Annotated in this window: 60 protein-coding genes (2 of these 60 running past the window's edge); 42 read left to right on the forward strand and 18 right to left on the reverse strand. The window is 55.4% G+C overall.

The features are described from left to right. From K6R05_RS01850 to mrcA, 4 genes are all read right to left on the reverse strand, one after another. On the reverse strand, positions 1-1,292 hold the 5' portion of the coding sequence (locus K6R05_RS01850) for a cytosine permease (RefSeq protein ID WP_161733687.1). It extends 7 nt beyond the left edge of the window; 1,292 of the gene's 1,299 nt are visible here — the first part of the coding sequence; its start codon is at positions 1,290-1,292; the stop codon falls past the left edge of the window. Positions 1,293-1,312: 20 nt separating this feature from the next. Continuing rightward, on the reverse strand, positions 1,313-1,759 hold the full coding sequence (locus tag K6R05_RS22030) for a helix-turn-helix transcriptional regulator (protein ID WP_237566700.1): 447 nt from the start codon (positions 1,757-1,759) through the stop codon (positions 1,313-1,315). 267 nt (positions 1,760-2,026) lie between these two features. Continuing rightward, entirely contained in the window at positions 2,027-2,437 is a 411-nt protein-coding gene (locus tag K6R05_RS01860) for a GNAT family N-acetyltransferase (protein WP_161733683.1), read from the reverse strand. Between the two features lie 486 nt (positions 2,438-2,923). Beyond that, a complete protein-coding gene (gene mrcA / locus K6R05_RS01865) occupies positions 2,924-5,473 on the reverse strand; it encodes a peptidoglycan glycosyltransferase/peptidoglycan DD-transpeptidase MrcA (protein ID WP_161733681.1) in 2,550 nt (849 codons plus the stop codon). Between the two features lie 117 nt (positions 5,474-5,590). Here mrcA and pilM point away from each other — a divergent pair, with 117 nt between their 5' ends. The 5 genes from pilM to hofQ are packed head-to-tail and all read left to right on the forward strand — an operon-like array spanning position 5,591 to position 9,012. Then, the gene (pilM, locus tag K6R05_RS01870) at positions 5,591-6,397 is read left to right on the forward strand and encodes a type IV pilus biogenesis protein PilM (RefSeq protein ID WP_222924906.1); all 807 of its coding nucleotides are present in this window, start codon (positions 5,591-5,593) and stop codon (positions 6,395-6,397) included. Then, entirely contained in the window at positions 6,394-6,939 is a 546-nt protein-coding gene (locus K6R05_RS01875) for a PilN domain-containing protein (RefSeq protein ID WP_262390881.1), read from the forward strand. The genes pilM and K6R05_RS01875 overlap by 4 nt, the downstream gene beginning before the upstream one ends. Then, on the forward strand, positions 6,932-7,429 hold the full coding sequence (locus K6R05_RS01880; protein WP_222924907.1) for a HofO family protein: 498 nt from the start codon (positions 6,932-6,934) through the stop codon (positions 7,427-7,429). The genes K6R05_RS01875 and K6R05_RS01880 overlap by 8 nt, the downstream gene beginning before the upstream one ends. Then, positions 7,419-7,802, forward strand: a complete 384-nt coding sequence (locus tag K6R05_RS01885) for a HofP DNA utilization family protein (RefSeq protein WP_161733675.1) — start codon at positions 7,419-7,421, stop codon at positions 7,800-7,802. The genes K6R05_RS01880 and K6R05_RS01885 overlap by 11 nt, the downstream gene beginning before the upstream one ends. Further along, a complete protein-coding gene (gene hofQ / locus K6R05_RS01890) occupies positions 7,741-9,012 on the forward strand; it encodes a DNA uptake porin HofQ (RefSeq protein WP_222924908.1) in 1,272 nt (423 codons plus the stop codon). Before K6R05_RS01885 ends, hofQ begins: the two co-directional genes overlap by 62 nt. A gap of 91 nt (positions 9,013-9,103) precedes the next feature. Here hofQ and K6R05_RS01895 read toward each other — a convergent pair whose 3' ends face one another. Beyond that, entirely contained in the window at positions 9,104-9,277 is a 174-nt protein-coding gene (locus K6R05_RS01895; RefSeq protein ID WP_223811662.1) for a hypothetical protein, read from the reverse strand. A gap of 97 nt (positions 9,278-9,374) precedes the next feature. Between K6R05_RS01895 and aroK the strand changes: the two genes are divergently transcribed. From aroK to trpS, 7 genes are all read left to right on the forward strand, one after another. Beyond that, positions 9,375-9,896 (forward strand): shikimate kinase AroK, encoded by a 522-nt coding sequence (aroK, locus tag K6R05_RS01900; protein WP_003852989.1) that lies wholly within the window; start codon positions 9,375-9,377, stop codon positions 9,894-9,896. Positions 9,897-9,934: 38 nt separating this feature from the next. Further along, on the forward strand, positions 9,935-11,023 hold the full coding sequence (aroB, locus tag K6R05_RS01905) for a 3-dehydroquinate synthase (RefSeq protein ID WP_222924909.1): 1,089 nt from the start codon (positions 9,935-9,937) through the stop codon (positions 11,021-11,023). A gap of 72 nt (positions 11,024-11,095) precedes the next feature. Continuing rightward, positions 11,096-12,148, forward strand: a complete 1,053-nt coding sequence (locus tag K6R05_RS01910; RefSeq protein ID WP_161733669.1) for an SPOR domain-containing protein — start codon at positions 11,096-11,098, stop codon at positions 12,146-12,148. A 93-nt stretch (positions 12,149-12,241) separates the two neighbouring features. Then, positions 12,242-13,057 (forward strand): adenine-specific DNA-methyltransferase, encoded by an 816-nt coding sequence (dam, locus tag K6R05_RS01915; protein WP_161733667.1) that lies wholly within the window; start codon positions 12,242-12,244, stop codon positions 13,055-13,057. A 67-nt stretch (positions 13,058-13,124) separates the two neighbouring features. Beyond that, positions 13,125-13,808: a ribulose-phosphate 3-epimerase gene (rpe, locus tag K6R05_RS01920; RefSeq protein ID WP_013359278.1), complete on the forward strand. Its 684-nt coding sequence runs from the start codon at positions 13,125-13,127 to the stop codon at positions 13,806-13,808. Then, positions 13,792-14,469: a phosphoglycolate phosphatase gene (locus tag K6R05_RS01925; RefSeq protein WP_061063545.1), complete on the forward strand. Its 678-nt coding sequence runs from the start codon at positions 13,792-13,794 to the stop codon at positions 14,467-14,469. Before rpe ends, K6R05_RS01925 begins: the two co-directional genes overlap by 17 nt. Before the next feature lie 16 nt (positions 14,470-14,485). Continuing rightward, complete coding sequence (gene trpS, locus K6R05_RS01930) at positions 14,486-15,487, forward strand: tryptophan--tRNA ligase (protein ID WP_013359276.1); 1,002 nt, start codon at positions 14,486-14,488, stop codon at positions 15,485-15,487. 57 nt (positions 15,488-15,544) lie between these two features. Here trpS and cysG read toward each other — a convergent pair whose 3' ends face one another. Genes cysG through nirB form a run of 3 tightly spaced genes read right to left on the reverse strand, consistent with a single transcriptional unit; the run spans position 15,545 to position 19,818 of the window. Then, on the reverse strand, positions 15,545-16,909 hold the full coding sequence (gene cysG, locus K6R05_RS01935) for a siroheme synthase CysG (RefSeq protein ID WP_222924910.1): 1,365 nt from the start codon (positions 16,907-16,909) through the stop codon (positions 15,545-15,547). Positions 16,910-16,954: 45 nt separating this feature from the next. Then, positions 16,955-17,281 carry a nitrite reductase small subunit NirD gene (gene nirD / locus K6R05_RS01940; protein ID WP_159227114.1) on the reverse strand — a complete coding sequence of 109 codons (327 nt, stop codon included), beginning with the start codon at positions 17,279-17,281 and terminating at the stop codon, positions 16,955-16,957. Beyond that, a complete protein-coding gene (gene nirB, locus K6R05_RS01945) occupies positions 17,278-19,818 on the reverse strand; it encodes a nitrite reductase large subunit NirB (protein ID WP_222924911.1) in 2,541 nt (846 codons plus the stop codon). The genes nirD and nirB overlap by 4 nt, the downstream gene beginning before the upstream one ends. Before the next feature lie 221 nt (positions 19,819-20,039). On the opposite strand from nirB, the gene K6R05_RS01950 reads away from it, so the two are divergent. Beyond that, a complete protein-coding gene (locus K6R05_RS01950; RefSeq protein ID WP_222924912.1) occupies positions 20,040-21,317 on the forward strand; it encodes a cytosine deaminase in 1,278 nt (425 codons plus the stop codon). Positions 21,318-21,352: 35 nt separating this feature from the next. Here K6R05_RS01950 and tsgA read toward each other — a convergent pair whose 3' ends face one another. Next, positions 21,353-22,531 (reverse strand): MFS transporter TsgA, encoded by a 1,179-nt coding sequence (gene tsgA, locus K6R05_RS01955; RefSeq protein WP_222924913.1) that lies wholly within the window; start codon positions 22,529-22,531, stop codon positions 21,353-21,355. A 261-nt stretch (positions 22,532-22,792) separates the two neighbouring features. On the opposite strand from tsgA, the gene ppiA reads away from it, so the two are divergent. From ppiA to argD, 5 genes are all read left to right on the forward strand, one after another. Beyond that, positions 22,793-23,365 (forward strand): peptidylprolyl isomerase A, encoded by a 573-nt coding sequence (ppiA, locus tag K6R05_RS01960; RefSeq protein WP_150011056.1) that lies wholly within the window; start codon positions 22,793-22,795, stop codon positions 23,363-23,365. Between the two features lie 99 nt (positions 23,366-23,464). Continuing rightward, the gene (locus K6R05_RS01965; RefSeq protein ID WP_090966735.1) at positions 23,465-23,635 is read left to right on the forward strand and encodes a YhfG family protein; all 171 of its coding nucleotides are present in this window, start codon (positions 23,465-23,467) and stop codon (positions 23,633-23,635) included. After that, positions 23,625-24,218 (forward strand): putative adenosine monophosphate-protein transferase Fic, encoded by a 594-nt coding sequence (locus tag K6R05_RS01970; RefSeq protein WP_161733658.1) that lies wholly within the window; start codon positions 23,625-23,627, stop codon positions 24,216-24,218. Before K6R05_RS01965 ends, K6R05_RS01970 begins: the two co-directional genes overlap by 11 nt. A gap of 41 nt (positions 24,219-24,259) precedes the next feature. Further along, the gene (locus K6R05_RS01975) at positions 24,260-24,835 is read left to right on the forward strand and encodes an aminodeoxychorismate/anthranilate synthase component II (protein WP_222924914.1); all 576 of its coding nucleotides are present in this window, start codon (positions 24,260-24,262) and stop codon (positions 24,833-24,835) included. A gap of 81 nt (positions 24,836-24,916) precedes the next feature. Next, the gene (argD, locus tag K6R05_RS01980) at positions 24,917-26,137 is read left to right on the forward strand and encodes a bifunctional acetylornithine/succinyldiaminopimelate transaminase (RefSeq protein WP_222924915.1); all 1,221 of its coding nucleotides are present in this window, start codon (positions 24,917-24,919) and stop codon (positions 26,135-26,137) included. Position 26,138: 1 nt separating this feature from the next. On the opposite strand, the gene K6R05_RS01985 is transcribed toward argD, so the two are convergent. Further along, on the reverse strand, positions 26,139-28,214 hold the full coding sequence (locus tag K6R05_RS01985) for a YccS/YhfK family putative transporter (RefSeq protein WP_222924916.1): 2,076 nt from the start codon (positions 28,212-28,214) through the stop codon (positions 26,139-26,141). A 57-nt stretch (positions 28,215-28,271) separates the two neighbouring features. Continuing rightward, on the reverse strand, positions 28,272-28,904 hold the full coding sequence (gene crp, locus K6R05_RS01990) for a cAMP-activated global transcriptional regulator CRP (RefSeq protein ID WP_003852956.1): 633 nt from the start codon (positions 28,902-28,904) through the stop codon (positions 28,272-28,274). A gap of 303 nt (positions 28,905-29,207) precedes the next feature. Between crp and K6R05_RS01995 the strand changes: the two genes are divergently transcribed. After that, positions 29,208-29,612, forward strand: a complete 405-nt coding sequence (locus tag K6R05_RS01995; RefSeq protein WP_222924917.1) for an OsmC family protein — start codon at positions 29,208-29,210, stop codon at positions 29,610-29,612. A gap of 367 nt (positions 29,613-29,979) precedes the next feature. On the opposite strand, the gene K6R05_RS02000 is transcribed toward K6R05_RS01995, so the two are convergent. The 3 genes from K6R05_RS02000 to K6R05_RS02010 all read right to left on the reverse strand — a co-directional run bounded on the left by K6R05_RS02000 (position 29,980) and on the right by K6R05_RS02010 (position 32,150). Continuing rightward, a complete protein-coding gene (locus K6R05_RS02000) occupies positions 29,980-30,849 on the reverse strand; it encodes a phosphoribulokinase (RefSeq protein ID WP_222924918.1) in 870 nt (289 codons plus the stop codon). 61 nt (positions 30,850-30,910) lie between these two features. Then, complete coding sequence (locus K6R05_RS02005; RefSeq protein WP_013359263.1) at positions 30,911-31,129, reverse strand: YheU family protein; 219 nt, start codon at positions 31,127-31,129, stop codon at positions 30,911-30,913. 4 nt (positions 31,130-31,133) lie between these two features. Next, entirely contained in the window at positions 31,134-32,150 is a 1,017-nt protein-coding gene (locus K6R05_RS02010) for a hydrolase (RefSeq protein WP_161733648.1), read from the reverse strand. Positions 32,151-32,208: 58 nt separating this feature from the next. Between K6R05_RS02010 and K6R05_RS02015 the strand changes: the two genes are divergently transcribed. After that, the gene (locus K6R05_RS02015) at positions 32,209-32,811 is read left to right on the forward strand and encodes a LysE family translocator (RefSeq protein ID WP_222924919.1); all 603 of its coding nucleotides are present in this window, start codon (positions 32,209-32,211) and stop codon (positions 32,809-32,811) included. A 1-nt stretch (position 32,812) separates the two neighbouring features. Here K6R05_RS02015 and K6R05_RS02020 read toward each other — a convergent pair whose 3' ends face one another. Further along, positions 32,813-33,793 (reverse strand): LacI family DNA-binding transcriptional regulator, encoded by a 981-nt coding sequence (locus K6R05_RS02020; RefSeq protein WP_161733644.1) that lies wholly within the window; start codon positions 33,791-33,793, stop codon positions 32,813-32,815. Between the two features lie 236 nt (positions 33,794-34,029). On the opposite strand from K6R05_RS02020, the gene tauA reads away from it, so the two are divergent. The 4 genes from tauA to tauD are packed head-to-tail and all read left to right on the forward strand — an operon-like array spanning position 34,030 to position 37,444. Then, complete coding sequence (gene tauA / locus K6R05_RS02025; RefSeq protein ID WP_222924920.1) at positions 34,030-35,007, forward strand: taurine ABC transporter substrate-binding protein; 978 nt, start codon at positions 34,030-34,032, stop codon at positions 35,005-35,007. Between the two features lie 9 nt (positions 35,008-35,016). Next, positions 35,017-35,784: a taurine ABC transporter ATP-binding subunit gene (gene tauB / locus K6R05_RS02030; protein WP_222924921.1), complete on the forward strand. Its 768-nt coding sequence runs from the start codon at positions 35,017-35,019 to the stop codon at positions 35,782-35,784. Beyond that, positions 35,781-36,608 carry a taurine ABC transporter permease TauC gene (tauC, locus tag K6R05_RS02035; protein WP_161733638.1) on the forward strand — a complete coding sequence of 276 codons (828 nt, stop codon included), beginning with the start codon at positions 35,781-35,783 and terminating at the stop codon, positions 36,606-36,608. Before tauB ends, tauC begins: the two co-directional genes overlap by 4 nt. Further along, positions 36,605-37,444 (forward strand): taurine dioxygenase, encoded by an 840-nt coding sequence (gene tauD / locus K6R05_RS02040; protein ID WP_161733636.1) that lies wholly within the window; start codon positions 36,605-36,607, stop codon positions 37,442-37,444. The genes tauC and tauD overlap by 4 nt, the downstream gene beginning before the upstream one ends. Before the next feature lie 324 nt (positions 37,445-37,768). Here the strand turns inward: tauD and K6R05_RS02045 are convergent, their stop codons facing one another. After that, on the reverse strand, positions 37,769-39,673 hold the full coding sequence (locus K6R05_RS02045) for an ABC transporter ATP-binding protein (RefSeq protein ID WP_161733634.1): 1,905 nt from the start codon (positions 39,671-39,673) through the stop codon (positions 37,769-37,771). Positions 39,674-39,785: 112 nt separating this feature from the next. Between K6R05_RS02045 and kefG the strand changes: the two genes are divergently transcribed. The 4 genes from kefG (at position 39,786) to slyD (ending at position 43,122) form a co-directional block, all read left to right on the forward strand. Further along, on the forward strand, positions 39,786-40,337 hold the full coding sequence (gene kefG / locus K6R05_RS02050) for a glutathione-regulated potassium-efflux system ancillary protein KefG (protein ID WP_033784144.1): 552 nt from the start codon (positions 39,786-39,788) through the stop codon (positions 40,335-40,337). Next, positions 40,338-42,146 (forward strand): glutathione-regulated potassium-efflux system protein KefB, encoded by a 1,809-nt coding sequence (kefB, locus tag K6R05_RS02055; RefSeq protein WP_161733632.1) that lies wholly within the window; start codon positions 40,338-40,340, stop codon positions 42,144-42,146. 23 nt (positions 42,147-42,169) lie between these two features. Further along, positions 42,170-42,364, forward strand: a complete 195-nt coding sequence (locus tag K6R05_RS02060; protein WP_161733630.1) for a YheV family putative zinc ribbon protein — start codon at positions 42,170-42,172, stop codon at positions 42,362-42,364. Between the two features lie 197 nt (positions 42,365-42,561). Then, positions 42,562-43,122, forward strand: a complete 561-nt coding sequence (gene slyD, locus K6R05_RS02065) for a peptidylprolyl isomerase (RefSeq protein WP_161733628.1) — start codon at positions 42,562-42,564, stop codon at positions 43,120-43,122. Between the two features lie 94 nt (positions 43,123-43,216). Here the strand turns inward: slyD and K6R05_RS02070 are convergent, their stop codons facing one another. After that, positions 43,217-43,435: a SlyX family protein gene (locus K6R05_RS02070; protein ID WP_161733626.1), complete on the reverse strand. Its 219-nt coding sequence runs from the start codon at positions 43,433-43,435 to the stop codon at positions 43,217-43,219. A 269-nt stretch (positions 43,436-43,704) separates the two neighbouring features. Here K6R05_RS02070 and fkpA point away from each other — a divergent pair, with 269 nt between their 5' ends. From fkpA to bfr, 11 genes are all read left to right on the forward strand, one after another. Then, positions 43,705-44,550, forward strand: a complete 846-nt coding sequence (fkpA, locus tag K6R05_RS02075) for an FKBP-type peptidyl-prolyl cis-trans isomerase (protein ID WP_061063525.1) — start codon at positions 43,705-43,707, stop codon at positions 44,548-44,550. Positions 44,551-44,716: 166 nt separating this feature from the next. Continuing rightward, positions 44,717-45,439, forward strand: a complete 723-nt coding sequence (locus tag K6R05_RS02080) for a helix-turn-helix transcriptional regulator (protein WP_013359249.1) — start codon at positions 44,717-44,719, stop codon at positions 45,437-45,439. Beyond that, complete coding sequence (gene tusD / locus K6R05_RS02085) at positions 45,439-45,825, forward strand: sulfurtransferase complex subunit TusD (protein WP_161733624.1); 387 nt, start codon at positions 45,439-45,441, stop codon at positions 45,823-45,825. The genes K6R05_RS02080 and tusD overlap by 1 nt, the downstream gene beginning before the upstream one ends. After that, positions 45,825-46,184 carry a sulfurtransferase complex subunit TusC gene (gene tusC / locus K6R05_RS02090; protein ID WP_161733622.1) on the forward strand — a complete coding sequence of 120 codons (360 nt, stop codon included), beginning with the start codon at positions 45,825-45,827 and terminating at the stop codon, positions 46,182-46,184. Before tusD ends, tusC begins: the two co-directional genes overlap by 1 nt. Before the next feature lie 9 nt (positions 46,185-46,193). Next, complete coding sequence (tusB, locus tag K6R05_RS02095) at positions 46,194-46,481, forward strand: sulfurtransferase complex subunit TusB (RefSeq protein ID WP_222924922.1); 288 nt, start codon at positions 46,194-46,196, stop codon at positions 46,479-46,481. Positions 46,482-46,605: 124 nt separating this feature from the next. After that, positions 46,606-46,980: a 30S ribosomal protein S12 gene (gene rpsL, locus K6R05_RS02100; protein WP_003852912.1), complete on the forward strand. Its 375-nt coding sequence runs from the start codon at positions 46,606-46,608 to the stop codon at positions 46,978-46,980. 96 nt (positions 46,981-47,076) lie between these two features. Continuing rightward, positions 47,077-47,547 carry a 30S ribosomal protein S7 gene (rpsG, locus tag K6R05_RS02105; protein ID WP_009087603.1) on the forward strand — a complete coding sequence of 157 codons (471 nt, stop codon included), beginning with the start codon at positions 47,077-47,079 and terminating at the stop codon, positions 47,545-47,547. A 90-nt stretch (positions 47,548-47,637) separates the two neighbouring features. After that, the gene (gene fusA, locus K6R05_RS02110) at positions 47,638-49,752 is read left to right on the forward strand and encodes an elongation factor G (RefSeq protein WP_033734130.1); all 2,115 of its coding nucleotides are present in this window, start codon (positions 47,638-47,640) and stop codon (positions 49,750-49,752) included. A gap of 68 nt (positions 49,753-49,820) precedes the next feature. Then, the gene (gene tuf / locus K6R05_RS02115; protein WP_105099977.1) at positions 49,821-51,005 is read left to right on the forward strand and encodes an elongation factor Tu; all 1,185 of its coding nucleotides are present in this window, start codon (positions 49,821-49,823) and stop codon (positions 51,003-51,005) included. 170 nt (positions 51,006-51,175) lie between these two features. Continuing rightward, positions 51,176-51,370: a bacterioferritin-associated ferredoxin gene (gene bfd / locus K6R05_RS02120; RefSeq protein ID WP_033784140.1), complete on the forward strand. Its 195-nt coding sequence runs from the start codon at positions 51,176-51,178 to the stop codon at positions 51,368-51,370. 100 nt (positions 51,371-51,470) lie between these two features. After that, entirely contained in the window at positions 51,471-51,944 is a 474-nt protein-coding gene (bfr, locus tag K6R05_RS02125; RefSeq protein WP_222924923.1) for a bacterioferritin, read from the forward strand. On the opposite strand, the gene K6R05_RS02130 is transcribed toward bfr, so the two are convergent. Beyond that, positions 51,931-52,698 (reverse strand): prepilin peptidase, encoded by a 768-nt coding sequence (locus K6R05_RS02130; RefSeq protein ID WP_222924924.1) that lies wholly within the window; start codon positions 52,696-52,698, stop codon positions 51,931-51,933. The genes bfr and K6R05_RS02130 overlap by 14 nt on opposite strands. A 393-nt stretch (positions 52,699-53,091) precedes the next feature. Between K6R05_RS02130 and rpsJ the strand changes: the two genes are divergently transcribed. The 3 genes in view from rpsJ to rplD are tightly spaced (at most 32 nt apart) and all read left to right on the forward strand, a layout consistent with a single transcriptional unit that may run on beyond the window. Next, positions 53,092-53,403, forward strand: coding sequence for a 30S ribosomal protein S10 (gene rpsJ / locus K6R05_RS02135; protein ID WP_001181005.1), 312 nt, complete (start codon positions 53,092-53,094; stop codon positions 53,401-53,403). 32 nt (positions 53,404-53,435) lie between these two features. Continuing rightward, positions 53,436-54,065 carry a 50S ribosomal protein L3 gene (rplC, locus tag K6R05_RS02140; RefSeq protein ID WP_003850712.1) on the forward strand — a complete coding sequence of 210 codons (630 nt, stop codon included), beginning with the start codon at positions 53,436-53,438 and terminating at the stop codon, positions 54,063-54,065. Between the two features lie 10 nt (positions 54,066-54,075). Further along, on the forward strand, positions 54,076-54,594 hold the 5' portion of the coding sequence (rplD, locus tag K6R05_RS02145; RefSeq protein ID WP_003850711.1) for a 50S ribosomal protein L4. Its footprint extends 87 nt past the window's final position; only the first 519 of its 606 coding nucleotides appear in the window; it begins with the start codon at positions 54,076-54,078; the stop codon falls past the right edge of the window.

Raw genomic sequence — 54,594 nt, forward strand, 5'->3', positions numbered from 1 at the left:
GCTCTTGCATTTTCCTGTATGGCTGATGCAGGCTTCAACAGGGGGGCGGTTAACAGATAAACCACGCATGCCACGAGAATCGAATTAAGTACCGGTACGCCGCGCTCAACCAACAGTCCGGTGGCTCCGCCCGCTGCACTGGCTATGAGCGCGGGCCAGCCGATAAGCTGAGACGTTGCCGGTAAGGAATTGCTGTTGCGGCTCAGCGCCAGCGTCTGGCGGTCAGTTTTCAGCACATAGTAGTCAATGATCATCACGCCCAGTACCGGCGGGAAGATGACCCCCAGAAGTTCCAGAAAATCGACAAAACGATCAAGAATCCCAAGAATTGAACAGAGTGTGCCGAGCATACCGAGCAGCAGCGTAATCACAGGATAACGCGGCTTATAGCCGGTTAAGCCTTCAATCGCATTGGCGATGCCCAGCGTTGACGAATAGAGATTCAGGTCGTTAATGCGCAGGGTAGAAAAGACCACAACCAGCAAACCCAGTGAGCTGGTAGTTTGCGTAATGATCGCGATGATGTCTGAGGTCTTCAGTTCTCTGGCAATCAGAATGGCCAGCCCATTAATCCCATATTCTCCCGCCAGAATGGTCAGCAGCGTAATGGCGAAGACATCTTTACCGTTACGTGAGAAACGCGTCAGGTCGGGCGTCATCAGACTGGCCAGGATTGCACCGCCAATTACCATGGTAATGGCGGCGCTCACGGTAATGGCCTGGCTGGCGATAACCGGCGGTGTGTGCTGGCCAGGCTGGCCGTGGAACGCGTGCCAGAAAATCCAGCCGATCAGTGCGATGAAGAGTGGAACCGCAATGCGTGCGGTAAAGCGCAGCGCCTTAAAGCCAAAGGTAACCAGTAACGTCAACACGGCCCCTGAAAGTGCTGCCGACTCTGAGAAGCTGAGTGTGCCGTTCAGGGCATAGCTCAGCGATCGGGCGAAAACGGCATTCTGAATGCCGAACCAGCCCAGCAGACTGACCGCGACCAGCAGACCAATGAACACTGAGCCATGGCGACCAAAACCACACCAGCGAGCCAGCAGACTGCCCGGCAATCCCTCGCGCATTCCTGCATAGCCGAGCGCGAAGGTCAGCACGCCAAATAGCAGGCTGGCCAGCGTGATGGCAGTAAACGCCTCGCCTGGCGTCATACTGTTGCCCAGAACCGCGCCAAGCATAAACTGATCCAGCGCAGTCAGCATGCCCATATGCACAATAGCGACGCTCAGCAGTGAGAGCCTTTTATTTGCAGGAACAGGGCTCAGAGGATAATCATCAAATTTACTCACAACAGGGTTTCCTTACCGGTTTATATATAAATAATGCCTGTGCGGAGAAACCGCTCTGGCAGATAATTCTCCAGTGACTCCGCACGACAGTAGTTCTCAAATTGTTGTAGCGAATGCACACCCGCTTTTTGATAAAGCATGGTGATGCGGTTACCGATAGTTTTTGCGCTGAGGTTATAGATGCGGGCGATCTCTTTCGCGCTGAAGCGTCGTAGCAGCAGGAAAATGACATCCAGCTCGGCGGGGGTAAACAGGGCGTGTTCCAGGCGCGTCGTCAGTACAGAGGATTTTCTGGGATCGATAAAGCTCATTGCCGTAAGGTTATCCACCGGACGTGCATTCCAGATACAGCCCAGCCACTGATTTTGATCGTCGAAAACAGGGTATTTTTCGCTGATAAAAGGGGTGAGGTAGTTGTTGCCATACCAGTAGTGGGTTTCAATCACGGCCACGCGACTGTTATTCAATTTTACCTGTTGATCGTGCTCGCAGAATTCATCGGCGCAATCACTCCAGGGGGTGGGAAACTCACTGTCTCTTTTTCCCTCAAATAAATAACCTTTCGGCGTAGCGGTATACTTTTTTGCAGCTTCATTCATATAAAGATGCTGCGATGCGGCATTCTTAAACCCCCAGGGTGTCGGTAATAAATCCATGGTGGTGGCGAATGCAGAAATGAATTCATCAATACTACGGTATGGGCTGTCCATAGCGCCTCGCTGAAAGCATTCAGATTATAATCTTTTTGCCAGATAATAACGGGCATAGCGCTGCGCATAGCCATCCTGTTCGCCATAGACGCGATAGCCCAGTTTTTCGTAAAAACCCCGTGCCTGGAAACTTAACGTGTCAACAACGGCCATATGGCAGCCGCGATTGCGCGCTTCCTCTTCCGCGGCCTGCATCAGCTGACGTCCGGAGCCATGCAGGCGCCAGGCATCCTCTATCCATAAATAATGAATATCCAGCGTGCCACACCAGGTATGGGCTAACAGGCCACCCTGGATATTTTTCTGTTCGTCATACAGGATAACATTCAGCGTTTTCATATTGATGTCAGCAAAGCGTCCATTATGCTGCCAGAGTCGCTGAATAATATATTCTTCAGTTTCGGGGTCTTGCGTATGGCCCACTTTAATTTCCATATATAAAAGTATCCATAGGTGATTAAATCAAAATAGAGGTTTTCGAACTTTCCATTCTTATCATGATGGTAAGCGATGCGCAAGAGTTAATATCCCTCCTGTTATTGGGCGCAATAAATATTAAGCTGGTTATCGTTGTTCAGCGGACATGCCAATAATTATATTTGCTGGCACCAGGGAAGACTAAGCTAATCATAGCGATATAATAACGATATTCTTTTTTAGGTTCACTTTCTGAATCACTTCATACACATTGCTTTATATTATCTGACTGATTTAATGCCGATCGCTCAGGGTGATCGGCATTTTCCTCAGCAACAGATGATGATCTCTCTCCGGCTTTACCTTTCTTTTTTTCCCATCCCAGTTGACTGAGTCGCTCAGGCACGAAAAGCATCGCGTGTTTCATCATGATAAGCGGGCCAATAAAAAAGGCTGATCACGTCAGGTGACCAGCCTCAGATATTTCACATTGCAGATATCACATCAGAACAGCTCGTGACTCTCACCGTTATCCATAATGGTAGTCCCCACATCATGCACCGAATATTCGGTTGGCTGGGTGCCATTGATGAAGTACTCCTGACGGGTGTTGCCACCGCCATTGGCCAGCTTGCCGGTGCTGCGATCGATCGTCACAGTGACCACACCATCCGGCGGCGTTAACGGCTGTACCGGTACACCATCCAGCGCACTCTTCATGTACTCATCCCATGCCGGTTGTGCGCTCTTAGCGCCGCCTTCATAGCCCGAAATCTGATCGGGAATGGCACCGGAGAGCGTGCTGCGGCCCAGATTGCGGCGCGCATCATCAAAACCAATCCAGACTGAAGTCACCACGCCAGGGCCGTAACCCGAGAACCAGGCATCTTTCGAGCTGTTGGTGGTACCGGTTTTACCGCCGATATCATTACGCTTGAGGTCACGCCCGGCACGCCAGCCAGTTCCCATCCAGCCCGGTTCGCCAAAGATATTACTGTTCAGCGCGCTCTTAATCAGGAAGGTGAGTGGGGTATTAATCACGTGCGGCGCATATTGCTGCTCACCCTGCTGTGCCTGCGCCGGAACCTGCTCCAGTTCAGGCTGAGGAACGGCCTGATTCTGGTTGTTATTTGAGGCGGCAACGTTCTCGACGCTCTCTTCATTTAACGCCAGCGCTTTTTTGGTCTCACCGTAGATGACCGGCAGATTGCACTGTGGACAGGCGATCTTCGGTTTCTCTTCAAATACGGTGCCGCCCTGTTCGTTCTCAATTTTAGTAATGAAGTAAGGATCGACCAGGAAGCCGCCATTCGCCATCACGGAGTAGCCGCGCACCACCTGTAACGGTGTGAATGAGGCCGCACCTAATGCCAGCGACTCGGTGTGCACAATGTTCTGAGCCGGGAAACCAAAGCGCTGCAGATACTCTGCGGCGTAGTCCACACCCATCGCACGCATCGCACGTACCATGACGACGTTTTTCGACTGACCGAGTCCCTGACGCAGACGAATCGGACCATCATATGTCGGCGGGGAGTTCTTTGGACGCCAGTCAGCCCCGGCACCCGCATCCCAGCGGGAAATCGGCACATCGTTAAGGATGGAGGCGAGCGTCAGCCCGCGATCCATTGCGGCAGTATAGAGGAAAGGCTTGATGTTAGAACCGACCTGGCGCAGCGCCTGGGTCGCACGGTTAAACATGCTCTGGTTAAAGGCGAAACCGCCGACCAGCGCGCGCACCGCACCATCATTTGGATCCAGCGAGACCAGCGCCGAGTTCACATCCGGCACCTGGCCCAGCCACCAGTCATCACCCACTTTTCGCACCCAGATCTGCTGGCCAGCCTGCAGGACCTGCGTCACGCTTTTCGGCGTCGGGCCCTGTACGGTGTCAGACTTATAAGGACGTGCCCAGCGCACACCAGCCAGTGCCAGCGACACATTGCTGCCATCTTTCAGCATTACGGTCGCTTCATCGCTGCGTGCTTCTGTGACCACGGCCGGATGCAACGGTCCATAGACCGGCAGCGTCTTCAGCGCCTTCTCAATCTTTGTCTGATCCCAGGCAGGTTCACCCACTTTCCACAGCACGCTGGTCGGGCCGCGATAGCCATGACGCATATCGTAAGCCATGACGTTATTGCGCACCGAGGTCTGAGCGGCTTCCTGCAGACGGCGGGTGACAGTGGTGTAAACCTTGTAACCGTCAGTATAGGCATTGTCGCCGTAGCGTTTCACCATCTCCTGACGCACCATCTCGCTGAGATAGGGGGCAGAGAAGGCGATTTCCGGACCGTGATACTTCGCCACCAGCGGCGTATTCCGTGCCTCGTCATACTGCTGCTGCGTGATGTAATGCTGATCCAGCATACGCGCCAGTACCACGTTACGGCGCGACAGGGCGCGGCTCGGCGAGTACAGCGGGTTAAAGGTGGATGGCGCTTTTGGCAGACCGGCAATCATCGCCATCTCACTCAGCGACAACTGGTCAACCGGCTTACCAAAATAGACCTGTGCGGCGGCACCGACGCCATAAGCACGGTAGCCGAGGTAGATCTTATTCAGGTAAAGCTCAAGAATTTCATCTTTGTTCAGCAGTTGCTCAATGCGGATCGCCAGGAACGCTTCCTTTATTTTACGCATCAGGGTGCGTTCCGGGCTCAGGAAGAAGTTACGGGCCAGCTGCTGAGTGATAGTACTGGCACCTTGTGAGGCGTGACCGGAAACCAGCGCAATGCTGGCCGCACGGAAAATACCCACCGGGTCAACACCATGGTGCTCATAGAAACGGCTGTCTTCGGTCGCAATAAACGCTTTCACCATCACAGGTGGCACTTGCTGCAGAGTCAAAGGGATACGGCGCATTTCGCCATACTGGGCGATTAAATCGCCATCGGCGCTGTAAACCTGCATCGGGGTTTGCAGACGCACATCTTTCAGCGTGTTTACGTCGGGCAGCTGTGGCTCTATGTATTTGTATAAACCATAAATCGAGCCAGCTCCCAACAGGATGCAACACACTGCAAGGATCAATAAATACTTTACGAACTTCACCTGGAATTTCCCATCTCTTGTCGTTTGAGCAGTTTATAAACAACCGCGCGGTAGTATAAAGGCAAGCCAGACGCTTTGATATGTCCATCTTTCCCGGACGATAAGGAGATCGCGCACATGGCTTTTCATACCTGGCAAATTGGGCTGGATATTCAGAATAGGCAGATTTGTGCCCTGGCCCTCCAGCCTCATCGTGATGGCTGGCAGCTACGCCACTGGTGGCAGCAGCGGCTGCCGCAAGATACGTTAAGAAACGGCGTGCTGCAATCTTCGCCTGAATTACTGGCAGCCTTAACGGCCTGGCGTCAGCGGTTGCCGCGTCGTTACTCGCTGCGGGTCGCGCTGCCCACCCGGCTGGTCCTGCAGCGCCAGCTCCCGCTGCCTGTTCAGTCGCTCAATGAGCCTGCGCTGGGGCACTACGTGCAGGCGGCTGCGCGCCGTCTCTTTCCACTGGAGCCTGCTGCGCTGGCGCTGGATTACCGCATGGATGCACAGAGCGGCCAGCTCTGCGTCACGGCGGCCCGGCTGGAGATTATAGACCAGTGGGCAGCGCCACTGCTGCAGGCGGGATTAAAGCCGCAGGTGTTTGAACTGACTACCGAAGCGCTCAGGCGGTTAGCCCGCCAGGCTGCGTTGCAGGATGGCGCGGTGCTGGTCCTGCAGCAGGATAACCGCTGGCTCTGGAGCGATGTGCATACCGCGGCTGAGAACGGCGAAGCCACTTCGCTTGCGGCACTGCAGCAACAGGCCTTCCCCGACGCCCCTTCTGTCGCCTGGTGCTCAGCCGATAATTCTGCGCTGCCCGCTGACGCCCGCGCGTTTTCCCCCTTTGATCTGTTCCGTTATAAACAGCCGCCGTTACCGGAAATTCCGGGTGCCTTTGCGCTGGCGACCGGGCTGGCGCTGCGCGACGGAGATAAATGATGGTCGCCGTGAATCTGCTGCCGTGGCGGCAGTGCCGTCAGCAACAGCAGCGGCGACAGAGCCTTGTCGTGCTGTCACTGATGCTGAGTGCTGTTCTGGTGGGAATCATCCAGCAAAGCTGGCGCATCTATCAGGTGCGTGAGCAGGTGGCCCAGACGAGCAGGATGCAGCAGCAGGCACTGCAAAATCTGGACGTGCAGCTGGCGCAGCAGAAGACGTTACTGGCGCAGCTCGCGGTAGTGCAAAAACAGCAGGCGAAGCAGCGCCAGCAGGCTGCACAACTTGCTGCATGGCATCAGTTCTGGATCGATTTACCCGCGTTATTGCCTGACACCGCCTGGCTGACCCGGCTGGAGAAGCGCGACAATCGTCTCACGCTGGAGGGGCTGGCGCAGGATATGGCGGCGGTTCGGCAGTTCCGTGAGCAGTTAACCACCGTCGTTCTGTTTGGTCAGGTGAGGCAGGGCAGCGTTAAGCGTCAGGCTGATAGTCATTATCGCTTTTCACTGCGGGCAGAGGTGCAGGAGGTGGCTGATGAATGAGTGGTGGGATCGCTGGTGGCAGATGGCTGCACTTCCACGCTACGGCATGCTCGCCGCCCTCTCATCCGGCCTGCTACTGATCTCATGGGTATTATGGTTGCGGCCACAGCAGCAGGCGCTGATCGCTGAACAGCAGACACTGTTGCAGTTGAACCGTACCCTTCAGCAACGCCAGCAGCAGTGGCATCAGAATCCCGATAATGCACAGTTGCAGGCGCAGCTGCAGTCGATGCCGCTCACGAGATCTGCACCGGGCGCATCGGGCCGGGCAGTGGAAGCGATCCTGGCGGCACGACGTCATCAGCTCGAAGAGTGGCAGCCGGATTCTCCTTCACGCACGCTGACCCTGCATCTGCAGTGGCCGGCGTTTCAGTCACTTTTTGCTGAGCTTGCCGATACTTCCTTGGTGTTTCCGGTGCATTTCCAGCTGCTGGCGCAGCCGCAGCAACTGGTGGCCCAACTCTGGCTGGAGCCTGACGATGCGCCATAACCTGCTGATTTTACTGCTGTGCTGTGGCGGTGTGCTGGCGCGTGATCCGTTCCGTCCTGTTGCCGGATCAGTTTGTGAGGCGCCTGCAGAGCCGCTTACCGGCTGGCGTCTGCAGGGGATCATTGGCCGTAAGACGCATTTTCATGCCTGGCTACTGAACCCGCAGGGAGAGAGCGTCGCAGTCCGTACAGGCAAGCCATTTCCCCTGCCGCCCTGGCAACTCGCTGATATGACCCGCCGCAGCATCTCCTTAACGGTATCGAATAGCTGCACTGCTCAACAGACTTCGTTTTATTTAAAAGGACGTTCGCATGAAAAGGATAGCCACTCTGCTGCTGCTCATAAACTGCCTGCTGCCGGTTTACGCCGCTGATGAGGAGCCTCTCAGCCTGACGTTTGATAACGCGCCGGTAGCGCGCATTTTGCAGGCGCTGGCTGACTATCAACAGATCAACCTGATGATTGCGCCAGAAGTTGAAGGGGCGTTATCGCTGCGGCTCGATAACCTGCCGTGGCATCAGGCGCTGGAGCTGGTGGCGCGCATGGCAAAGCTGACGCTGATAGAACAGGGTAATGTCCTGCTGGTCTATCCGGAAAGCTGGCAACAGGAACAGCAGCAGACACGGCAGGCTGAGCAGCAGGCCCGGTTGCTGCAGGAGCCTTTGCAGCAGCGCGCCGTGATATTGCGTTACGCCAGCGCCAGTGAGGTGCATGCCAGTCTGCTGAGTGAGCGGCAGTCGCTGATGAGCGAGCGCGGCAGCGTAACGGTCGACAAACGCACCAACGCCCTGTTACTGCGCGATACGGCGGCAGCGTTGAAAGAGACGGAGCGCTGGATACGGGCGCTGGACCTGCCACTGGAGCAGATCGAGCTATCGGCGCATATCGTCACCATCAGCGAAGAGCATCTGCAGGAGCTGGGTGTGAAGTGGGGATTGCAGGCGGGTGACGCCGCCGTGACTGACATCCTGCATCATCCCCGGCTGGATATTCCGCTGGCGGTCAGTTCGCCCGGCGTCAGCGTGGGTATGGCACTGGCGCGCATCGGCGGTCAGCTTCTGGACCTGGAATTAAGTGCGCTGGAGCAGGAGAACCAGATTGAAATCATCGCCAGTCCACGCCTCTTTACCTCACATCAACAGACCGCGTCGATTAAGCAGGGCACTGAGATTCCTTATGAAGTGTCGGCGGGAAACAGCGGAGCCACCAGTATTGAGTTCAAAGAAGCGGTGCTGGGCATGGAGGTGACACCGACGATTTCCGGGCATGGCCGCATCCAGCTGAAGATCCATATCAGTCAGAACATGCCGGGTCGCAGCATCAGAACCGGCGACAGCGACATATTATCCATTGATAAACAGGAAATTGAGACGCAGGTCACGGTCAGTGACGGGCAAACACTGGCGTTAGGGGGTATCTTTCAGCAGCAGCGCAGTCACGGAGAGAATAAGGTGCCGCTGCTGGGAAAGGTGCCGCTGATTGGCGGGTTGTTTCGTCAGCAATCAGAGCAGCGCAAAAAAAGAGAGCTGGTGATCTTCATAACGCCGCGATTGGTCAGGGAAGCAGCGCTTACGGCTGGATAAAACGGAAAATGCGTCCCTTAAGGCCATCTGCGTTGACGCAGGAGAGGAATTAGCTTACAAGGTTTAGCGATTTTCAATACGGTGTAACCGTCTATGCAGGGTAAATCCCGGCAAACAGATCAGAAAACTCCTCTGTAAGCAGCGTTGTAAAGACGCAGCGCTGGCGCGTTACAGTTTCGCGAACACAGGCCAATTCAGAAATGGATGTGCTGAAGGCAATATAATCGGTTGCCAAACAGCCTTGAGTGTTGAGATAATTTTTCATCTGACTCTTGCTAACGCTCATGAGGTCTCAGTTCCTGTCCCGCCAGCAAATGCTGAACGCGGGGTATCATTAACGAATTCTTAGTAATACCGACAAAATGGCAGAGAAACGCAATATCTTTCTGGTTGGGCCGATGGGTGCCGGCAAAAGCACTATTGGCCGTCAGTTGGCTCAGCAACTCAACATGGAGTTCTTCGATTCCGATCAGGAAATTGAGCGACGCACCGGAGCGGATGTGGGCTGGGTTTTTGATGTCGAAGGCGAAGCTGGCTTTCGCGATCGCGAAGAAAAAATCATTAACGAACTGACCGAGAAGCAAGGCATCGTCCTGGCGACAGGCGGTGGTTCCGTCAAATCCCGGGAAACGCGTAATCGTCTCTCCGCCCGCGGTGTTGTGGTTTATCTTGAAACCACCATCGAGAAGCAACTGGCGCGCACCCAACGTGACAAAAAACGTCCGTTGCTGCAGGTGGATTCACCGCCGCGCGAAGTGCTTGAAGCGCTGGCTGGCGAACGCAACCCGCTCTACGAAGAGATCGCCGATGTCACCATTCGCACAGATGATCAGAGTGCGAAAGTGGTGGCGAATCAGATTATCCACATGTTGGAAAAAAGTTGATCCAACGTTCGAAGGCTTTTTAACAGGTATCGGGCATCATGGAGAAGATCACCGTCTCACTGGGGGAACGCAGTTACCCCATCACTATCGCCGCCGGACTGTTTAACGATCCGGCTTCTTTTTGGCCGCTGACCGCGGGCGAAAACGCCATGGTGGTGACAAACCAGACGCTGGCTCCGCTCTATCTTGACCAGCTGACAGCACGGCTGACGGCGGCAGGTGTAAAAGTGGATCAGGTGATCTTACCCGATGGCGAGCAATATAAGACGCTGACCGTGATGGATCAGGTCTTTACTGCGCTCCTGCAAAAGCCTCACGGTCGTGATACAACGCTTGTCGCCTTAGGCGGCGGCGTCATTGGCGATCTTACCGGTTTTGCTGCGGCCAGTTATCAGCGTGGCGTACGCTTTATTCAGGTACCGACCACCTTACTGTCGCAGGTTGATTCTTCGGTTGGCGGCAAAACGGCCGTTAACCATCCGCTGGGCAAAAACATGATCGGCGCGTTTTATCAACCCGCCTCGGTGGTGATTGATACGGCCTGTCTGAAGACGCTGCCCGCGCGCGAACTGGCGTCTGGTCTGGCGGAAGTCATAAAGTACGGCATCATCCTCGACGGTGCGTTCTTCGAGTGGCTGGAGCAGAATCTTGATGCGCTGTTGGCACTGGATGAACAGGCGCTGTCGTACTGCATTCGTCGCTGCTGTGAACTGAAAGCAGAGGTTGTAGCGGCCGATGAGCGTGAAAACGGTCAGCGGGCATTGCTTAATCTGGGCCATACTTTTGGTCATGCGATTGAAGCGCACATGGGCTACGGCAACTGGCTGCACGGTGAAGCGATTGCGGCGGGCATGGTGATGGCAGCACGTACGGCTGAACGTCTGGGACAGTTCCAGCCGCAGGAGACCGACCGCATTATTGCCCTGTTCCAGCGTGCCGGTTTGCCGGTGCATGGGCCGCAGGTGATGAGTGCAGAGATGTATCTGCCACACATGATGCGCGATAAAAAAGTTCTGGCGGGCGAACTGCGGCTGATACTCCCGCTGTCGATTGGCCGCTCTGAAGTGCGTGGTGGCGTGGCACATGATATGGTGCTGGCTGCAATTAACGATTGTCAGCAACCCTGAGATTAAGCAGTTGAGTGGTGACGCGGCGCGCAGGGTGCGCAGTGCGGAATGCCGCTTTACGGAGGAGCCAAAATGGATGAGTTTAAACCGGAAGACGAGTTAAAACCTGACGCCAGCGACCGCCGTCCCTCGCGCCCTCGTAAGTCGTCTACTGCGGCCAAAACACCGGTTTCGCGCCAGCGTATCATGATGGGTGTCGGGATCCTGGTTCTGCTGTTACTGGTGCTGGGGATTGGTTCGGCGCTGAATGGCCCGGATGAGAAAAAACCGGCCACGGCGGGCACAACCCCTGCCGCCAATGGCGGTTCCGGCAGCGAAAAGAATATTGACCTGGGCGGCTCCTCTTCCATGTCCGGTGGACAGACTCCTCCGTCAGATGCGCAGACTACCCCCGCCACCAGCGAAAATAACGCGGCGACCAGCGGTGATGCTGCCTCTAATCCGCAGCGCGACATCTCGATGCCGCCTGTGGCTTCAACGCCTACGCAGGCCGCACCGGTTGAGGCACCCGCAAATCAGCAGCGTGTCACGCTGCCGGGCGATCTGAACAGCGCGCTGACTAATCAGCAGCAGCAGGTTGACAGTGCCGCGATGGGCACGCAGAACGGCAGTTCACTGCCAACGGCGCCAGCAACGGTCAGCGGCAATGCCGGAACGGCTGCCAATCCTGTCACGGCACCTTCAGTCCGTCAGACACCGAACAAATCAAATACGGCTGCTCGTCCGGCGCACGATTCATCGCATAAAACAGCGTCGAAGCCAGTAACCCGTGACAGCAAAACGCATACCACGCCAGCGCGTACGCCAGTGAGTTCTGCGCCAGCTACCACGGCAGCGGGCAGCAATTCAGCCAGCAAATCACTGCCAGGGGGCAGTTATACTCTGCAGCTGAGCGGTGCATCAAAGCCGGAAAGCCTGAATGCCTGGGCTAAGCAACAGAATCTGAGTGGATATCACGTCTACAAAACCACCCGTAACGGTCAGTCGTGGTACGTGCTGGTGAGTGGCTCCTATGCCACACCGGCCGATGCCAAACGCGCTGTAGCATCGCTGCCTGCAGACGTGCGTGCGAAGAACCCGTGGGTAAAACCAGTCAGCCAGGTGAAGAAAGAAGCCAGCCAATAGCGGATGTGGGGCCAGGCTCTGGCCCCGTTTTAAGCGCAGATCTGCTGTCGGTCCAGCCACAGCCTCACAATAAGATGTAATAACCACGACAGCATGAAAAAAAATCGCGCTTTCCTGAAATGGGCAGGGGGAAAATTTCCCTTAGTAGAAGAGATCCATCGTCATCTGCCGCAAGGCGACTGTCTGGTTGAGCCATTTGTTGGCGCAGGTTCGGTGTTTCTGAACACTGAGTTTGATCGCTACCATCTGGCTGATATCAACAGTGACCTGATTAATCTCTACAACATTGTCAAAACGCGCACGGCGGATTTCATCCGTGACGCGCAGCTGCTTTTTACGCCGGAAGGTAACAACGAAATCTGTTATTACCAGCGGCGCACCGAATTTAATAGCAGCACCGACGCCTACCAGCGCGCGCTGCTGTTCCTCTATCTGAACCGTCACTGTTACAACGGCCTCTGCCGCTATAACCTGCGTGGTGAGTTCAACGTGCCGTTTGGCCGCTATCGCAAACCCTACTTTCCTGAAGCCGAATTGTTGTGGTTTGCCGAGCGTGCGCAAAAAGCGACGTTTGTCTGTGAATCGTACGATGTTACCCTGACCAGTGCCGGTAAAGGCTCGGTGGTCTATTGCGATCCGCCTTATGCACCGCTGTCGGCCACGGCCAATTTTACGGCTTATCACACCAACAGCTTCAGCCTGCGTGAGCAGGAGAATCTGGCGGCGTTAGCGGCACAGCTGGCTGCGTCGGAGCACCGGATTCCGGTACTGATTTCTAACCACGACACTGCGCTGACACGTTTATGGTATCAGGATGCAGTGTTACATGTGGTCAAAGCCCGGCGTTCTATCAGCCGGAGCATAGCCGGTCGCACCAAGGTCGACGAACTGCTGGCACTTTATCGCTAGTCTGTTTCGTCCGCGACCAACGCATTACGCCAGCCGCAGGGCTGGCGCACAACAGTGGGAGAATCGGATGAAACAATATTTGCTGGCCCCTTCAATCCTGTCGGCGGACTTTGCCCGCCTGGGCGAAGACACAGCCAAAGCGCTGGCGGCCGGAGGTGACGTGGTTCACTTCGACGTAATGGACAACCACTACGTCCCTAATCTGACCATGGGTCCGATGGTGCTGAAAGCACTGCGCGACTATGGCATCACTGCGCCTATCGACGTGCATCTGATGGTGAAACCAGTGGATGCGCTGATCCCGGAGTTTGCCAAAGCCGGTGCCACCTATATTACCTTTCATCCCGAAGCCAGCGAACACGTTGACCGTACTCTGCAACTGATCAAGGAGCATGGCTGTAAAGCGGGTATGGTCTTTAATCCGGCGACCCCGCTGAGCTACCTCGATTACGTCATGGATAAGCTGGATATCATTCTGCTGATGTCCGTGAACCCTGGTTTTGGCGGTCAGTCATTTATTCCCGGCACCCTGGATAAACTGCGGGAAGCACGCCGACGTATCGATCAGAGCGGCTACAACATTCGTCTTGAAGTGGATGGCGGCGTGAAGATCGACAATATCCGCGAGATTGCGGCTGCCGGTGCCGATATGTTTGTCGCGGGTTCTGCCATCTTCGGTCATCCTGACTATAAAAAAGTGATCGATGATATGCGCAATGAACTGGAGAAAGCCAATGGCTCATTTCACTGATATTCGTGCGCTGGCGTTTGATCTTGATGGCACGCTGGTGGATAGCGCGCCAGGCCTTGCCGATGCGATCGACCGCACGCTGAACGATCTCCGCCTGCCGCAGGCGGGCCTTGAGCGCGTCTCAACCTGGATTGGCAACGGTGCCGATATCATGATGGCCCGTGCGCTGACCTTTGCGCTGGGCCGTGAGCCGCAGCCGGAAGAGCAGCGCGATGCACGCGCGCTGTTTGACCGCCACTATGCCGACACTGTGGATGCGGGCAGCACGCTGTTCCCACAGGTGAAGCAGACGCTGGATGCCTTAAAGGCTTCCGGGCTGCCGATGGCGATTGTGACCAACAAGCCGACGCCGTTTGTGGCACCGCTGCTTGAATCGCTTGGTATTGCCGATGCGTTTTCGCTGATTATCGGTGGCGACGATGTACCGGTTAAAAAACCGCACCCTGCAGCGATCTTTATGGTGCTGGGCACCTTCGGCGTCCTGCCGAACGAGTTGCTGTTTGTTGGCGACTCACGCAATGATATCCAGGCGGCGCAGGCGGCAGGTGTACCCAACGTTGGTATGACCTTTGGCTATAACTATGGCGAGCCGATTGCGACCAGCCAGCCCGATTTAACCCTCGACTCTTTCGACGAACTTTTGCCCACACTGGGGCTGTAAATATCAGGATTTAAGTATGAAACCCATCGTTTTCAGCGGCGCACAGCCGTCCGGCGAACTGACCATTGGCAACTATATGGGAGCGCTGCGTCAGTGGGTGCAGATGCAGGATGATTTCCACTGCATTTACTGCATTGTTGATCTGCACGCGATCACCGTGCGTCAGGATCCTGCTGCATTGCGTAAAGCGACGCTGGATACGCTGGCGCTCTATCTGGCCTGTGGTATCGACCCGCAAAAAAGCACCATCTTTGTTCAGTCGCATGTGCCAGAGCATACGCAGTTGAGCTGGATCCTGAACTGCTACGCCTATTTCGGCGAACTGAGCCGTATGACGCAGTTCAAGGACAAATCAGCGCGTTACGAAGAGAACATTAACGCCGGTCTGTTCGACTACCCGGTTCTGATGGCGGCTGACATTCTGCTCTATCAGACCAATCAGGTGCCGGTCGGTGAAGATCAGAAGCAGCATCTGGAGCTGAGCCGCGATATCGCACATCGCTTCAATGCGATCTATGGCGATATCTTCAGGGTACCAGAGCCGTTCATTCCGAAGTCTGGCGCGCGCGTGATGTCGCTGCTGGAGCCGACCAAAAAAATGTCCAAGTCTGACGACAACCGCAACAACGTTATCGGCCTGCTGGAAGATCCAAAAGCGGTCGTGAAGAAGATCAAACGCGCCGTTACTGACTCTGAAGAGCCGCCAGTGGTGCGCTACGACATCAAAGAGAAAGCGGGCGTCTCTAACCTGCTGGATATTCTGTCGGGCGTGACCGGTAAAACCATCGCCGAGCTGGAGCAGGAGTTCGAAGGCAAGATGTATGGCCACCTGAAAGGCGCAGTAGCCGATGCGGTGTCAGGCATGCTTTCTGAGCTGCAGGAGCGTTATCACAGCTTCCGCAACGATGAAGCACTGCTGGAGCAGGTGATGCGTGATGGTGCGGCTAAAGCACGCGCACAGGCGCAGGAAACGCTGAAGAAGGTTTATGAAGCGGTAGGCTTTGTCGCGATGCCGTAATGGCTGAGCGGACAAACAGAACGGCGGGCGTTATGCCCGCCGTTTTTATTTGCCGATTCAGAACCAGCGCAGGCTATCGCGCAGACTCACTACGCTACCGATAATCATCAGGCTGGGACTGATCACCTGAGCGGCTAACGCTTCCAGTTCGTCCAGTCTCCCGGTGACCACGCGCTGACGCGTGCTGGTGCCGTTTTCCACCAGTGCTACCGGCATATCACTGCGCATTCCATGTTTTATCAGCTGCTGCTGAATTTCTCCGGCCTGGGCCAGCCCCATATAAAAGACCAGCGTCTGCTGCTCTGCCGCCAGCATCTGCCAGGCGAGCGTGCCGGATTTCTGCAGATGCCCGGTAACCAGTCTGACGCTCTGTGCATGATCGCGGTGGGTCAGCGGAATACCGCTGTAGGCCGCACAACCCGATGCCGCGGTGATCCCCGGCACCACGCTGAACGGAATCTTCAGCTGTGCCAGCGCTTCCAGCTCTTCACCGCCGCGACCAAAGATAAAGGGATCGCCGCCTTTCAGCCGCACCACCCGTTTTCCGCGCAGCGCCTGTTCGCAGAGCAGCTGGTTGATCGCATCCTGCGGTACGCAGTGATGTCCGGCGCGTTTCCCGACAAAAATGCGTTCGGCATCACGGCGCACCAGATTCAGGATCTCATCGGAAACCAGCCGGTCATAGACGATGACATCCGCCTGCTGGATCAGCTGTAAACCTTTGAGGGTGAGTAATCCGGCATCGCCCGGACCGGCACCCACCAGCGCCACGTCACCCTGTTGCGAGAGGTCTGCGCTAAAAAGCGCGTCGGTAATCTGTTCCGCGCGTTCACCGTCGCCGTTAGCCAGCGTCTGGGCCAGCCGTTCGCTGTTAAAGTAGCGCTCCCAGAAGTGACGGCGGGCATTGATGGAGCCGAATTGCTTTTTCACCCGTGCACGCAGGCCGCCGGCCCGCTGCGCCAGCTGGCCGAGATGCTGCGGCAGTACCGCCTCCAGCTTCTCCCGCAACAGACGCGCCAGCACCGGCGCGCGTCCGCCAGAAGAGACGGCAACCATCAGTGGGGAGCGGTCGATAATCGACGGCATAATCGCGCTGGCCTCCTGCGGCGCGTCCACCAGATTGCAGAAGATCTGCTGTGTTTCGGCTGCTTCTGCCACCTGCTGATTGACCGCGTCATCACTGGTGGCGGCGACCACCAGCCAGCAGCCGGTGAGCCACCCGGGATCGAAAGGCCCTGGCAGCAGCGTGATGGCTTTCTGCTGCGCCCATTCCTGGAAGGTGGGGGAGAACTCACGGGCACCGACCCACAGCTCGGCACCGGCCTCCAGCAGCAGGCGCGCTTTCCGCTCAGCCACGTCACCCGCGCCGACCAGCAGGCAGCGACGGCCCTGCAGGCGGCAGAACAAGGGGAAGTAGTCCATCAGAGGTCCTTAAAAAAGCCCGCGCAGGCGGGCTGTTGAGGGGCGTTACAGGCAGACTTCAACCTGTCCGGCATTGACCCGCACCGGCCATGCCGCCACGGAGCGCGTTTCGTCCTCCATGCAGTAGCCATCGCTGAGGCGGAAATGCTGTTTCTTCAGCGGGCTGGCCACCCAGAGCGCATCCTGATGTTCGGCAATAATGCCGCGTGACAGCACGCTGGCATCGGCAAACGGATCGATATTGCTGATGGCATAAAGCTGCTCATCGTTGCGTGGACGGAAGATAGCCACCTGCTGACCTTTGACCAGCGCGCAGACGCCCGTGGCGGGCAGGATCTGCGTCAGCGGGCACACCGGATTCCACTGGCTCATGATTCGGTCTCCTCAATCAGTGTCACGGCAATGCGTTCTTCGGGGCGCGCCGGGCGATGCTGGTCGCGCTCTGCTACCCGTTGTACAGCGGGATCGCGCTGCGGCGAGTTGATAAAGTGGGCAAAGCGCGTCAGCTGGTTCTCATCTTCCAGCGTCGCCTGCCATTCACAGCAAACGCTGGCGCGCAGCGCGGCGAGCTGCTGTTCCATCTGGCTGTTAAGGCCGAGTTTGTCATCCACGATCACGCTACGCAGATAGTCGATGCCACCCTCCAGACTCTCCAGCCATAGCGAGGTGCGCTGCAAACGGTCGGCGGTGCGGATATAGAACATCATGAAGCGGTCGAGATAGCTGATCAGCGTCTGCTGATCGAGATCGGCCGCCAGCAGATCGCCATGACGCGGTTTCATGCCGCCGTTGCCGCAGACGTAGAGATTCCAGCCTTTTTCGGTAGCGATAATGCCGACATCTTTGCCCTGGGCTTCTGCGCATTCACGGGTGCAACCGGAGACACCAAACTTCATTTTGTGCGGTGTGCGGATGCCTTTATAGCGGTTCTCCAGCATTACGCCGAAGCCGAGGCTGTCGCCCACGCCGTAACGGCACCAGGCGCTGCCGACGCAGGTTTTCGCCATACGCAGCGCTTTAGCGTAGGCCTGACCGGTTTCAAATCCGGCCTCGATCAGCTGTGACCAGATAGCGGGCAGATCGTCTTTCTGCGCGCCAAACAAGCCGATGCGCTGCGAGCCGGTGATTTTGGTATAGAGCTGATAGCGTTCGGCGATCTCGCCAATCACCTTCAGTCCGTGCGGCGTGATTTCACCGCCGGGCGAGCGCGGGATCACCGAATAGGTGCCATCTTTCTGGATATTACCCAGATAGAGGTCGTTGCTGTCCTGCAACGGCGCGTGATGCGGCTTGAGTACGTATTCGTTCCAGCAGGAGGCGAGCAGAGACCCCACCGCAGGCTTGCATATTTCACAGCCGTAACCCTGACCATAGCGGACCAGCAGTTCATCAAAGGTTTTGATCTCTTCCACCTGAATCAGGTGATAAAGCTCCTGGCGTGACCAGGCGAAGTGGGCACAAAGGTGGTTATTGACCTCAATGCCCTGACGGCTGAGTTCGCTGTTAAGTACCTGGGTAATAAGGGGAATACAGCCGCCGCAGCCCGTACCGGCTCGGGTGCTGCTTTTCAGCGCGGCCACGGTGTGACAGCCACCCTGAACCGCTTTGATGATGTCGCCTTTGCTGACGTCGAAGCAGGAGCAGATTTGCGCGCTGTCAGGCAGGGAATCGACGCCGATGGCCGGTTTATCCCCGCTGCCCGCTGGCAGAATCAGTGCTTCCGGGTTATCCGGCAGCGTAATACCATTCAGCACCAGTTGCAGCAGGTTGCCATAGTCGCTGGTGTCGCCCACCAGCACCGCACCCAGCAGAGTTTTCTGATCTTCGCTGATAATCAGGCGTTTGTAGACCGATTTGCTTTCATCCAGCCAGACCACACTGCGTGCACCTGGCGTGGTACCGCGCGCATCGCCAATGCCACCGACATCGACACCCAGCAGCTTGAGTTTGGCGCTCATGTCCGCACCGGTAAACGCATTGTCGCGGCCCAGCAGATGGTCGCTGGCGACCTGCGCCATTTTATACCCCGGCGCCACCAGGCCATAGACGCGATTCTGCCAGGCGGCACACTCACCGATGGCGTAAATGGCGGGATCGCTGGTGCGGCACTGGTCATCAATGGCGATGCCGCCACGCGGACCCAGGGTTAATCCACACTGTTTTGCCAGTTTGTCCTGCGGGCGAATGCCGGTGGAGAAGACAATGAAATCGACCTCCAGCGCACTGCCGTCGGCGAACTGCAGCGTTTTGCCGCCGTGCTCGTGATGCACAATCTGTTGGGTGTTTTTGCCGGTGTGGACCCGCACGCCCATCTGCTCAATCTTACGACGCAACTGTTCCCCGCCTTGCTGATCGAGCTGTTCTGCCATCAGCACCGGCGCAAATTCAATAACGTGAGTTTCAATACCCAGATTTTTCAGTGCGCCCGCCGCTTCCAGTCCCAGCAGACCGCCGCCAATCACCGCACCGCGTTTGCTGCGGCGTGAGCAGGCTTCAATGGCATTGAGATCTTCGATGGTGCGGTAGACAAAGCAGTCGCTACCTTCGGCACCGTTAATCGGCGGGATCCATGGATAAGAGCCGGTGGCAAAAATCAGCGTGTCGTAGTGAACCGCGCGACCGGTGCTGGAGTGGATGAGCTTTTCATCACGGTTAATGGTGATAGCGCGCTCACCCAGCAGCAGATTGACCTGATGTTTGTCGTAATAGCCTTCACGAACCAGCGACAGCTCTTCGGCGGTGTGATGGGAGAAGTAAGCGGACAGATGGACACGGTCGTAGGCGACGCGGGGTTCTTCACAAAAGACGGTCAGCGAAAACTGGTCGGGTTCCGCTTTCTCAAGTAACTCTTCTATGAAGCGGTGGCCGACCATGCCGTTACCGATAACGACGACATTGTGCTTGCTCATTTTTGCCTCAAATTTGCGATATCTGCGGCTACAATAGCGCGCCCTTTCTGACGCTTATTGATATGTATCAACCACAACGCCATATACCTATTAAGAGGTATGTAGTTGATTTTAATTTGGTTTATCGGATGCGGCTAACCTGCTGAATATCCTGCATTGCTGCTGAGGGTATGAATCGTGTTAGTTTTAACCATACAGGTTAATCGGATAAGGAATCAGCCATGCTGTCACCCAAGTGGATCAATAATGTGCGTTTGCCCTGGCGGGAAGGGTTGTGGCAAATCGAAATCGCCGACGGAAAAATTGCCCGCATCTCAGCCCAGCCGCAGCAGCCTTCTCCGGTGGGACAATCGCTGGATGGCGAGGGCGGCTTAGCCTGCGCGCCCTTTATTGAGCCGCATATTCATCTGGATACCACCCAGACGGCGGGTGAACCGGCATGGAATCAGTCTGGCACGCTGTTTGAGGGGATTGAACGCTGGGCTGAGCGCAAGGCGCTGCTCAGCCACGAAGATGTGAAACAGCGGGCGTTGCAGACGCTGAAGTGGCAGATCGCCAACGGCATTCAGTTTGTGCGCACTCATGTTGACGTGTCAGACCCCTCACTGACGGCGCTGAAAGCGATGCTGGAGCTGAAAGCGGAGATGGCGCCCTGGATCACGATTCAGATAGTGGCGTTTCCCCAGGAGGGCATTCTCTCCTATCCCAACGGCGAAGCATTGCTGGAAGAAGCCTTGCGGCTGGGCGCGGATGTCGTCGGCGCCATTCCGCACTACGAATTCACCCGCGAATATGGCGTCGAGTCGCTGCATAAAACTTTTGCGCTGGCTGACCGCTATGACCGGCTGATCGATGTTCACTGCGATGAGATCGATGATGAACAGTCGCGCTTTGTGGAAACCGTGGCGGCGCTGGCCCATCGCGACGGCAACGGCGCACGCCTGACGGCCAGTCATACCACCGCGATGCACTCTTACAATGGCGCGTACGCCTCACGACTTTTCCGGCTGCTGAAGCTGTCGGGCATTAACTTTGTCGCCAATCCGCTGGTCAATATTCACCTGCAGGGCCGCTTCGATACCTATCCCAGGCGGCGCGGCATTACGCGGGTAAAAGAGATGCTGGAGGCCGAGATTAACGTCTGCTTCGGCCACGACGATGTGTTTGATCCCTGGTATCCGCTGGGGACCGCCAACATGCTGCAGGTGCTGCATATGGGATTACATGTCTGTCAGCTGATGGGCTATGAGCAGATTGATGCCGGTCTGGATCTGATTACGCACAACAGTGCGAAGACGATGCAGCTTGCAGGCTATGGCATTCAGAGCGGCAACGAGGCCAGTCTGATTATACTGCCAGCAGAGAGCGGTTTTGATGCGGTAAGAAGGCAGGTCCCGGTGCGCTATTCACTGCGTCGCGGTGTGGTCGTGGCGGAGACGAAGCCTGCAGAAAGCGAGATTTACTGGCGGGAACGGGAGCGCGTAAACTTCCGGCGTTAACGAGCAGGGCGGCGATCGCTCGCCGCCCTGAAGGATTAATGCGTGACGTGACCGTGAGTACGATGACGGCTGACAAAGCCGAGCAGGGCACACATTACAAATACCACGGCGTAGAGCGCGTTCGCCGTCGCCAGTGCGGTATGCACACCACTTTTCTCAACGATAGGCGCCGTGACCACAAAGGTCAGCATGGTGCCGACGGTGCCGCAGGTCAGAATGAAGTTCACCAGCTTCGGTGACGCCACTCTGGTCTGCAATGAACCCAGGGTGATGATGGTGGTGTAGATAGCACTTGAGCTGAAGCCAAGAATCATGATGATCCATTTCAGCATGCTGGCATCGTTGCTGCTGACGAACCAGTACATCAGTACGGTCGCCAGACCCGCCAGCACCATCAGAATGCGTTGCAGATCGAAGAAGCGCAGCAGGAAGCTGAAGGCCCACATACCCACCATATACGCCGTCCAGAAGCTGCCCACCAGTTGTCCGGCGTCATTAATATTCATGCCCATGACTTTGGTGGCATATTCCGGCACCCAGGAGATAAAGCCGAGCTGGCCCAGAATATAGCAGAGTGCCGCGACAGCCAGCAGCAGCACGCCCACACCCCATTTCTCTTTCTCAACCGTCGGGCTGTTTTCAGGCTTACGCAGTACCGGGAACTCCACAAACAGCGTCATGACGAAAATGGCGACGTAGATAACGCCGATGCAGACATAGACCCAGTACCACGGCAGCTGACGCGCCAGCAGAATGCCTGCCAGCACCGGAAACAGCGTGCCCGCCATGCTGAAGAAGGAGTCGGTAAACAGCAGGCGTGAACCGCGCTGACGGCCTTCATACAGGTGAGTGATCAGGAAGGTACCGATCGACATGGTGATGCCGCTGACCACACCCAGCACAAACATACAGAGCGAGAAGATGGTGAGATCGCGGCTGGTCATCAGCCCGATTATCGCCAGCACCATCAGGACGAAGCCGAAAATCAGCTGGCGCTTCAGTGGCACAATCACCATCAGCCAGGCGTTCAGGAAAACCGCCGCCAGGATGCCGCTGTTGAGGAAGGTGAAGGTATTACTCATGCTGGAGATGGGGATCTGGAAATCTTTTGCGATATCGCCCATTACCATGCCGGTAACGATCACCAGCGCGCCGGTCAGCGCGTAGGAGAAGAAGCTTATCCAGGTAAGGCCAATACGATTACGGTTTGTCATGTTCTGAACCTGTTGAGAACCGGGTGCCAAAAAGTGTCAGAAAGTGTAAACGGAACTGTGATCTTAATAAACAAGCAGTGAAACTACAGATCTAGATTTCATGTGTTGTGTGATTTTAATCACGCAATTAGGGTTGTTTAACGTTTGCTCAGTGCATTTGCCGCAACAGCGTAAATATAAGTAAAACGCTGGCTCATGGAATAGAGTCTCTTTACAATCAATCACGTTTTTGTGCCCGCTCTCCCAGGTAAGGAATCTTTCATGTTTAAACGTACTTTAACAGCGGCCATCACCCTGTTAGCGCTCTCTACCGTTTCCGCCCAGGCGCTGGCCGCAAAAGGTGACACCCACGTTCTGCTCACCACCTCCGCCGGCAATATCGAACTCGAACTGAATAACCAGAAAGCGCCGGTTTCTGTGAAAAACTTCGTTGATTACGTCAACAACGGTTTTTACAACAACACTATTTTTCATCGCGTGATCCCGGGCTTTATGGTGCAGGGTGGTGGCTTCACCACGGATATGCAGCAGAAGCAGACCAACGCGCCAATTAAAAACGAAGCGGACAATGGACTGCGTAACCTGCGCGGTACCATCTCTATGGCGCGTACCGCCGATAAAGACAGTGCCACCAGCCAGTTCTTCCTCAACGTCGCGGATAATGCATTCCTCGACCACGGCCAGCGCGATTTTGGCTATGCCGTATTTGGTAAGATTGTGAAAGGTCAGGATGTGGTTGAAAAAATTTCTCAGGTTCCGACCAAAGATGTGGGTCCGTACCAGAATGTGCCGTCCAAACCGGTAGTTATCCTCTCCGCCAAAGTCCTGCCTTAACGCTTTTTGTCGCCATCTGCGGATGGCGACCGCCTGCCGCTTCCGGCAAAGCCAGAATTTGCTCTTATACTTAGGGCAAAAACCTGAGCAGGAGGCGGTATGGCGAACAAACTCACCGAAAAACAGAAGGTCACTCTGTGGCAACAGCGGCGTAGCGCCAGCTATCAGGCCAGCTGTCGGCTGGAAGGCTTCTCATCGAATGAAACCAGCGTAAACAGCGATGATGCAGCCGCGCGTCTGGCGTCACTGAGGAGGCAATATGGACTCTAATACCGCAGTGACCCAGGATCCCTACCTGTGGCAGCACGACAACGTGCTGAAAAACCTGCCCGATATTCATGATGCCGCCCAACTGCGTAAGGCGGAGCTGAGCTTCAGTGCAGCGCGTGCCGCCACCCTGGAACTGGGACCGCGTAATCCCGGATTGCCTTACCTGCGCCAGATCCATCGCACGCTGTTCCAGGACGTTTACAGCTGGGCCGGCGAACTGCGCACCATCGATATCTGGCGAGATGAAACGCCGTTCTGCCATTTTGAATATATCGAAAAGGAAGGCAACGCGCTGATGGCTGCGCTGGAAGAGGAAAAAGGACTCGCTGAGTTGCCGCGCGACGCGTTTATTCAGCGCATCGCCCACTACTACTGCGAAATCAATATGCTGCATCCTTTCCGTCATGGAAATGGCCGGGCACAGCGGATTTTCTTTGAACAGCTGGCGCTGCATGCCGGTTATCTGCTGTCGTGGGAAGAGACGGACGCGGAGAGCTGGAAAGCTGCTAATCAGGCGGGTGTAGCCGGCGATCTGACGCCGCTGGAGCAGGTGTTTGCGAAAGTGGTGAGTGAGGCGGCTTAACCGCGTAGAATAGCGGCGCGGTTTATCATTCTGGACGCGTCATGCTGCTGCTTATCGACAATTACGACTCCTTTACCTGGAATCTTTATCAATATTTCTGCGAGCTGGGCGCGCAGGTTCAGGTGGTGCGCAATGATGCCATCACCCTGGAGCAGATGGCAGCGTTACCGCTGACCCATCTGGTGATCTCTCCTGGCCCCTGCACGCCGTCAGAGTCGGGCATCTCGCTGGCGGCGATTCGGCATTTCGCCGGTAACGTGCCGGTGCTGGGTGTCTGCCTGGGCCATCAGGCGATCGCGCAGGCCTATGGCGCGCAGGTCGTGCGAGCCCGTCAGGTGATGCACGGCAAAACCTCCGCGATTCAGCACACCGGCCAGGGCGTGTTCCGCAATCTCAATAATCCCCTTACCGTGACCCGTTATCACTCGCTGATTGTGCAGCGCGACTCTCTGCCCGACGCATTCGAGGTAACGGCCTGGACGGTACGTGACGGCGAGCCTGACGAAATTATGGGGTTTCGCCATAAAACCCTGGCGCTGGAAGGCGTGCAGTTCCATCCCGAAAGCATTCTCAGCGAGCAGGGACATCATCTGCTGCGCAATTTCCTTACGCAATAAGTTGCCTTTGAGTGATTTTTTATGCATATTTTGTGATTATTATTTCAATTCAGTACGACAATCATTCAGATGGGGTTACTAATGGCAGCCGAAAAAATTGCGGTCACGCGGGAGACGTTCGATAACGTTATTTTGCCTGTTTATGCACCTGCGCAGTTCGTGCCGGTAAAAGGCAAGGGCAGTCGCGTATGGGATCAGCAGGGCAAAGAGTATATCGACTTCTCGGGTGGTATTGCTGTTACCGCACTTGGACACTGCCATCCTGCGCTGGTGGAAACACTGAAAAGCCAGGGCGAGACGCTGTGGCACACCAGCAATGTCTTTACCAACGAACCGGCACTGCGTCTCGCCAGTAAGCTCATTCAGGCGACCTTTGCCGATCGCGTCTTCTTCGCCAACTCCGGTGCCGAAGCCAATGAAGCTGCGTTTAAGCTGGCGCGCTACTATGCCTGCAAACGTCACAGTCCGTTCAAAAGTAAAATCATCGCGTTTCATAATGCTTTTCATGGCCGGACGCTGTTTACCGTTACGGTCGGCGGCCAGCCAAAATATTCTGACGGATTCGGTCCGAAACCGGCGGATATTGTCCACGTGCCGTTCAATGACCTGGATGCTGTAAAAGCGGTCATTGACGATCACACCTGCGCCATTGTGGTTGAACCGATTCAGGGTGAGGGCGGCGTCATGCCTGCGACGCAGGAATTTATGCAGGGACTGCGTGCGCTTTGCGATCAGCATCAGGCGCTGCTGGTACTGGACGAAGTGCAGAGCGGCATGGGACGCAGCGGCAAGCTGTTCGCCTATGAGCATTATGGCGTCCAGCCCGATATCCTGACTTCAGCCAAAGCGCTGGGCGGCGGTTTCCCGGTCAGCGCCATGCTGACCACCAACGAGATTGCTTCAACCATGGCACCGGGCGTGCATGGCACCACCTATGGCGGCAACCCGCTCGCCTGTGCCATTGCCGAAACCGCGCTGGATATTATCAACACGCCGGAGGTGCTGGCGGGCGTAGAGATGCGTCGCCAGCACTTTGTCACGGCGCTGCAGGCTATTGACGCGAAGTATGACCTGTTCAGTGACATTCGCGGCAAAGGTCTGCTGATTGGCGCGGCACTGAAACCTCAGCATGCCGGCAGGTCGCGCGACATTCTGAATGCCGCCGCCGCTGAAGGTGTGATGGTGCTGGTAGCTGGCACCGATGTGATGCGTTTTGCCCCGTCGCTGATCATCGAACCGGCCGACATTGAAGAGGGGATGAGCCGCTTCGCCACCGCCGTCGGCAAAGTGCTTAACGGCTAGCTTAGTTTTTACGTAAGCGTCTGATCAGCCAGCGGCCATGTTGCGGTCGCTGGTTCCACGCCAGCGATGAAATGGTGTACATCACGCTCAGATGATCGAGAATGCGCCGCACATGCTGCTCCACCACCGTGATCGGTCCCTCACTGATGTTCTCCAGGTCATCCAGCAGATTCACCTGTGAGCTTTCACCATCATATTCCAGCCGCTGCTGACACCGCTGCAGCGCAATTTCGCAGGATTGCAGATAGCGTTGAGCCAGCGAGGCGGTCAGCATAGTGTGCTCGCGCGCCAGAATCGTTATCGCATTGATATGCTCGACAATAAACTGACTGTGGGTGACCCAGAGCCGCATATCACTCAGGTAACGGGAGTTGAACGCGGGTTCCTGCATTGCCTGATTCAGTGAGTTAAACAGCGCATTATGCACCTGATTAACCTTCACGCGCTGATAAGCCAGTTTCTCTGGCGACTGTTCGTCGCCCAGTAACAGCCGCAGCGCATCCTGATAGGTTTCCAGCGCGTCGTGGGCGTTCTGCCGCAGTAAGCCGCTCTGCCACTGCGGCCACAGCCACAGCATCCCACCAAAGGCGATCAGACAGCCCATCAGCGTATCCATCAATCGCGGCAGCAGAAACTGCGCGCCATTCAGTGACAGCAGTTGCAGCGAGTAAACTGCCGTGACCGTAAAGCCAATCATCGACCAGCCATAGAACTGGCGGGTAAAGCGATAGCTGATAAAGGTAATTGCCAGCATGATCAGCAGCACCAGCGACTCTGGCACCGCCATGCGCAGCGTGGCAGCCGCGATCACCAGACCGGCAAAAGTGCCCAGCGCCCGGTGCTGAATGCGGACACGGGTAGCGCTGTAGCCGTTCTGGCTGACGAACATGATGGTCATCAGGATCCAGTAGGGTTTGGGGATGTTGAAGAACAGCGCCAGCGCGCTGCCCAGCATCAGCATCACCGCAAAGCGACCCGCCGTGCGCAGCGACGACGAGCGAAACGAGAGATAACTGCGCAGCGCCGGTAACAGCGGCAGGCGGCGCTGGCGGTCTGCCATCAGATCGCGCTGGTAAAGCGGTTTCTGGGTGCGTAGCACCCGCGCAATGCGGTTGAAGTGATAAAGGCAGAAGTTACCCACCGGATTATCGGGATGCTGATGGGCAATTTTCTCCAGTGCGCCGAGCTGTTTATCCATCGCAAAGCGGTCGGGTAACTGGTGATAAAGAATGTTATCTGCCAGCACCCGCAGCCGGGCCGAGATGGTTTTGGCATTCCAGCGGATCACCGCTTCAGCATGGCTTTGCTCCACCAGCTTCTGGACTTCTTCCGGCCGATGCAGGCTGACCGAGATATGCTCCTGCAGATCGAGGGCCACCTGGAAAGCGCGCGTCAGCCTTTTATGGCTGTGATCGCGGCTTGCCGACAGCATATGCATCTGCTGATAACAGGTGTTAATCAGATCGACCACTTTCTGCTGACGGGCCAGCAGTGGCGGCAGCGCCTTTTCCGGATCGGTCAGCTGCGTCAGCAGGGTGTATTTGGCGTCGCAGTAGTTAGCCAGCTCGCGGTAGATCAGGCTCAGGCTTTCGCGCATTGGCTGCTCTTTCCACAGCCAGAACCAGAACCAGTTAAACAGCCCGTACCACAGCGTGCCGCCGATATAGAGCAGCGGGGGGACATAGATGGGCATGCGGCCAATCAGGCTGAGGGTAAAGATGGCGGCAATCAGGGTGCCGGGCAGCAGACGGCCATGCAGCGGGCTGATCTCACCCGTGACGCCGAGCAGCAAAGGCATAGCGAAGAGGATCAGCGGCAGTGGAATCGCATGCAGGGTGAGCCACTGGATCAGAAAGCTGCCGAGGGCAAACAGGCTACCGCCCACAATCAGACGTTTGAAAAAGCGTTTATGCGGCGTATCGAGACCGGCGATATTGCAGCAGGCGGGCACTAATGAGAACAGCAGACCTTTTTGCAGGTCGCCAGCCAGCCAGCCCAGCGCCACCGGCAGACAGAGCACCAGCGTTTGCCGCAAGGCATAATTGACTTCAGGATGGTAAATGATTCGACGCCACATCGGCCCAACACAAACAATAACGGCGTGATGTTGCCATCACGCCGTGGATGACAGGAATTAGCGGGTGCCGTAAACGACGATGGTTTTGCCGTGTGCGGAGATCAGGTTCTGATCTTCCAGCATCTTCAAAATACGGCCCACGGTTTCACGTGAACAACCCACAATCTGACCAATTTCCTGACGAGTGATTTTAATTTGCATGCCGTCGGGATGCGTCATGGCATCTGGCTGCTTCGCCAGGTTAAGCAGAGTCTGTGCAATGCGGCCGGTAACGTCGAGGAAAGCGAGGTTACCCACTTTTTCAGACGTCACCTGCAGGCGACGCGCCATCTGCGATGAGAGTCGCATCAGGATATCGGGGTTAACCTGGATCAACTGACGGAATTTCTTGTAAGAAATCTCCGCCACTTCGCACGCGCTTTTCGCACGTACCCAGGCGCTGCGTTCCTGACCTTCTTCGAACAGGCCAAGCTCACCAATAAAATCGCCCTGATTCAGGTAGGAAAGAATCATCTCTTTGCCTTCTTCATCTTTAATCAGAACCGCGACGGAACCTTTCACGATGTAGTAAAGCGTTTCTGCTTTTTCACCTTGGTGAATCAGCGTACTTTTGGATGGATACTTGTGAATATGGCAATGGGACAGGAACCATTCGAGTGTAGGGTCTGTTTGCGGTTTGCCGAGAACCATTCGCTATTATCCTCTGTTGTAATCGTGCCCAAAATACAGGGGGCAGTTTTCCCTGTCAGGCGGTGAAAGCTTCAAGCGTTTCCTTTTCAGGAAATTATTCGGGCCGCATCAGGCGCAGTGCGCATCATTCTTCCCGGCTTCGCCATCGGGTGACGAAAAATATTTTCAGCACTGTTTGTAGCACAGCTTTTGCCGACTGTCTTCTGTTGTCTCGCTTCAGCTACAGGCGGATTTCTCTGGATTGCTGTTTACCAGGCGAAAGCGTACTCTGGCGACAAAACAGCGTATTCCGGAGCAAAAATCATGCAGGCAAGAGTGAAATGGGTAGAAGGGCTGACATTCCTTGGAGAATCCTCATCCGGCCATCAGATACTGATGGATGGCAATTCAGGTGATAAAGCGCCCAGCCCAATGGAAATGGTGCTGATGGCGGCAGGTGGATGCAGCGCGATTGACGTGGTATCAATTCTGCAAAAAGGCCGCAACGATGTGGCTGATTGTGAAGTAAAACTGACCTCAGAACGTCGTGAAGAGGCGCCGCGAATCTTTACGCACATCAACCTGCATTTTATCGTGAGTGGCAAAGCGCTCCAGGATAAAGTGGTCTCACGCGCGGTCGATCTTTCGGCTGAAAAATATTGCTCGGTGGCCATCATGCTGGGTAAAGGCGTCAACATTACGCATAGCTATGAAGTGATCGAACTTTAGTAGCCGCAGGGGTTATTGCAGACCTGCTAACTTCACTTCCAGTATCTGATGCAGGTTGCTTTAAGACTGTGCCTGGTCCGGAAATCCGCTTTGAGATTGTGCCTGCGTTGTGAACAGGGTCAGAGCGGTTTGTGTCGGTCCGCTGTCAGATTGTGCCTGCATAGGGAATCCGCGTTGATACTGTGCCTGCGCTGGGAACCGGGTCAGATCGGAAAGTCGCTTAAGCCAATCCCTGGCCGCTCGTCCCGCGCCGTCCCTGGCGCGGGACGCTTTCCTTTTCTGACCCGGTTCCCTGCGTGTTAAGCATTTTCGCTGCTGTCAGATTGATCCTGCATTGGCATTAGTCTGGAAAGGCCCTTTTGACCTCTTACTCTATCCGCTTACCTTCCATCAGCCGCTTCACCAGCGGACCCATGATCAACTCCATCGCCAGACCCATTTTGCCGCCGGGCACCACCAGCGTATTGATGTGCGAGATAAACGAGCCCTGCAGCATTGCCAGCAGGTAGGGGAAGTCGATATCTTCCAGCGCCTGAAAGTGGATCACCACAAAACTCTCATCCAGTGACGGAATGGCGCGGGCTGCGAACGGGTTGGAGGTATCGATGGTTGGAACGCGCTGAAAGTTGATATGGGTGCGTGAAAACTGCGGTGTGATGTAGTTGATGTAATCTTCCATTGAGCGCACCACGGAATCCATTACGGCTTCACGTGAATGACCGCGCTCGCCAGTGTCGCGTACCAGCTTCTGAATCCACTCCAGGTTAACAATCGGTACCACGCCCACCAGCAGATCGACCTGTTCCGCCACGTTGTGCTGCGCTGTCACCACACCGCCATGCAATCCTTCATAAAAAAGAATATCGGTGTTCTGCGGTAGCGGCTGCCAGGGTGTAAAAGTGCCGGGCACCTGATTCCACGGCACCGCCTCATCGTAAGTGTGCAGATATTTACGCGACTGCCCCTCCCCGCTGAGACCATACTCTTTAAAGCTCTGCTCCAGCAGGCCAAAGTCATTGGCTTCCGGGCCGAAGTAGCTGACATGACGTCCCAGATCGCGTGCCTTACGAATCGCCATATCCATTTCAGGGCGGGTAAAGCGGTGAAAACTGTCACCTTCCAGCTCCGCCGCATGCAGGTCAAGCTGCTGAAAAATTTTGCGGAACGCCAGGCTGGTGGTGGTGGTTCCTGCGCCGCTGGAACCGGTCACCGCGATAATGGGATGACGTGCAGACATAGAAAAGCTCCCTGTGAGGTCGGACGATGAGCATTGTTATCATGAAAGGGTGCCGGGTGCATCAGCCACGAAATTCTTTACGCGGCATGATATTGACCGATTCATGCAGTTCCGACCACACCAGCACCACTTCACCGGTTTCCAGCTGGCGTCGCACATCAGCCACCTTGTCCAGCAGGCTACGTTCATGCTCGCCATAGTCAGTGCCTTCACGCAGCACAAAGGTTTCAATCAGATTTTCAAGGGTCTCAGGAGAGACCTGTTGCCAGGGAATAATCACGAGATCAGGTATCCAGAAAAGGGGCGATCCACTGCGGGATGCGCTGTTCCAGCCACATTTCGGGCTGGCGTAACGTCCCGCCGACGAAACCGACGTGGCCGCCGTGTGGTGTCAGTTGATAAGTAATAGTGGCAGATAATTGGCTGCTGTGCGGAATCACCTCATCACTCATAAAGGGATCGTCTTTGGCGTGAATGATTAGCAGCGGTTTCTCTGCGCGTTTGAGCCAGGGCATGGCGCTGGCCCGATGATAGTAATCGGCCGCATCGACAAAACCGTGGGCGCGGGCGGTAATCGCATCATCAAAATCGCGCAGTCGCCGCAGCGCTTTTAACTGCGCCAGATTGACCGGCAGCGTATCCGGCCAGGCGTGCAGTTTGCGGCGGGCATTTTTCTTCAGCTGCGCCAGCAAATAGTATTGATAGAAGCGTGAAAAGCCATGTTCCAGTTTTACGCTACATGGCTCCAGCAGCAGTGGGGCGGAGACAATGACGCCTGCCTCCACTTCGGCAGCTGCGCCCTGCTGGCCCAGCAGGCAGCCCAGCATATTGCCGCCTAGCGAAAAACCGACGGCCACGGTCGGCACCTGGCCCCAGCGGGTACGCAGCCAGTGCAGAAAAAAGCGGGCATCTTCCGTTTCGCCGGAATGATAGATGCGATTGAGCCGGTTGGGTTTGCCGCTGCAGCCGCGAAAATGCATCACTACCGCCAGCCAGCCGCGCGCGCGGCAGATCGCCATCAGGCCATGAATATAGGGGCTGTGAAAGCTGCCCTCCAGCCCATGAAACAGCACGACGCGCGGCTTATTCTGCGCCTGTTGGGGATCTTCGCTCCAGGCGAGATCGACAAAATCGCCATCCGGCAGATCGAGTCGCTGCCAGTAAGGCGCGAACGTGACACGGCGACGCAGCAGGCGCGGCAGCATTGTCTGCAGGTGGGCGTTACGCAGGCTGTCAGGCGGCGTGAACTGCTCGTTTTCCGGTCCGGTAAATTTCATGTGGTAAAAGCTTGTCTGTTCCATATCTCACTGTTAGCTTCGATAAGTTTTTTCTTGCAGGGGTAAGGAGTACCCGATTGCCATGGAACTCAGTCTTTTTTTATCAGTGTTGGGCTTTCTTTGGGTCGCGGCGATTACGCCCGGGCCTAATAATATGTTACTCACCGCCTCAGGCGCTAATTTTGGCTTTATGCGCACCATTCCGCTGATGATCGGCATCATGATTGGTATGCAGGTGATGCTGCTGATGGTGGCCTTTGGCGTAGGCGGTCTGATCCTGCTTTATCCTTCGTTGCACCTGGTGCTGAAAATCGCCGGTAGCCTCTATCTGCTCTGGCTGGCATGGAAAATCGCTACCGCCAGTTATGAAAAGCTGGAAACTGACCAGGCGCCGGATGCGCCGATGCCGTTCTGGCAGGGTGGGTTGCTGCAGCTGATCAATCCAAAGGCCTGGCTGATGGCACTGGGCGCGGTCGCCAGCTTCAGTCTGGCCGGTGATGCGTATCGCCATTCGGTGATGGCGATAAGCGTCGGTATGTTTCTGGTTAATCTCGTCTCGGGCGTGATCTGGATGGGATTTGGCGCGATGATCGGCCGCATTCTGCGCAGCCGTCGTGCCTGGAAAATCTTTAACCTCGCTATGGGGCTACTGACTGCGGCCTGCGTGCTGTTAATCTGGCATTAAGTCAGCTGGATGCGCGTTCAACGCGCGTCCAGGGCAGCACTTCACGGATGACCGGCGCATTCGGATTACGGATCTTCTGCAGCAGCAGCTGCACGCTGCGCGCGCCCAGCTGGTTCATCGGTTGCTCGATGGTGGTCAGCGGCGGATTCAGGCTGCGGGTAAACGGCACGCCATCGAACCCGACGACCGCCAGATCTTCCGGCACGCGCAGACCTGCTTCCAGTGCCGCATGTACCACGCCCACCGCCAATACATCTGATACCGCAAACACCGCATCCGGCGGTTCCGGCAGCGCCATCAACTCCCGCAGCCCCTGACTGCCTGCTTCAGGGGAGATCTCACAGGTATAAGAGACGCCGGACCACGCATACCCCAGCTCCTCAATCGCCTGCCGGTAGCCTTTTTCACGATGATGCGAGTAGAGGTAGCGCATGTCGCCATTGACCAGCCCGATGCGTTTACGCCCTTTACCGGCGAGGTAATGGACGGTGTCACGCGCCGCTTCAAGGTGATCAATGCTGACTGAGGAGGCGGGGATGTCGGGATTAAATTCACAGCACTGCACCCAGGGGGCTCCGGCGATCAGCGCCTGCAAATCCTGTAAGCCGGAGGCCGCATCCATGGTAATCACACCATCCACCACTTTGCCGGTCAGCAAACTCAGATAGGCGGCTTCGCGCTGAAGCTGCGAGGCGGAGTTACAGAGCAGGATATGATAGCCGTGCAGTTCCGCTTCGGCCTCAATGCCCTGAACCACGCGTGAACAGAAGGGGTTAGTGATATCCGAGATCAGCACCAGCAGCATGTTGCTTTGCGCCGTACGCAGCTGACGCGCCAGCAGATTGGGCTGATAGTCGCAGGCAGAGATTGCCGCCAGAACTTTCTCACGCGTATCGGGCTTTACGCCGGGATGCGCGTTGAGAACCCGCGATACCGTGGCTTTGGAGACGCCAGCCAGCTGAGCGACTTTCTCGATCGACATCGGATACAGAGACCTTAACAGGCAAAAATTGGTAACGCATATCAATAGCACAGGGACAATGTGAGCGCCTGACATTTTTGCTTACTTTAGCTATTTTCAGCATTTGCGATTTTTGACTTAGTTTTGCAGATAGTGATCTAAGAACTTATTTCTATTAGGGATAATTTTTAATTCCTTTATGAAACTATAGCGGCCGCAGACACTACCTCCACTATAAAAATGGCGGGGTAATGATCATGGCAGCAACACGTTTAACTTTTTTAGCCGCAGCGCTGGCGCTGCTGGCGTTTCAGGCTGATGCGGTCAATGTCACCGTGGCGTACCAGACCTCCGCCGAACCCGCGAAAGTGGCGCAGGCTGACAACAGTTTTGCGAAAGAGAGCGGGGCCAGCGTTGACTGGCGTAAGTTTGACAGCGGCGCAGGCGTCTTACGCGCACTGGCTTCCGGCGACGTGCAGATTGGCAACATCGGTTCCAGCCCGTTAGCGGTTGCGGCGGCGCAGAAGCTGCCGATTGAAGCATTCTTACTCGCCTCTCAGCTGGGTAACTCTGAAGCGCTGGTGGTGAAAAAGAACATTACTACTCCCAAAGATCTTATCGGCAAACGCATCGCGGTGCCGTTCATCTCCACCACCCACTACAGCCTGCTGGCTGCACTGAAACACTGGGGCATTACGCCGTCGCAGGTGCAGCTGATAAACCTGCAGCCGCCAGCGATTATCGCGGCCTGGCAGCGTGGCGATATTGATGGTGCCTATGTCTGGGCCCCTGCAGTCAATGAGCTGGAGAAAGAGGGCAAAGTGTTAACCGACTCTGCGGAAGTGGGGAGCTGGGGTTCGCCGACGCTGGACGTCTGGGTAGTACGCAAAGATTTTGCCGAACAGCATCCCGAGATCGTCACCGCTTTTGCCCGCAGCGCGATCGATGCGCAGCAGGCCTATCTTAACAGTCCCGACAGCTGGCTGAAGCAGCCCGATAACCTCAGCAAACTCTCACGCCTCAGTGGCGTGCCGGAAGCGCAGGTTCCCGGTCTGGTGAAGGGCAATACCTACCTGACGGCGCAGCAGCAGGTTGAGCAGCTGGGTAAACCGGTCAATAAGGCGATCGTCGATACCGCGCAGTTCCTGAAAGCGCAGGGCCGGGTGCCGCAGGCAGATAACGACTACAGCAGTTATGTAACCTCCCGCTTCGTCGCGCCATTAGTTAAACCATAAGGAGGCACTATGCTGCGTATCGCTCACCTTAATGCCCGTTATGCCGGACAGCCGGTGTTGCAGGATATCAATCTGCACCTGGACAGCCACGAACTGCTGGTCGTGCTCGGCCCCTCCGGCTGTGGCAAAACCACGCTGCTGAATCTGGTGGCCGGATTCCTGCCGGTGGAGTCGGGCAGCATCACGCTGGATAACCAGCCGGTGATCGGGCCAGGCGCGGAGCGCGGCGTGGTGTTTCAGCATGAAGGGTTACTGCCGTGGCGCAACGTACTGGATAACGTCTCCTTTGGACTGCAACTGGCGGGGATGCCGCGCCAGGCACGTGAGGTCATAGCGCGGAAACTTATCAGGCAGGTCGGGCTGGAAGGGGCGGAAAAGCGCGCCATCTGGCAGTTGTCCGGCGGTCAGCGTCAACGGGTAGGTATTGCGCGCGCGCTGGCCACCGATCCGCAACTGCTGTTGCTGGATGAGCCGTTTGGCGCACTGGATGCTTTTACCCGTGAGCAGATGCAGACACTGCTGCTGACGCTGTGGCGCGACAGCGGTAAACAGATCCTGCTGATTACACACGATATAGAAGAGGCGATTTTCCTCGCCAGCGAACTGATTCTGCTGTCGCCTGGACCGGGCCGCATCGTGGAGCGGCTGCGGCCCGAATTTGGCCGCCGTTTTGCCGCCGGAGAGTCGTGCCGCAGCATCAAATCCGATCCGCAGTTTATCGCTCAGCGCGAATATGTGCTGAGCCGGGTGTTTGATCAGCGGGAGGCGTTTGCATGAGCGCGTTAATCCACGATAAGTCTCTGCCGATGCGCCGCAGGCTGCGCTGGCCATTTTCAACCGCCTTTACGCTGAGCGTGCTGAGCCTCTCTCTGCTGTTACTGCTCTGGTGGGGCGTCACCGCGCTGGGCCTGATTGCTCCGCTGTTCCTGCCGTCGCCGCAGCAGGTGTTCAGCAAGCTGCTGGTGATTGCCAGCGCGCAGGGCTTTATGGATGCCACGCTGTGGCAGCATCTGGCTGCCAGCCTGACGCGGATGCTGATTGCGCTGACGGCTGCTGCCGCTATCGGTATTCCGGTGGGGATTCTGATGGGCCTCAGCCCGGTCGCTCGCGGCCTGCTCGATCCGCTGATCGAGCTCTATCGCCCGATTCCGCCACTCGCCTATCTGCCGCTGATGGTGATCTGGTTCGGCATTGGTGAGACGTCGAAAATCCTGCTGATCTATCTGGCGATCTTCGCGCCCGTAACACTCTCTACCCTGGCCGGGGTGCGTAACACGCAGCAGGTACGGATTCGCGCCGCTCGCTCGCTGGGGGCTAACCGCTGGCAGCTGCTGCGCTGGGTGATCCTGCCGGGCGCGCTGCCAGAGATTCTGACCGGTCTGCGCATCGGGCTGGGAGTGGGCTGGTCAACGCTGGTGGCAGCGGAGCTGATTGCCGCCACGCGCGGCCTCGGTTTCATGGTGCAGTCAGCGGGAGAGTTTCTCGCCACCGATGTGGTACTGGCGGGTATCGCAGTGATCGCCTTTATCGCTTTTAGCTTAGAACTCGGGCTCCGCGCGTTACAGCGCCGTCTGACGCCCTGGAGTGGAGAACAGTCATGAATGAACGTCTCAGTTTTACCCCGCTTGGCCCCTATATCGGCGCGCAGGTCTCTAACCTGGATGTTTCCCGGCCATTAAGTGATGCGCAGTTTGAACAGCTTTACCATGGCCTGCTGCGTCATCAGGTGCTGTTTCTGCGTGACCAGAAGATGACGCCGGAACAGCACCGCGCACTGGCGATTCGCTTTGGCGACCTGCATATCCATCCGGTCTATCCCCACGCAGAAGGCGTTGAGGAGATAATCGTGCTGGATACGCATCGGGATAATCCGCCAGATAACGACAACTGGCACACCGATGTCACCTTTATCGACACGCCACCGGCTATCGCTTTACTGGCTTCAAAAGTGTTGCCGGAAGCGGGCGGTGACACGCTCTGGACCAGTGGCATTGCGGCTTACGAGGCGCTTTCGGAACCTTTTAAGCAACTGCTGGCCGGGTTAAACGCCGAGCATGATTTCAAAAAGTCATTTCAGGAGTACAAGTACCGCAAAACCGAAGAGGAGCATCAGCGCTGGCAGCAGGCGGTGGCTAAGCATCCACCGGTGCAGCATCCGGTGATCCGTACGCATCCGGTCAGCGGCAAAAAAGCGCTGTTTGTGAATGAGGGTTTTACCACGCGGATTGTGGAGTTAAGCGAGAAGGAGAGTGATGCGCTGCTGGGCTTCCTGTTTGCGCATGCGACTAAACCGGAGTTCCAGGTGCGCTGGCGCTGGCAGCCAGACGATCTGGCAATCTGGGATAATCGGGTCACGCAGCATTACGCCAATGCCGACTACTATCCTGCCCGGCGGATCATGCAGCGGGCAACCGTGCTGGGGGATAAACCCCGTTAAATAAGAATCTCAGACTGCTGACAAACCCAGTCAGGGTTGCCCTGCCAGTAACGCATTAGCTAAAAGCGCAGGGAGAACGGACAGAGGAGGCAAGCGTCCCGCGCCTGGGACAAAAACGCCAGGCGTTTTTGAACAACGCAACGCGTTGGCCCGGCTACGGGCGCACCTCAGGGATGAGGTGCGTAATCGCGCGGGCCGAGCGGCCATGGAGGGTTTAAGCGACTTTCCGAACGGCGCGTTTTCCCTTCGCATGCTCGATCTCACCGCTGGCCGGGGCAGACTTTGTCAACAATCTCAATCTCCTCGCGAACGGGGAGATTGTTTTTATGAGGCCATCATCTGTTCGAGCTGTTCCTGGGCTTCCAGCCACGCCATCTCAACCTCTTCCAGCGCAGATTTACTCTCCGCCTGACGCTGCAGCGCGGCGGTCAGGTCCGCTTTACGGCTCTGATCATAAATCGCACTGTCTGAGAGCTGCGCTTCAGCATCGGCCAGCTGGCTCTGCCATTTGCTCATCTGCTTTTCCAGCTTCTCTATCTCTTTGCGTAACGGCTGCGTCTGGGTCCGCAGTTCGGCATCACGGCGCTTCTGGTCTTTACGCGCCTGGGCGCTGTTGCCGTTATCCTGCTTCGGCGCGGCATCCTGTTGCGCCTGCTGTTTCTGCAGATCGCTCAGCCACTGCTGATAATCATCAAGGTCGCCCTCAAACACATCCACTTTGCCATCATGAACCAGATAGAGATCGTCGGTGGTGGCGCGCAGCAGGTGACGGTCGTGCGAGACCACGACCAGCGCACCTTCGAAGTCGATCAGTGCTTCGGTCAGTGCCTGGCGCATATCGAGATCCAGGTGGTTGGTCGGTTCATCCAGCAGCAGCAGGTTAGGGCGCTGCCAAACAATCAGCGCCAGCACCAGTCGCGCTTTCTCACCGCCGGAGAAGCGTTCGGTGTTTTCAGTGACTTTATCGCCGCGGAAATCGAAGCCCCCCAGATAGTCACGCAGCTGCTGTTCCAGCACTTTAGGTGCTATGCGCGACAGATGCTGCAGCGGCGACTCATCAGCCCGCAGGTACTCCAGCTGATGCTGGGCGAAGTAACCGAGCTTGATCCCTTTCGCCAGCCCCATCTTGCCGTCCATCGCTTCCAGCTCACCCGCCAGAAGCTTGATCAGGGTCGATTTACCGGCGCCGTTACGTCCCAGCAGGCCGATGCGCGATCCCGGAACCAGGTTGAGTTTGATGGCGTCGAGAATGATACGGTCGCCATAGCCCGCAGTGACCTTCTCCATTTTCATCAGCGGATTAGGCAGGTTCTCCGGCTTGCGGAAGGTGAAGCTGAACGGGTTGTCGACATGGGCCGGCGCGATCATCTCCATGCGCTCCAGCATCTTGATGCGGCTCTGCGCCTGCCTGGCTTTGGTGGCCTGGGCGCGGAAGCGATCAATGTAACTGTGTAAATGCGCTACTTTCTCCTGCTGACTCTCATACAGCGCCTGCTGCTGAGCCAGTTTGGCGACACGCTGCCGCTCGAAGGAGCTGTAGTTGCCGGTGTATTCGAACATCGACTCCTGTTCGATATGGATAATTTTGTCGATGACCGGATCGAGGAAGTCACGATCGTGCGAGATCAGGATCAGCGTGCCTTCATAACTCTTCAGCCAGCGTTCCAGCCAGATGACCGCATCGAGATCGAGGTGGTTGGTCGGTTCATCCAGCAGCAGCAGATCGGAACGGCAAATCAGCGCCTGTGCCAGGTTAAGGCGCATACGCCAGCCACCGGAGAAATCGCTGACCGGACGCTGCAATTGTTCCTGACTGAAGCCCAGACCGTGTAGCAGGCTTGAGGCGCGTGCATGGATGCTCCACGCCTGCACCGCGTCCAGCTGACCGTGCAACAGCGCAATGGCATTGCCATCGTCACGCAGATTGGCTTCCGCCAGTTCTGCTTCAAGCTGGCGATACTGGCGATCGCCATCAATCACATACTCCAGCGCGGCTTTATCCAGCGCAGGGGTTTCCTGATTCACCCAGGCCAGCGCCCAGTGTGTGGGGAACGTGACGGTACCGGCATCGCTGGTGATTTCACCTTTTAACAGCGACAGCAGCGTGGATTTCCCACAGCCGTTTTTACCCACCAGTCCGACCTTCTGGCCGGGATTAATGGTGGCGGTGGCATTGTCGAGCAGGACGCGGATGCCGCGGCGAATTTGTAAGGCTGAGAAGACAATCATGTAAGCGCCGTATCGTCAGAATATGTTAATTTACTGGCAACATAATGAGATTTTGCTGCGTCGTGCATGGTAGCGGAAAACCGCACCAATGACGACGCTTTGGAGGGAAAGGATGTCGCAGCCACCCAGGGTTTTGCTGCTTTATGCTCATCCGGAATCACAGGATTCGATCGCAAATCGGATTCTGCTACAGCCGGCTCAGGCACTGGAACACGTCACCGTGCACGATCTGTACGCGACCTATCCGGATTTTTTTATCGATATTCACTATGAACAACAGCTGCTGCGCGAACACGACGTCATCATTTTCCAGCATCCGCTCTATACCTATAGCTGTCCGGCGCTGCTGAAAGAGTGGCTGGATCGCGTTCTGTCACGCGGTTTCGCCAATGGTGTGGATGGCAATGCGCTGGAAGGCAAGTACTGGCGCAGCGTGGTGACGACCGGGGAACCGGAAAGTGCCTTTAAACAGCAGGGTCTGAACCGCTATTCGCTCAATGACATTATGCGTCCTTTTGAGCTGACCGCGCAGATGTGCCGTATGCACTGGATGCCACCGATGATCGTCTACTGGGCGCGTCGGCAGAGCCCGGAGTTAATGAAAAATTATGCCCGCGCCTATGGCGACTGGCTGGCAGCACCGCTGCCGAATGGAGGGGTATAGATGGAAGGGCAAACGCTGCTGACCGCCGGGGTGATTTATCTGGTCGCGGCGGTCTTGATTGTACCGGTGGCGGCTCGCCTCGGTATTGGTGCAGTTCTGGGCTATCTGGTGGCAGGTATCGCCATCGGCCCGTGGGGATTAGGCTTTATCAGCGACGTCGATGAGATTCTCCACTTCTCTGAGCTCGGCGTGGTTTTCCTGATGTTTATTATCGGGCTGGAGCTGAACCCGGCAAAGCTGTGGGCGCTGCGCCGCTCCATTTTTGGCGTCGGCGCGGCGCAGGTGATCTTCTCAGCGGCTATTCTGGGCGGCTTATTGTGGCTGACCAACTTTAGCTGGCAGGCGGCAATCATCGGCGGGATTGGTCTGGCGATGTCTTCGACCGCCATGGCGCTGCAGCTGATGATGGATAAGGGCATGAACCGCAGCGAAGCGGGGCAACTGGGCTTTTCGGTGCTGCTGTTTCAGGATATCGCGGTCATCCCGGCGCTGGCGCTGATCCCGCTGCTGGCCGGCACCGACAGCGGTCACATAGACTGGATGAAGGTCGGCATGAAAGTGCTGGCGTTTGCCGGCATGCTGGTGGGCGGACGCTATCTGCTGCGGCCGATCTTCCGTTACATCGCGGCATCAGGCGTGCGCGAAGTCTTTACCGCAGCGTCGCTGCTGCTGGTACTGGGTTCCGCGCTGTTTATGGATGCGCTCGGGCTGTCGATGGCGCTGGGCACCTTTATTGCCGGGATCCTGCTGGCAGAAAGTGAATACCGGCATGAGCTGGAAGTCGCTATCGACCCGTTTAAGGGGCTGCTGCTGGGCCTGTTCTTTATTTCGGTGGGCATGGCGCTCAACCTCGGTGTGCTCTATACCCATATTGTGACCATCCTGCTGGGCGTGGTGACGCTGGTGGCAGTGAAAACGCTGGTGCTCTATCTGCTGGCGCGCATTTATGGCCTGCGCAGTTCCGAGCGTCAGCAGTTCGCGGGCGTGCTGAGTCAGGGCGGCGAGTTTGCCTTTGTCCTCTTTTCAGCGGCCTCGTCGGCAAAGCTCTTCTCAGGCGATCAACTGCCGATGCTGCTGGTGACGGTGACGCTGTCGATGATGACCACGCCGTTGCTGATGAAGGGTATCGACCGACTGCTGGCACGCCGCTTTAATGAGCCGGACGAAAATGCAGAGAAACACTTTGTCGAAGATGATCAGCCGCAGGTGATTGTGGTGGGCTTTGGTCGCTTCGGTCAGGTGATCGGCCGCCTGCTGATGGCGAACAACACACGCATTACCGTGCTGGAGCGCGATATCAGTGTGGTGAGTCTGATGCGTAAATATGGCTACAAGGTCTATTACGGTGATGCCACCGAGCTGGAGTTACTGCGTGCCGCCGGTGCAGCCAGCGCCCAGTCGATTGTAATCACCTGTAATGAGCCGGAAGATGTGATGACTCTCGTGCATCTGTGCCAGCAGCATTTTCCGCACCTGCAGATTCAGGCGCGCGCCCGGGGCCGTGTGGAAGCGCATGAGCTGCTACAGGCAGGGGTCACGCAGTTCTCACGTGAGACCTTCTCCAGTGCGCTGGAGCTGGGCCGTAAGACATTGATGTCGCTGGGGATGCATCCTCATCAGGCGCACCGTGCTCAGCAGCATTTTCGCCGGCTTGATATGCGGATGCTGCGCGAGCTGGTGCCAACGCTCTCTGAAAGCGCGGCGCAGGCCTCACGCGTCCGTGAAGCGCGGCGTGAACTGGAAGATATCTTCCAGCGCGAAATGCAGCGCGAAAAGCGGCAGATCGACGGCTGGGACGATGATCAATAACCTTTTTAAACAGGCAGAACCTAATGCGTAAACGTTTTATTGCTGGTGCGACATGCCCGCACTGCCAGGAGAAGGACACGCTGGCGATGTGGCGTGAAAACAATGTCGATGTGGTGGAGTGCGTAAAGTGTGGTCACCAGATGCGTGAGGCAGATAAGCAGGCGCGCGAGCAGGTTCGGACCAATGAGCAGGTTATCGGCATTTTCCATCCTGAATAGCGTAATCGGGCAGCTTTTTTTACGCTTAAACTTACAGCGGGATTGAATTCCGTTACAATTGACGCCATTAAGGCTGAAGTCGCAAGAGAAAGTGAAACCCCTCTTGCACTCAACCCCGAACCTTTCTGGTTGGTGTTATTGCACGCAAAAATAGACCAATGAGACGGGATCTCAGCTCTCAACGGTTAGGAGATATCATGAAAGTAGCAAAAGACCTGGTGGTAAGCCTGGCCTATCAGGTACGTACAGAAGACGGCGTGTTGGTTGATGAGTCACCGGTGAGTGCACCGTTAGACTACCTGCACGGTCATGGTTCCCTGATTTCTGGTCTGGAAAATGCGCTGGAAGATCACGTTGCCGGCGACAAGTTTGACGTGCATATCCCGGCAAACGATGCTTACGGTCAGTACGATGACAACCTGGTGCAGCGTGTGCCTAAAGACGTCTTCATGGGCGTTGATGAACTTCAGGTTGGCATGCGCTTCCTGGCAGAGACCGATCAGGGTCCGGTACCGGTAGAAATCACCGAAGTGGAAGACGATCACGTCGTGGTTGATGGTAACCACATGCTGGCGGGTCAGAACCTGAACTTCAACGTTGAAGTGGTCGCTATCCGTGAAGCCACACCGGAAGAACTGGCTCATGGCCACGTTCACGGTGCAGATGGTCATCATCATGACCACGATCACGGCCATGATCACGACCACGACCACGGTAAAGGCGGTTGTGGTACTGGCGGTTGCGGCTGCAGCCACTAACTCTCAACAGAGCTTTAAAGGCCACCTCCGGGTGGCCTTTCTTTTGGCTGTCACTCTGGTTCTGACCGGCTAACCGGAGCCAGATAGCCCACGATCAGTAGTGCGGGGGCGGGATCTCTTCAGACTGTGAGGCGACGATCGAGGGCGCATTCGCTTTGAGCTTGTCGGTTAAGATGCGCATCTGCTCACGCATCTTATTCATCTCCAGCTCATGCTGAACCACCGCGCTGTTCAGCTGATCTATCGTCATCTCCTGAAAGGCCAGTTTGCTCTCTAACGTCTCCAGACGCTGTTCCCACTCAGATTGTTGCATGACCTGTTCCTCTGTTAAGGTGCGACTCGGGGCGTGATTCTACGACCTGAAGGCCAGGAATCACCTGTTTTTTTTACGCCCGGAGGCGTTGCGCTTGAAAAAAGCCAGCGCGGCATCATCTCTGATGAAACTTCCCGATGTTATAAAGGTCGGAGGTAGACCGGGTAATTACATTGTGGGAGTGTTCGACACTGCCACGTAAAGTTATAGTGTGGGCCCTGAAGTCCGCAATGTTTCCCGAGGTTAGACGCTTCGGTTTTGGAGAATGGATGAAATCACTGTTTAAAGTCACATTGTTAGCTACCACCATGGCTGTTGCGCTGAATGCATCAATGGCAATGGCAGCAGACACCGCTGCGGCGCCACAGGCTGCACCAGCTGCCGCGCCACAGTCCGCGCCTCAGGCACCTAAGAATGCTGCTTTCAAAGATGAAGACCAGCAGTCTGCCTACGCACTGGGTGCTTCACTGGGTCGCTACATGGACAACTCCCTGAAGGAACAGGAAAAACTGGGCATCAAACTGGATAAGCAGCAGCTTATTGCGGGTGTTCAGGATGCGTTTGGTGGCAAGAGCAAACTGTCTGACGAAGAGATTGAGCAGACGCTGCAATCCTTTGAAGGCCGCGTGAAAGGCGCAGCCTCAGCGAAAATGGAAAAAGATGCGAAAGAGAACGCCGAAAAGGGCGACGCTTTCGCGACCAAATTTGCTAAAGAGAGCGGCGTGAAGAAAACCGAAAGCGGCCTGTTGTATAAAGTTGAGAAAGAGGGTACCGGCGACGCACCTAAAGACAGCGACACTGTCGTGGTGAACTACAAAGGTACGCTGATCGACGGTAATGAATTCGACAACTCTTATACCCGTGGCGAGCCACTCTCGTTCCGTCTGGACGGTGTTATCCCAGGCTGGACTGAAGGTCTGAAGCACGTGAAGAAAGGCGGCAAGATCAAGCTGGTGATCCCACCGAATCTGGCTTATGGCAAAAATGGCGTTCCGGGCATTCCGGCTAACTCCACTCTGGTCTTTGATGTTGAACTGCTTGATATCAAACCCGCGCCTAAAGCAGATGAAAAAGCACAGGCCCCTGCGCCTGCTGCTGCAGAAAAAGCGCAGTAATCTGCTGACCGCCGCCTCAGGGCGGCGGTTTCATTTTAGCTTCACGACAAACCTCTGGCATAAGCCGACGACATTTGCCAGACTAATGCCTGCCTAATTATCCCAATATTGAGTCTGCCCATAAGCCGCTGTGACAGGCTCCAGCCATTCAGGGTGATACTCTTCAATGTCTAATCCATTCAATCCGGGTGAACTGAGCGACTTCGATCTTCTGGAGCAGCGCCCGTTCGAAGAAACTGATTACGATATTCTGAAATCGTACGAGGCTGTCGTGGATGGCCTGGCGATGTTGATCGGCTCGCATTGTGAAATCGTCCTGCATTCGCTGGAAGATCTGAAGTGTTCGGCCGTGCGTATCGCCAATGGTGAGCACACGGGTCGTAAAGTCGGTTCGCCGATTACCGACCTGGCCCTGCGTATGCTGCATGATATGCATGGCGCGGACAGCAACGTGTCACGTGCCTATTTCACGCGTGCCAAAAGCGGCGTGCTGATGAAGTCAGTCACCATTGCGATTCGCAACCGTCAGCAACGGGTTATTGGCCTGCTTTGCATCAACATGAATCTTGATGTGCCGTTCTCACAGATCATGTCGACCTTTATGCCGCCCGAGATGCAGCAGGTTGACTCCAACGTCAACTTTGCCAGTTCGGTCGATGATCTGGTGATGCAGACTCTGGAGTTCACCATTGAAGAAGTCAGCGCTGATCGCAATGTGTCGAACAACGCCAAGAATCGCCAGATTGTGCTCAACCTGTATGAGAAGGGAATCTTCGATATCAAAGATGCCATCAACCAGGTGGCCGATCGGCTGAACATTTCGAAGCACACCGTTTATCTCTACATCCGCCAGTTTAAAAATGGCGACTTTCAGGGACAGGATCGGTAATGCGCTATACCCTGCTGGTCACCGGCCCGGCTTACGGTACGCAACAGGCGACCAGTGCATATCTGTTTGCCCGTGCACTGCTGACGGCAGGTCATCAGCTTGACAGCGTTTTCTTTTATCGCGAAGGCGTGTTGAACGCTAATCAGCTGACCGCACCGGCCAGTGATGAGTTTGATCTGGTGCGCGCGTGGCAGGCATTACATCAGGAGCAGGGTGTGGCACTGAACATCTGTGTAGCGGCTGCGCTGCGGCGTGGCGTCAGCGATCAGCAGGAAGCGGCCCGACTCCAGCTGGCGGGCAGTAACCTGCAGCCAGGCTTTACGCTGAGTGGCCTGGGTGCGCTGGCGGAAGCGGCGCTAAGCTGTGAACGCGTGGTGCAGTTCTGATGAATCGTGTCGCATTTGTCTTTACCCAGGCGCCGCATGGCAGCAGTGCAGGGCGCGAAGGGCTGGATGCCGCGCTGGCTACGGGTGCACTCAGTGAAGATATCGGCCTGTTTTTTATTGGTGATGGCGTGCTGCAGCTCAATCTGCACCAGCAGCCTGAGGCGATTAAGAGTCGTCACTATGCCGCGACCTTTGGCGTGCTGACGCTGTATGACATTGAACAGTGCTATCTCTGCCGGGCATCGCTGATAGCGCGTGGATTAGCGGTTGACGCTGACCGGTTGCTGGATGTTACGCTACTGGACGCGCCGGAGCTGCGGCAGACGCTGGCCAGCTACGATCGCATTCTGACTTTTTAAGAGACGTTAATGCTGCACACCTTAATGCTTTCACCCGCATACTGTGACCTCGAAACCCTGCTTTTAATCGCGGGTGAGGGTGATGACCTGCTGCTGCTGCAGGATGGCGTGCTGGCTGCCTTAGCGGGCAGTCGCGCACTGATGCGGCTGTCAGAATGTGAAGCCACGCTGTGGGTGCTGGATGAAGATGTTCAGGCTCGCGGTCTTGCTGGACAAATTTCGACCAGTGTGCAGTCAATAGACTATACTGGCTTTGTCACGCTAACGATCAGGCATCAGCAACAAATGGTCTGGTAATCGGCTAAAACCTGGTTATTTCTTGACACCCCTTTGACTCAGCCCTAAAATTCTGCCTCCTCGTAATTCTACGAGGCGATTTATTACGTGTTTACGAAGCAAAAGCAAATCCAGGAGCTATTTAATGGCAACAGTTAACCAGCTGGTTCGCAAACCACGCGTCCGCAAAGTTGCAAAGAGCAACGTGCCGGCGCTGGAAGCTTGCCCGCAAAAACGTGGCGTTTGTACTCGTGTGTACACCACCACTCCTAAGAAACCAAACTCCGCACTGCGTAAAGTCTGCCGTGTGCGTTTGACCAACGGTTTTGAAGTTACCTCCTACATCGGCGGTGAAGGTCATAACCTGCAGGAACACTCCGTGATCCTGATCCGTGGCGGTCGTGTAAAAGACCTGCCAGGTGTGCGTTACCACACCGTTCGTGGCGCGCTGGACTGCTCAGGTGTTAAAGACCGTAAGCAGGCTCGCTCCAAGTACGGCGTGAAGAAGCCAAAGGCTTAATGGTTCTCCGTTAAGTAAGGCCAAACGTTTTAAATTAAATGTCATAATAAACTCATAGAGTTTTGGACAATCCTGAATTAACAACGGAGTATTTCCATGCCACGTCGTCGCGTCATTGGTCAGCGTAAAATTCTGCCAGATCCTAAGTTCGGATCAGAGCTGCTGGCCAAATTTGTAAATATCCTGATGGTAGATGGTAAAAAATCTACTGCAGAATCAATCGTTTATACCGCGCTTGAGACCCTGGCTCAGCGTTCAGGTAAAAACTCCCTGGAAGCCTTTGAAGTAGCGCTGGAAAACGTGCGTCCGACTGTCGAAGTTAAGTCACGTCGCGTTGGTGGTTCTACTTATCAGGTACCAGTTGAAGTCCGTCCGGTTCGTCGTAATGCCCTGGCAATGCGCTGGATCGTAGATGCTGCTCGTAAACGCGGTGATAAATCAATGGCTCTTCGCCTGGCGAACGAACTTTCTGATGCTGCAGAGAACAAAGGTACTGCAGTTAAGAAACGTGAAGACGTTCACCGTATGGCTGAAGCCAACAAGGCGTTCGCACACTACCGCTGGTAACAGTCGCGTAGTTGTTAAACCAGCGGGCGCCCAGAGGGCCAACCCGCTGGGGTTGACTAATTTTGAACGTCCGAAAAACCGAGGAATCAAATGGCTCGTAAAACACCCATTGCTCGCTACCGTAACATCGGTATCAGTGCGCACATCGACGCCGGTAAGACTACCACTACCGAACGCGTTCTGTTCTACACCGGTGTAAACCACAAAATCGGTGAAGTACATGACGGCGCAGCAACCATGGACTGGATGGAGCAGGAACAGGAACGTGGTATTACCATCACTTCCGCTGCGACCACCTGTTACTGGTCTGGTATGGCCAAGCAGTTTGAACCACACCACATCAACATCATCGACACCCCAGGACACGTTGACTTCACCATCGAAGTTGAACGTTCTATGCGTGTGCTTGATGGCGCGGTAATGGTTTACTGTGCAGTTGGTGGCGTTCAGCCACAGTCTGAGACCGTATGGCGTCAGGCTAACAAATATAAAGTTCCACGCATTGCGTTCGTTAACAAAATGGACCGCATGGGTGCTAACTTCCTGAAAGTTGTTAACCAGATGGAAGTTCGTCTGGGCGCAACTCCAGTTCCTCTGCAGCTGGCTATTGGCGCAGAAGAGAAATTCACCGGTGTTGTTGACCTGGTGAAAATGAAAGCAATCAACTGGAACGACGAAGATCAGGGTGTGACCTTCGTTTACGAAGATATCCCAGCTGATATGCAGGAACTGGCTGAAGAATGGCGTGCAAAGCTGGTTGAAGCCGCTGCTGAAGGCTCTGATGAGCTGATGGAGAAATTCTTCGGTGGTGAAGAACTGACTGAAGAAGAGATCAAAACATCTCTGCGTAAGCGTGTTCTGAACAACGAAATCATCCTGGTAACCTGTGGTTCTGCATTTAAGAACAAAGGTGTTCAGGCGATGCTGGATGCAGTTGTTGAATATCTGCCAGCACCGACTGACGTAACCGCGATCAACGGTATGCTGGACGACGGTAAAGACACGCCGGCTGTTCGTCACTCAGACGACAACGAGCCGTTTGCTGCACTGGCGTTCAAAATCGCTACTGACCCGTTTGTAGGTAACCTGACCTTCTTCCGCGTTTACTCTGGTGTTGTTAATACGGGTGACACCGTGTTCAACCCGGTTAAGTCAAACCGTGAGCGTTTGGGCCGTATCGTTCAGATGCACGCTAACAAGCGTGAAGAGATCAAAGAAGTCCGTGCGGGTGATATCGCAGCTGCAATCGGCCTGAAAGATGTGACCACTGGTGACACCCTGTGTGACCCAGAGAACGTCATCATCCTTGAGCGCATGGAATTCCCGGAGCCGGTAATCTCTATCGCCGTTGAACCAAAAACCAAAGCTGACCAGGAAAAAATGGGTCTGGCTCTGGGCCGTCTGGCGAAAGAAGACCCATCATTCCGTGTATGGACTGATGAAGAATCTAACCAGACCATCATCGCGGGTATGGGTGAATTGCACCTCGACATCATCGTTGACCGCATGAAGCGTGAGTTCAACGTTGAAGCAAACGTGGGTAAACCACAGGTTGCTTACCGTGAAGCGATTCGTAACAAAGTTACCGATGTTGAAGGTAAACACGCCAAGCAGTCTGGTGGTCGTGGTCAGTACGGTCATGTTGTTATCGACATGTACCCACTGGAGCCAGGTTCGAATCCGAAAGGCTATGAATTTGTCAACGACATCAAAGGTGGTGTGATTCCTGGTGAATACATCCCTGCGGTTGACAAAGGTATCCAGGAGCAGCTGAAATCAGGCCCTCTGGCGGGTTATCCGGTGGTGGATCTGGGCGTGCGTCTGCACTTCGGTTCTTACCATGATGTCGACTCCTCAGAGCTGGCGTTTAAACTGGCCGCGTCTATTGCCTTCAAACAAGGCTTTAAACAAGCGACACCTGTTCTGCTTGAGCCTATCATGAAGGTTGAAGTTGAAACGCCAGAAGAGAACACGGGCGATGTCATCGGTGACCTTAGTCGTCGTCGTGGTATGCTCAAAGGGCAGGAATCTAACGCTACTGGCGTTCAGATTCACGCTGAAGTTCCGTTGTCTGAGATGTTCGGATACGCAACTCAGCTGCGTTCTCTGACCAAAGGTCGTGCTTCTTACTCCATGGAGTTCCTGAAGTATGACGATGCGCCGAACAACGTAGCGCAGGCCGTTATTGAAGCTCGTAGCAAATAAGCTACGGTTTAAATTTGAACTGATGCCTTCACCCAGATGGTGAAGGCACAACGTAAGGAATTATCGCCATGGCGAAAGAGCAATTTCAGCGTAACAAACTGCACGTAAACGTGGGCACCATCGGTCACGTCGACCACGGTAAAACCACCCTGACTGCAGCTATTACCACCGTACTGTCTAAAACTTACGGCGGCCAGGCTCGTGCATTCGATCAGATCGATAACGCACCAGAAGAGAAAGCTCGTGGTATCACCATCAACACTTCACACGTTGAGTATGAAACCCCGACTCGTCACTACGCACACGTTGACTGCCCAGGCCACGCCGACTATGTGAAAAACATGATCACCGGTGCTGCGCAGATGGACGGCGCGATCCTGGTTGTTGCTGCGACTGATGGCCCGATGCCACAGACCCGTGAGCACATCCTGCTGGGTCGTCAGGTTGGCGTTCCTTACATCATCGTGTTCCTGAATAAATGTGACATGGTTGATGATGAAGAGCTGCTGGAACTGGTAGAGATGGAAGTTCGTGACCTGCTGTCAGCATATGACTTCCCAGGCGACGACACCCCAATCGTTCGTGGTTCTGCGCTGAAAGCGCTGGAAGGCGAAGCTGAGTGGGAAGCGAAAATCATCGAACTGGCTGAGCATCTGGACAACTACATCCCAGAACCACAGCGTGCGATCGACATGCCGTTCCTGCTGCCAATCGAAGATGTCTTCTCAATCTCTGGCCGTGGTACTGTTGTTACCGGTCGTGTTGAGCGCGGCATCGTTAAAGTCGGCGACGAAGTTGAAATCGTAGGTATCAAAGATACTGCGAAATCAACCTGTACCGGTGTTGAGATGTTCCGTAAGCTGCTGGACCAGGGTCAGGCAGGCGAAAACTGTGGTGTTCTGCTGCGCGGTATCAAGCGTGAAGACATCCAGCGTGGTCAGGTTCTGGCTAAGCCAGGCTCAATCAAGCCACACACCCAGTTCGAGTCAGAAGTTTACGTTCTGTCTAAAGACGAAGGTGGTCGCCATACTCCGTTCTTCAAAGGCTATCGTCCACAGTTCTACTTCCGTACAACTGACGTAACCGGCTCAGTAGAGCTGCCAGAAGGCGTTGAAATGGTCATGCCAGGCGACAACATCAAAATGGTTGTTACCCTGATCCACCCAATCGCGATGGACGAAGGTCTGCGCTTCGCAATCCGCGAAGGTGGCCGTACCGTTGGCGCGGGTGTTGTTGCTAAAGTTATCGCTTAATTGTGATATCTGCTGTGGTCGTGCAAACGGCCACTGCAACACAGTAAAAAGAGCACTTCGGTGCTCTTTTTTTTGCTCAGAAATCGACATAACCCTGTAAAGCGTGGGTTTGAAATAAAAACGATTCGCATTTACACTGTGTACAGAAAATGTACCCGAGTGATGAATCAATGTACGTCTGCCTGTGTAATGCCATCAGTGATAAAACCCTTCGTGAAGTTGTGCGTCGCTATCAGCCCAAATCTATTCAGCAACTGCGCCAGTTTGTACCGGTAGGCAAACAGTGTGGCAAATGCGTTCGTGCTGCGCGCGAGATTATGGATGAAGAGATGCAGCATGCCCCGCTCTATAAAGAGATAGCCTGACTGACCCTGGATGTGTGAATACCCACAATATCTGTCGCGTTTTTTTGACTTCTTTTTAACCACATCTACGCTCTAATAAATCAGACGCGGAGGGTTAACAATGAAGGGCGATATCAAAGTTATCAGTCATCTCAATAAACTGCTGGGAAATGAACTGGTTGCCATCAATCAGTATTTTCTGCATGCACGCATGTTTAAAAACTGGGGGCTAACGCGCCTCAACGATGTGGAGTACCACGAATCGATCGACGAGATGAAGCATGCGGACAAGTACATTGAACGCATTCTCTTTCTTGAGGGAATTCCAAATCTTCAGGATCTGGGACGTCTGCGTATCGGCGAAGACGTTGAGGAGATGCTAAGTTCAGACCTGAATCTGGAGCTGGAAGGCGCTAAAGATCTGCGTGAGGCCATTTCCTATGCTGACAAGGTACATGACTATGTCAGTCGTGACATGATGATTGAAATCCTGGCTGATGAAGAGCATCACATCGACTGGATTGAAACGGAACTTGAGCTAATCCATAAGATGGGTATCCAGAACTATCTGCAGGCTCAAATCAAAGAAGAGTGAATCGGGTCTGCAACACGATCATTACCCAGCCCGCAATGGCCAGGAAAGGGCCAAACGGCAGCGGGCTGTTCACCTGAATTAAACCGCGTAGTTTCAGCATCACGATTGCCGTCAGCGCCAGAAAAGTGGCACCCAGTGCAATCCAGGGTAGCGCCTGCCATCCACAGCATGCGCCCAATGCCGCGAAAAGCTTCATATCACCATAACCTAATCCTTCATGCCCCCGAACCTGCCGATAACTCCAGGCGAGCAGCCACAATGTACAGTAGCCCGACAAGGCACCCCATATCGCCGCACTCTCTGTCCCAAAGATGGCTGCATGTAGTAACCCCAGCCAGAGCAGCAGATAGCTGAGCGGGTCAGGTATACAGAAGTGCTGACGGTCAATAACCGCTATCAGTAGCAGCAGGCTGGAGGCAGTGATAACAAAAGTAGCGTCTGCAGCCCTGTCAAAACTATTCAGTACCAGCAGGCAAAGCATTGCAACTAGCCATTCACTGATAAAGCTTTCCGCACCGAACGGATGATGACAGAAGCGGCACCAACCTCTTAACCGTGGCCAGCTAATCAGTGGCAGCGCATCACGCCATAGCAGGCGTTGCTGACAACAATCACACCGTGAACCGGGAAAGCAGAGTGCGATAAACCACTGAGCGGGTGAGAGCGCGGGTGAGAAGCGTACCCAGGCCAGCGAAAGAAAGCTTCCCAGTGCGCCTCCGCCAGCAAGTGCTACGAATTGAGTAATCAGTGACATGATGTTGCTCCGGATGAGAAGTTAAAAGCACTTTCATCGGCTTCTCATTCTGTGTCACCTATGGATAAATAACGGCGGAAAAGTGCTCACAAAAAAATTTGTGACTTAACCGCTCTGCAGCACTGCGACGCGACGCGTGCCGCAAGAACCGGCCACTATTTAACAGGGAAAACCGCAACACGGGTTGCTTCCTGAACAGATTTACGTATAATGCGCGGGCCTGCAGATATTGCAGGCGCGATTCGAGCAGAATCGCAGACGGCTGAAATATAGGCCGCCTGACAATACTCCCAATTGGGGAGTTATATGCTGAACGATTACACTCTCCCATCAATCGTAATGGGTTCGAGTAGTAATTTTTTTCGTCTATAAAAAGTTTGGAGCTCTGGTCTCATGCAGAACCAAAGAATCCGTATCCGTCTTAAAGCGTTTGATCATCGTCTGATCGATCAATCAACCGCGGAAATCGTTGAGACCGCCAAGCGCACTGGTGCGCAGGTTCGTGGTCCAATCCCGCTGCCAACCCGCAAAGAGCGTTTTACTGTTCTGATCTCTCCGCACGTTAACAAAGATGCGCGTGATCAGTACGAAATCCGCACTCACAAGCGTCTGGTAGACATCGTTGAGCCAACTGAAAAAACGGTTGATGCTCTGATGCGTCTGGATCTGGCTGCCGGTGTTGACGTGCAGATCAGCCTGGGTTAATCAGGTCATCGAGCGATTGAGAGGTTGAAACAATGATTGGTTTAGTCGGTAAAAAAGTGGGCATGACCCGCATCTTCACTGAAGATGGCGTTTCTATCCCCGTCACCGTAATCGAAGTTGAAGCGAACCGCGTTACTCAGGTCAAAGGCCTGGAAAACGACGGTTACCAGGCAATTCAGGTTACCACCGGTGCTAAAAAAGCAAACCGTGTGACCAAACCTGAAGCTGGTCATTTTGCTAAAGCTGGCGTTGAAGCTGGCCGTGGCCTGTGGGAATTCCGCACCGCTGAAGGTGAAGAGTATTCTGTAGGTCAGAGCATCAGCGTTGAGATTTTCGCTGAAGTTAAGAAAGTTGACGTAACCGGTACCTCTAAAGGTAAAGGTTTCGCCGGTACCGTTAAGCGCTGGAACTTCCGTACCCAGGACGCTACTCACGGTAACTCCTTGTCTCACCGCGTTCCGGGTTCTATCGGTCAGAACCAGACTCCGGGCAAAGTGTTCAAAGGCAAGAAAATGGCAGGTCAGCTGGGTAATGAGCGCGTAACCGTTCAGAGTCTGGACGTAGTACGTGTTGACGCTGAGCGCAACCTGCTGCTGGTTAAAGGTGCAGTTCCCGGTGCTACCGGTAGCGACCTGATCGTTAAACCAGCTGTGAAGGCGTAAGGGGATAGCAATGGAATTAGTATTGAAAGACGCGCAGAGCGCGCTGACTGTTTCCGAAACTACCTTCGGTCGTGATTTCAACGAAGCGCTGGTTCACCAGGTTGTTGTTGCTTACGCATCTGGCGCCCGCCAGGGTACTCGTGCGCAGAAAACTCGCGCCGAAGTAACCGGTTCAGGCAAAAAGCCATGGCGTCAAAAAGGCACCGGCCGTGCGCGTGCAGGTTCTGTAAAGAGCCCAATCTGGCGTTCAGGTGGCGTGACCTTTGCTGCGAAGCCGCAGGACCACAGTCAAAAAGTTAACAAAAAGATGTACCGCGGCGCGCTGAAAAGCATCCTGTCCGAACTGGTACGTCAAGATCGTCTGATCGTTGTCGAATCATTTGCTGTAGAAGCACCGAAAACCAAGCTGCTGGTACAGAAACTGAAAGACATGGCTCTGGAAGACGTGCTGATCATCACCGGTGAACTGGATGAGAATCTGTTCCTGGCTGCGCGTAACCTGTACAAGGTTGACGTGCGTGATGCATCC

Origin of the sequence: Pantoea alfalfae, assembly GCF_019880205.1 — a bacterium.
GTDB classification, from domain to species: Bacteria; Pseudomonadota; Gammaproteobacteria; order Enterobacterales; family Enterobacteriaceae; genus Pantoea; species Pantoea alfalfae.

What these genes read in the sequence shown, in the direction of transcription:
- K6R05_RS01860 (WP_161733683.1), bottom strand. Translation starts at nt 2,437, where the DNA reads ATGGAAATTAAAGTGGGCCATACGCAAGACCCCGAAACTGAAGAATAT.
- pilM (WP_222924906.1), top strand. Translation starts at nt 5,591, where the DNA reads ATGGCTTTTCATACCTGGCAAATTGGGCTGGATATTCAGAATAGGCAG.
- K6R05_RS01875 (WP_262390881.1), top strand. Translation starts at nt 6,394, where the DNA reads ATGATGGTCGCCGTGAATCTGCTGCCGTGGCGGCAGTGCCGTCAGCAA.
- K6R05_RS01880 (WP_222924907.1), top strand. Translation starts at nt 6,932, where the DNA reads ATGAATGAGTGGTGGGATCGCTGGTGGCAGATGGCTGCACTTCCACGC.
- K6R05_RS01885 (WP_161733675.1), top strand. Translation starts at nt 7,419, where the DNA reads ATGCGCCATAACCTGCTGATTTTACTGCTGTGCTGTGGCGGTGTGCTG.
- hofQ (WP_222924908.1), top strand. Translation starts at nt 7,741, where the DNA reads ATGAAAAGGATAGCCACTCTGCTGCTGCTCATAAACTGCCTGCTGCCG.
- K6R05_RS01895 (WP_223811662.1), bottom strand. Translation starts at nt 9,277, where the DNA reads ATGAAAAATTATCTCAACACTCAAGGCTGTTTGGCAACCGATTATATT.
- aroK (WP_003852989.1), top strand. Translation starts at nt 9,375, where the DNA reads ATGGCAGAGAAACGCAATATCTTTCTGGTTGGGCCGATGGGTGCCGGC.
- aroB (WP_222924909.1), top strand. Translation starts at nt 9,935, where the DNA reads ATGGAGAAGATCACCGTCTCACTGGGGGAACGCAGTTACCCCATCACT.
- K6R05_RS01910 (WP_161733669.1), top strand. Translation starts at nt 11,096, where the DNA reads ATGGATGAGTTTAAACCGGAAGACGAGTTAAAACCTGACGCCAGCGAC.
- dam (WP_161733667.1), top strand. Translation starts at nt 12,242, where the DNA reads ATGAAAAAAAATCGCGCTTTCCTGAAATGGGCAGGGGGAAAATTTCCC.
- rpe (WP_013359278.1), top strand. Translation starts at nt 13,125, where the DNA reads ATGAAACAATATTTGCTGGCCCCTTCAATCCTGTCGGCGGACTTTGCC.
- K6R05_RS01925 (WP_061063545.1), top strand. Translation starts at nt 13,792, where the DNA reads ATGGCTCATTTCACTGATATTCGTGCGCTGGCGTTTGATCTTGATGGC.
- trpS (WP_013359276.1), top strand. Translation starts at nt 14,486, where the DNA reads ATGAAACCCATCGTTTTCAGCGGCGCACAGCCGTCCGGCGAACTGACC.
- cysG (WP_222924910.1), bottom strand. Translation starts at nt 16,909, where the DNA reads ATGGACTACTTCCCCTTGTTCTGCCGCCTGCAGGGCCGTCGCTGCCTG.
- nirD (WP_159227114.1), bottom strand. Translation starts at nt 17,281, where the DNA reads ATGAGCCAGTGGAATCCGGTGTGCCCGCTGACGCAGATCCTGCCCGCC.
- nirB (WP_222924911.1), bottom strand. Translation starts at nt 19,818, where the DNA reads ATGAGCAAGCACAATGTCGTCGTTATCGGTAACGGCATGGTCGGCCAC.
- K6R05_RS01950 (WP_222924912.1), top strand. Translation starts at nt 20,040, where the DNA reads ATGCTGTCACCCAAGTGGATCAATAATGTGCGTTTGCCCTGGCGGGAA.
- tsgA (WP_222924913.1), bottom strand. Translation starts at nt 22,531, where the DNA reads ATGACAAACCGTAATCGTATTGGCCTTACCTGGATAAGCTTCTTCTCC.
- ppiA (WP_150011056.1), top strand. Translation starts at nt 22,793, where the DNA reads ATGTTTAAACGTACTTTAACAGCGGCCATCACCCTGTTAGCGCTCTCT.
- K6R05_RS01965 (WP_090966735.1), top strand. Translation starts at nt 23,465, where the DNA reads ATGGCGAACAAACTCACCGAAAAACAGAAGGTCACTCTGTGGCAACAG.
- K6R05_RS01970 (WP_161733658.1), top strand. Translation starts at nt 23,625, where the DNA reads ATGGACTCTAATACCGCAGTGACCCAGGATCCCTACCTGTGGCAGCAC.
- K6R05_RS01975 (WP_222924914.1), top strand. Translation starts at nt 24,260, where the DNA reads ATGCTGCTGCTTATCGACAATTACGACTCCTTTACCTGGAATCTTTAT.
- argD (WP_222924915.1), top strand. Translation starts at nt 24,917, where the DNA reads ATGGCAGCCGAAAAAATTGCGGTCACGCGGGAGACGTTCGATAACGTT.
- K6R05_RS01985 (WP_222924916.1), bottom strand. Translation starts at nt 28,214, where the DNA reads ATGTGGCGTCGAATCATTTACCATCCTGAAGTCAATTATGCCTTGCGG.
- crp (WP_003852956.1), bottom strand. Translation starts at nt 28,904, where the DNA reads ATGGTTCTCGGCAAACCGCAAACAGACCCTACACTCGAATGGTTCCTG.
- K6R05_RS01995 (WP_222924917.1), top strand. Translation starts at nt 29,208, where the DNA reads ATGCAGGCAAGAGTGAAATGGGTAGAAGGGCTGACATTCCTTGGAGAA.
- K6R05_RS02000 (WP_222924918.1), bottom strand. Translation starts at nt 30,849, where the DNA reads ATGTCTGCACGTCATCCCATTATCGCGGTGACCGGTTCCAGCGGCGCA.
- K6R05_RS02010 (WP_161733648.1), bottom strand. Translation starts at nt 32,150, where the DNA reads ATGGAACAGACAAGCTTTTACCACATGAAATTTACCGGACCGGAAAAC.
- K6R05_RS02015 (WP_222924919.1), top strand. Translation starts at nt 32,209, where the DNA reads ATGGAACTCAGTCTTTTTTTATCAGTGTTGGGCTTTCTTTGGGTCGCG.
- K6R05_RS02020 (WP_161733644.1), bottom strand. Translation starts at nt 33,793, where the DNA reads ATGTCGATCGAGAAAGTCGCTCAGCTGGCTGGCGTCTCCAAAGCCACG.
- tauA (WP_222924920.1), top strand. Translation starts at nt 34,030, where the DNA reads ATGGCAGCAACACGTTTAACTTTTTTAGCCGCAGCGCTGGCGCTGCTG.
- tauB (WP_222924921.1), top strand. Translation starts at nt 35,017, where the DNA reads ATGCTGCGTATCGCTCACCTTAATGCCCGTTATGCCGGACAGCCGGTG.
- tauC (WP_161733638.1), top strand. Translation starts at nt 35,781, where the DNA reads ATGAGCGCGTTAATCCACGATAAGTCTCTGCCGATGCGCCGCAGGCTG.
- tauD (WP_161733636.1), top strand. Translation starts at nt 36,605, where the DNA reads ATGAATGAACGTCTCAGTTTTACCCCGCTTGGCCCCTATATCGGCGCG.
- K6R05_RS02045 (WP_161733634.1), bottom strand. Translation starts at nt 39,673, where the DNA reads ATGATTGTCTTCTCAGCCTTACAAATTCGCCGCGGCATCCGCGTCCTG.
- kefG (WP_033784144.1), top strand. Translation starts at nt 39,786, where the DNA reads ATGTCGCAGCCACCCAGGGTTTTGCTGCTTTATGCTCATCCGGAATCA.
- kefB (WP_161733632.1), top strand. Translation starts at nt 40,338, where the DNA reads ATGGAAGGGCAAACGCTGCTGACCGCCGGGGTGATTTATCTGGTCGCG.
- K6R05_RS02060 (WP_161733630.1), top strand. Translation starts at nt 42,170, where the DNA reads ATGCGTAAACGTTTTATTGCTGGTGCGACATGCCCGCACTGCCAGGAG.
- slyD (WP_161733628.1), top strand. Translation starts at nt 42,562, where the DNA reads ATGAAAGTAGCAAAAGACCTGGTGGTAAGCCTGGCCTATCAGGTACGT.
- K6R05_RS02070 (WP_161733626.1), bottom strand. Translation starts at nt 43,435, where the DNA reads ATGCAACAATCTGAGTGGGAACAGCGTCTGGAGACGTTAGAGAGCAAA.
- fkpA (WP_061063525.1), top strand. Translation starts at nt 43,705, where the DNA reads ATGAAATCACTGTTTAAAGTCACATTGTTAGCTACCACCATGGCTGTT.
- K6R05_RS02080 (WP_013359249.1), top strand. Translation starts at nt 44,717, where the DNA reads ATGTCTAATCCATTCAATCCGGGTGAACTGAGCGACTTCGATCTTCTG.
- tusD (WP_161733624.1), top strand. Translation starts at nt 45,439, where the DNA reads ATGCGCTATACCCTGCTGGTCACCGGCCCGGCTTACGGTACGCAACAG.
- tusC (WP_161733622.1), top strand. Translation starts at nt 45,825, where the DNA reads ATGAATCGTGTCGCATTTGTCTTTACCCAGGCGCCGCATGGCAGCAGT.
- tusB (WP_222924922.1), top strand. Translation starts at nt 46,194, where the DNA reads ATGCTGCACACCTTAATGCTTTCACCCGCATACTGTGACCTCGAAACC.
- rpsL (WP_003852912.1), top strand. Translation starts at nt 46,606, where the DNA reads ATGGCAACAGTTAACCAGCTGGTTCGCAAACCACGCGTCCGCAAAGTT.
- rpsG (WP_009087603.1), top strand. Translation starts at nt 47,077, where the DNA reads ATGCCACGTCGTCGCGTCATTGGTCAGCGTAAAATTCTGCCAGATCCT.
- fusA (WP_033734130.1), top strand. Translation starts at nt 47,638, where the DNA reads ATGGCTCGTAAAACACCCATTGCTCGCTACCGTAACATCGGTATCAGT.
- tuf (WP_105099977.1), top strand. Translation starts at nt 49,821, where the DNA reads ATGGCGAAAGAGCAATTTCAGCGTAACAAACTGCACGTAAACGTGGGC.
- bfd (WP_033784140.1), top strand. Translation starts at nt 51,176, where the DNA reads ATGTACGTCTGCCTGTGTAATGCCATCAGTGATAAAACCCTTCGTGAA.
- bfr (WP_222924923.1), top strand. Translation starts at nt 51,471, where the DNA reads ATGAAGGGCGATATCAAAGTTATCAGTCATCTCAATAAACTGCTGGGA.
- K6R05_RS02130 (WP_222924924.1), bottom strand. Translation starts at nt 52,698, where the DNA reads ATGTCACTGATTACTCAATTCGTAGCACTTGCTGGCGGAGGCGCACTG.
- rpsJ (WP_001181005.1), top strand. Translation starts at nt 53,092, where the DNA reads ATGCAGAACCAAAGAATCCGTATCCGTCTTAAAGCGTTTGATCATCGT.
- rplC (WP_003850712.1), top strand. Translation starts at nt 53,436, where the DNA reads ATGATTGGTTTAGTCGGTAAAAAAGTGGGCATGACCCGCATCTTCACT.